We start from the raw sequence: 56,148 nt of genomic DNA on the forward strand, positions 1-56,148 counted from the left end.
CGCCAGCAGCTTGGCGAACAGCCCGCCGCGGCTCTGGCCGACGACCGCCGCCGGCCGCCCGGTCCGGTCGGTGAGGTCGACCAGGCGGCGCTCGAGGCGCTCCACCGCCCGCCGGGTGCAGTCGACGTTCACGCGGATCTGCGACGTGCACGTGCGGTAGCCCCGCCTGCGCAGCCAGCTCTCCATCAGCGACAGCGACGGGTCGCCGGCGAGGAAGCCGGGGACGAGCAGCACCGGCAGCCCGCCGCCGTCCGGGACGCCGTGGCCGCGCCACACCGGCGAGCGCAGCAGGGCGGCCGCCTCGCGCCACGGCCGCTGGGCGGCGAGCAGCGTGGCGAGCGGCGAGGCGCCCTCCCACGGGGGAGCCTCCCCAGGGGACGTCCGGGTGGGGAGCGCGGCAGTGCGCATGTCGTCCTCGTCCTCGTCCTCGTCGACGGCCGGCGACGGTGGGTGCCCCACCCCGCGGCGGGGCGGCCGACCGCCTGCAGGAGAGTGTGAGGGCTGACACACTTCCCCACACCACGGGGCCGGGTGCCCCGCCGGTTCCCGCCGCCGAGCCGAGGAGGACAGGGCGATGAAGCAGCTGTCAGGACTGGACGCGGCGTTCCTGCACCTGGAGACGTCAGCCCAGTTCGGCCACGTCTCGAGCGTGTCGATCTACTCCCGCCCCGACGACCCCGACTACCGGCCCTACGACGCCTGGCGGGCGCAGCTGCAGCAGCGGCTGCACCTGCTCGAACCGCTGCGCCGGCGCCTGGCGGAGGTCCCCCTGGGCCTGGACCACCCGTACTGGGTGGCCGACGCCTCCTTCGACCTGGACTTCCACGTGCGCCACACGGCCGTCCCGCCGCCGGGCTCCGACGACCAGCTCGCCGCCCTCGTCGGGCGCCTGGTGTCCCGGCCGCTGGACCGGCGCAAGCCGCTGTGGCTGTCCTACGTCATCGAGGGCCTGCCCGACCGGCGCTTCGCGATCCTGACGATCGTCCACCACGCCACCATCGACGGTGCCTCCGGCGTCGAGCTGATGACGCTGATGCTCGACGACCGCCCCGAGGGCGGCACGGTGCCGCCCGAGGGGGAGTCCTGGACGCCCGAGCGGCCGCCGGGAGACCTGGAGATGCTGGCGCGCGGCGCGCTCGGCCTGGCCCGCAAGCCCGCACGCGGGGTGCTGCTGGCCACCCGCACGGCCCGCGAGATCGGCCGGGCGACGCGCAACCCCGTGCTGGTGCGGGCGGCCAACGACGTCCGGCGGAGCCTGCGCGGGCCGGTCGGCACGGTGCTCAACCTCGGCCGGTCCCGTCCCGAGGAGCCCGACCAGCCCCCGCCCCTGCCCAGCGTCCGGCCGCCGCGCACGCCCTTCAACGGGCCCATCACCCCGCACCGCAAGCTCGCCATCGCCTCGACGTCGCTCGACGTGGTCCGGCAGGTCAAGTCGGCGCTGGGGGCCACGGTCAACGACGTCGTCATGGCCGCGTGCGCCGGTGGCCTGCGCACCTGGCTCGACCGGCGCGGGGCGCTGCCGGACGACCCGCTCGTGGCACTGGTGCCCGTCTCCGTGCGGACCGGGGAGGAGACCGACCGCTGGACCAACCGGGTGTCGATGCTCTCGGCCGTCCTGCCTACCGACGAGCCCGACCCCGTGCGGCGGGTCCGGCGCGTGCACGAGGCGATGGCCAGCAGCAAGGAGCTGTTCTCGGCGCTGCCGGCCGAGCGGCTCACCGACTTCGCGGAGTTCCCGCCGCCGGCGGTCTTCGCGCGGGCGATGCGGCTGAGCGCCCGGCTGCGCCTGGGCTCGCGGCTCACGCCGGGGAACCTGGTGATCTCCAACGTGCCCGGCCCGCGCACGCCGCTCTACGCGGCGGGCGCCCGCCTCGAGCACTACTTCCCGGTCTCGACGATCGTCGAGGGGCAGGGGCTCAACATCACGGTGCAGAGCTACCTCGACCGGCTCGACTGGGGGCTGGTCTCCTGCGCCGAGCTGCTGCCCGACGTCGACGTGCTGCTGCGCGACGTCCTCGACGAGCTCGACGCGCTCGCTGCCGCGGCGGGCGTCGCGGTGCCGGGCAGCGCGCCGGCCGCTCAGAGCTCCAGCACGTAGACCAGCAGGTCGATGCCCGGGCGCGGGCTCCAGTCGCGTCCGGGCAGCCGGGTGAAGCCGAGCCGGTCGTAGAGGCGGTGCGCGGCGGTCATCCGCGGGTCGGTGGACAGCACCACCCGCCGCTTGCCCGCCGCGCGGGCCCGGTCCAGGCACACCCGCACCAGCGACTCGCCCACGCCGCGGCCGCGCACCGCCGGGTCGACGACGAGCATCCGGAAGGCGGCCTCGTCGTCCCCGGCGGTGACCTCGCCGAAGTCGCCGTCGAGCACCAGCGCGACCGCGCCGACGACCCGCCCGCCGTCGCGGGCCACCAGCAGCTGCGAGCGGCCGGCCCGGTGCTCGACGTCGGCCAGCTGCCCGAGGTACTCCTCGGAGGCCAGCCGCTCGTCGCGGTACACCGAGACGGTCAGCTCGGCGATCGCCGGCCAGTCGGCGCGGACGGCGTCCTCGACGGTCAGCGGGGTCAGGTCGCGGGAGGGGAGGGCCACGGGGGGCCAGCCTAGGAGGGGGGCGGGCCATACGCTCGGTCCCGATGAGCACCCTCTCCGAACGCCTGGGCCGCGGCTCGGCGACCGCGCCCTCGCAGGTCGACCACGCCCGGCGCCTCGTGGCCGACTGGCAGCTGCTGGCCGACCTCGCCTTCGCCGACCTGACGCTGTGGGTGCCGCTGCGCACCGGCGCGTGGTGGTGCGTCGCCCAGGTCCGCCCGCTCACCGCGCCCACCAGCCAGCCCGAGGACCTGGTCGGCAGCGAGGCCGACGGGGCCGACGCCGACCCGTTCCGGCTGGCGCACCGCGAGGGCCGGCCGGTGACCGAGGGCGACCCGGACTGGTCGGGCCGGGCCCCGCGGCGCCGCGAGATCATCCCGGTCCGGCACGACGGCGTCGTCGTCGCGGTGCTGGCCAAGGACACCAACCTGGCCGTCACCCGGTCGCCGTCGACGCTGGAGCTGACCTACCTCGACATCGCCGCCGACCTCTGCCTCATGGTCTCGGCCGGCACCTTCCCGCCGGAGAAGCTGCTCGACGCCGAGATGAGCCCGCGGGTGGGCGACGGGCTGGTGCGCCTGGACGCAGCAGGTCGCGCGGTCTACGCCAGCCCGAACGCGCTGTCGGCCTACCGCCGGCTCGGCGTCACCGGCGACCTGGCCGGCGCGGACCTGGCGAAGGTGACGCGGGCGGCGTCGTCGGACCGGGTGGCGGGGGAGGCGGTGGCGGCCACCATCGCCGCCGCGGTGGCCGGGCGCTTCCCCGACCCCACCGACGTCGAGGGGCGCACCGCCACGCTGCTGGTGCGTGCCCTGCCGCTGCAGGCGCCCGGTGCCGAGGAGGGCGCGCTGGTGCTCGTCCGCGACGTCACCGACCTGCGCAGCCGCGACCGGGCGCTGCTGACGAAGGACGCCACGATCCGCGAGATCCACCACCGCGTGAAGAACAACCTGCAGACCGTCGCCGCGCTGCTGCGGCTGCAGGCCCGTCGCATGACCGAGCCGGCGGCGCGGGCGGCGCTGGAGGAGTCGGTGCGGCGGGTGGCCTCCATCGCCGTCGTCCACGAGACGCTGGCCGGCAGCCGGGAGGACGTCGTCGACGTCGACGACGTCTTCGACCAGGTGCTGCCCATGCTCGGCGACCTGACCTCCATCGGCCCGGCCGCGCGCACCCGCCGGGTCGGGCGGTTCGGGGAGCTGCCCGCGGCGACGGCCACGCCGCTGGTCATGGCGGTCACCGAGCTGCTGCAGAACGCCGCGGAGCACGCCTTCCCGCCCGACGGGCCGCCCGGTGCGATCGAGCTGGTCGCCGAGCGGGACGGCGAGGACCTCGTCGTGCGCGTCCGCGACGACGGCCGCGGGCTGCCCGAGGGGTTCGACCCGGCGTCCAGCGACGGGCTGGGGCTGCAGATCGTGCGGACGCTGGTCACCAGCGAGCTCGGCGGCGCGCTGCACGCCGCCACCCCCGCCGAGCCGCCGGGCCCGGGCCGGCCGGGCACCGAGGTCGTGCTCGAGCTCCCCGGCGCCGGCCGCCCCCGTCGGTAGGCCGACACAGCGACGAGGCCGGTCACCCGGAGCGGGTGACCGGCCTCGTCGGCGCGTCGTGCGGGTCGGTCAGGCGCGGACGCGGGTGCGGGCCTGACGGCGCTTGAGAGCGCGCCGCTCGTCCTCGGACAACCCGCCCCAGACGCCCGAGTCCTGGCCGGATCGCAGGGCCCAGTCGAGGCAGGACTCCATGACGGAGCAACGACGGCACACGGCCTTCGCCTGCTCGACTTGCACGAGGGCGGGACCGGTCGTCCCGATGGGGAAGAACAGCTCGGGGTCCTCGTCCCGGCAGAGGGCGCGGTGGCGCCAGTCCATGTCGGTGCACTCCTCGGTGTCGACTACGTTCAGGGGGCTTCCAGATCGCTGACGTCGGGCCGCCTGCGCGGGCGCGACACCGGTTGCCCAGCGCCTCGTTCCAGCGACCGCCTGCCGCTTGTTACCGGCAGGTTGCGTTCCTCTCGCGATGTTTTCACCTGAGGACGGCGTGTCAAGCGCGCGGCGGTCGTGGTCTGACCCCGCGTGAGCAACCTCACCACGGGCGTGCTAGAGGCGCCACTCGGGGTTGCGGAGGTCGTTGACACCGCGCCCCACACGTGCGTAGTGACGTCCTGGAACGGCCTCCCTGCAGGGTCCCGGCCCGAGCGGACGAGGGTCGGGGGGCAGGGAGGTCCTTCGTCAGGAGACGACGGTCAGCGCCGCGGGCACCGAGCGCACGCGCAGCCCGGTGGCGGTGCCGAGGTGGTCGCCGTCGAGCTGCCAGCCCTGGGGCCGGGAGGCGGTGAGGACGACCTCGCCGAGGTCGTGGCGGCGGTGCACCCCGCGACCGCGGGCGTCGGGACGGCGGGCCAGCACCTGCCGCGAGTGGTGCAGCATCCGCAGGACGCCCATCCGGCCCATCGCGAAGACGTCGAGGCCGGTGTCGAAGGAGGCCTCGGGGCTGGGGTTGACCGGGCGCGAGCCCAGGTAGGTCCACGGGCTGACGTTGGACACCAGGCACAGGAAGAGCCCGTCGAGGTCGGGCTCGCCCGGCAGCGCCAGCGTCATGGCCGGGCGCCGGCGCTCGCGGCCCAGCACGAAGGCTCGGCCGGCCTGGCGGACGTAGAGCGCGCCGGTGGACCGGCGGCCGCGGGCGCGCACGGCCTCGACCCGTGCGATGACGTCGGCGTCGAAGCCCATGCCGGCGGCGAAGACGAACCAGCGGGGCTCGCTCCACTCCTGGTGCACCTGCGCGCCCACCTCGGCCGCGGCCACCGCGGTGGCCGGGTCGACCCCGCGGACCGTGGCGGTGCTGGTCCCGGTGGCGCTGGCGGTGCCGAGGGAGACCCGCCGGGTCCGGCCCGACCGCAGCGAGTCGAGGATCTCGCCGGTCGCCTCGACCGGGTCGCGCGAGCGGCCCAGCGCGCGGGAGAAGACGTTGGTGGAGCCGCCCGGCACGACGGCCAGCGTGGGCACGTGCGCGCCGGGCCCGTCGGTGAGCAGGCCGTTGACGACCTCGTTGACCGTGCCGTCGCCCCCGAGCGCGACGACGACGTCGAAGCCGTCGGCCAGCGCCTGCTGCCCCAGCTCCCGGCCGTGCCCGCGGTGGGTCGTCTCGGCGAGGTCGACCTTCAGCTCGCTGGCCAGCGCGCCGACGAGCACGTCGCGCACCCGGCCGGTCGTCGTCGTCGCCGCGGGGTTGGCCACCACGAGCGCGCGCATGGCTGTGAGCTAACCAGCACGCGGGTCGCCCAACCGGTCCGGAGCGGGGCTGCCGTGGCGGCTGACGCGTAGCCTCGCTGGTGTGACGGAGGAGGACGCGACGCGCCGCCCGAGCAGGGCCGAGAGGCTCCTCGGCGGTGCCGCGCAGCCCTCTGCGCGCCCGCCGCGCCCGCCCCGTCCCGAGGCGCCGCGGGCCGTCGTCCGGGCGGCGGTGGTGGCCGCCGTCGAGGCCGGGCTGCTGCTCGCCGGTGCGCTGGTCCTGCTGTGGCTGACGATCACCAGCGACCCCGACAGCGTCGGCCGGGCGCTGGCCGAGGTCGTCTACGTGGGCTTCTTCGGGGTGGCGCTGGCAGTGGCCGCGGCGGGGCTGCGACGGCTGGCGGGCTGGTCGCGCGGGCCGGTGGTCGTGCTGCAGCTGCTGCTCGGCCTGTTCGGCTACAGCACCGCGTTCCCGGGCGGGCAGCCGCTGCTGGGCATCCCGCTCGTCGTCCTGGCGGTGGCCGAGCTCTACCTCCTGGCCACGCCCGAGGCCCGGCTGGCGTTCTTGGAGCGTTGAGCGACGGCCCCCTTCAGGGCCCGCCCCGAGCGTGCGAGGGGTGGGGAGAAGGGGGTCCTTCCCTAGACCAGGTCGACGACGTCGGCGATCGAGTCGAGCACCTTGCTGGGCCGGAACGGGAAGCGGGCGACGTCGGCGGCGGTGGTGGAGCCGGTGAGCACCAGGATGGTCTGCAGGCCCGCCTCGATCCCGGCGACGACGTCGGTGTCCATGCGGTCGCCGATCATCACGGTGGACTCCGAGTGCGCCTCGATCCGGTTCATCGCGCTGCGGAACATCATCGGGTTCGGCTTGCCGACGAAGTAGGGCTTGGCGCCGGTGGCCTCGGTGATCAGCGCGGCGACCGAGCCGGTGGCCGGCAGCGGCCCCTCCGGCGAGGGGCCGGTGACGTCGGGGTTGGTGGCGATGAACCGCGACCCGGCCCCGATGAGCCGGATCGCCCGGGTGATGGCCTCGAAGGAGTAGGTGCGCGTCTCGCCGAGGACGACGAAGTCCGGGTCGGTGTCGGTGAGGGTGTAGCCGGCCTCGTACAGCGCCGTGGTCAGCCCGGCCTCGCCGATCACGTAGGCCGACCCGCCGGGCAGCTGGGAGGACAGGAAGTCCGCCGTCGCCAGGGCCGAGGTCCAGATGGACGCCTCGGGCACCTGCAGGCCCGAGCGCGCCAGCCGGGCGGCGAGGTCGCGCGGGGTGAAGATCGAGTTGTTGGTCAGGACCAGGAAGCGCCGCCCGGTGTCGACCAGCCGGGCGAGGAAGTCCGCGGCCCCCGGGAGGGCCTGCCCCTCGTGCACGAGGACGCCGTCCATGTCGGTCAGCCAGCACTCCGCCGGGCCACGCTCGGTTCCCACGCGCCCAGCCTGCCCTACGCCGCCGGTGGCGGGTCAGTCGCGGCGGTCGGCGGCGAACGAGGTCAGCGCGTCGTCGGTCAGCCGGAACACCGTCCACCCGTCCACCGGGACCGCGCCGGCGGCCCGGTAGAACTCGATGGAGGGGGTGTTCCAGTCGAGCACCGACCACTCCAGCCGGCCGTAGCCGCGCTCGACGCAGGTGGCCGCGAGCGTCCGCAGCAGCTCCCGGCCCAGGCCCCTGCCGCGGTGGGCGGGCTGCACGTAGAGGTCCTCGAGGTACACGCCGTGCGTGCCGCGCCAGGTGGAGAAGTTCAGGAACCACAGCGCCGTGCCGACGACGGCGCCGCCGGGGCCGAGCGCCACGTGCCCGAACAGGGCGGGCGAGTCACCGAACAGCGCGCCGTGCAACTGCTCCTCGGTGAGCCGGACCTCGTGCGCGGCGTGCTCGTACTCGGCGAGCTCGCGCACCAGGCCGACGAGGGCCGGGACGTCGGTGGGCTCGACCGGACGCACCGTCACGTGAGGACCTCCCGGACGCGGGCCGGCACCAGCCGGCCGAGGGGTGCGAGCAGGGGCACCAGGACCGGGGCCAGCAGGTAGCCGTAGGCCAGCACGCAGCCGGTGACGACGGGGACGGTGGCGAACCCGACGACCAGCGCCACCGCGGCGGCGACCAGCCCGTACGGGCGGCCGCTCTTCGGGCTGACCAGCGAGCGGAACGAGCGGAACCGGACGGTGCTGACCATGAGCAGCGCCGGGACCGCGACGATGAGCAGCACCCACAGCCGGTCGCGGCCCTGCATCTGGTCACCGAAGGCGAACACCGAGGCCAGCACCACCCCGGCCGCGCCGGGGCTGGGCATGCCGGTGAAGTACCGCTTGTCCGCCGTCGGGTCGACGGTGGTGTTGAAGCGGGCCAGCCGGATGGCCGCGCACGCCACCCACAGGAAGCAGACCACCCAGCCCAGCGGGTCCCACTCGTCGCGGCCCTCGGAGAACAGGGTGAAGGCGACCAGCGCGGGCGCCAGGCCGAAGGAGACCAGGTCGGCCAGCGAGTCGAACTGCAGGCCGAAGGAGCTCACCGCGCCGACCAGCCGGGCGACGGCGCCGTCGGTGATGTCGAGGAGCACCGACAGGCCGATGAGCACCGCGGCGAGGGTGTACTGCCCGCGGATGGACACCAGGATCGCGGCGAAGCCGCACATCATGTTGCCCAGCGTGAACAGGCTGGGCAGCGTGGCGAGGGCGCGGCGGCGGCTGCCGCGGACCGAGCCGCGGACGAACTCGACGGTCGCCGTGCGCCGGGTGGTGGGCCGCCCCTCGCCCGAGGCCGAACTGGGCACGGGGGCGCTCAGCCGGCGGCGGGCCAGCGGGCGATGACGGTGTCCCCGCCCCGCACGCGCTGGCCCTTCCGCACGGTGATCGTGCACTCCGCGGGCAGGAAGACGTCCATCCGCGAGCCGAACTTCATCAGGCCGAAGCGCTCGCCGGTGGCCAGCCGCCGGCCGACGCCGGTGCGGGTGACGATGCGGCGTGCCAGCACCCCGACCAGCTGCCGGAAGACGACGGTGCGCTCGCCTCCCGGGTGGTCCTCGCGCAGCCACAGCTCGCTGCGCTCGTTGCGGTGCGCGGACTCCGCGCGGTAGGCGGCCAGGAAGCTGCCCGGGCGGTAGGAGCTCTGCACGACCTCGCCGCGGTAGGGCGAGCGGTTGACGTGCACGTCGACGACGGAGAGGAACACGCTGACCTGCTGCCAGCCGCCCGGGGGCGCGGGTTCGGGCGCGACGCCCTCCTGCGGCTCCCCGGCGACCATCACCATGCCGTCGGCGGGGGACACGACGACGTCGGCCGGCGGCTCCTCGCGGTCGCAGGGCCGGTCGGGGTCGCGGAAGAACAGGACCATGTAGGCCGACAGCGCGAGGAACGGCCAGGCCGCCACGCGGGCCCAGCGGCGCCCCGTCCGCGCGCCGGCGAGGGCCAGCACGGCCGCCGGCCCGAGGGGTCCGGTGATGAAGGGCCACCCGGCCCGGTCGATGCGCATCGAGGGCTGACGGTACCGGGCGGCGACGCTGCTCTCGGCCCCGCTGCAGGGGCCCGTCGCGAGCGTGCGAGCGGCGGGGGGCAGCGGGGTCCTTCATCACACGCCGGGCGTCGCCACGTTCACCAGCCAGCGGATGCCGAACCGGTCGGTCACCTGCCCGAAGGTGTCGCCCCACACCTGCTCGGCCAGCGGGACGTCGACCGCACCGCCCTCGGCCAGCGCCTGGAACCAGCCGGTGAGCAGCCCGAGGTCGTCGCCGGACAGCGACAGCGACACCTCGTCCTGCCCGCAGGCGTCGGGGTCGTGGCCGTCGGAGGCCATGAGCTCCAGGCCCTGGTCGGTGCGCAGGAAGGCGTGCATGACGCCGTCGTCGGGGTACTCGCCGCCGCCCCCGCCCATGTCGCCGAAGGTCATGACCTCCAGGTGGCCGCCGAAGACCGAGCGGTAGGACTCCATCGCCTCGCGGGCGTTGCCGGAGAAGTGCAGGTAGGGGTTGAGCCGGACGGCCATCGCAGGTCTCCTCGGTGATCGGGGTGTCGGGAGCGGTGACCGGCGTCGCCGTCGGGACTCATCGGTGCCCGGGCGCGCCGACGGCCGGCGGGCGAGGCGCCCACCGGCCGTCGGGACGTGCTGGTGCGGGGTTCAGGCCGCGGACTTGGTCTCCCAGAAGATCCGGTCGATCTCGGCGATGTAGTCGAGCAGCTTCTGGCCCTCCGCGGGGTCCATGCTGCCCTTGCCGCCGGACGCGCCGGCCTGCTTGGTGGCCTTGTTGAACAGCTCGTGCAGCTGCGGGTACTTCTCGAAGTGCGGGGGCTTGAAGTAGTCGGTCCACAGCACCCACAGGTGGTGCTTGACGAGGTCCGAGCGCTGCTCCTTGATCAGGACGCAGCGCTGGCGGAAGACCTCGTCCTCACTGCCCTGGTACTTCTCCTGGATGGCCTTCACCGACTCCGCCTCGATGCGGGCCTGGGCCGGGTCGTACACGCCGCACGGGAGGTCGCAGTGCGCGGTTGCCTCCACGGCGGAGAACACGCGGCTGAACAGCATGTCCTCTCCTCCGTCAGTCGATGGTCAGGTCGTCTGCGACCCTACTCGCGGTGATCAGTCCCCGCCCTGGCCGGCGCCCGCCCGCGGCGCTGCCGTCGGCGTGGGTGGTCGCCCGCGTCACCGGCCCGTCGATGTCGCCGACCGTGCGGCACGGCGACCGGCTGCTGGTGCGGCGGGTGCGCCCCGGGCGGGTGGCGGTCGGCGACGTCGTCCTGGCCCGCTTCCCGTCCCGCCCCGACCTGCTGGTGGTCAAGCGGGTGCACCGGCTGCTCGACGACGGCGCGGTCGACGTCCGCGGTGACAACCCGCTGGTCACCGACGACAGCCGCGCCTACGGACCCGCGGTCGCCGTCGGCCGCGTCGTGGCCCGGCTGCGGCCGCGGCCCGGCCGGCTGGCCCCGCCGCCGTCCTAGACGCCGGCGCGCTGCTGCGCGTAGTGGGCCGCGCACTGCTCCATCGTCGGCAGCAGGCCCTGCTCCCGGGCCTGGGCGAGGGTCGGCGCGGCCCGGTCCTTGTCCGACAGCCGGTACTCCAGGTCGGCCGGCCAGGGCAGGTCCAGGTCGGGGTCGAGGGGGGAGACGCCGAACTCGCGGCCGGGGGAGTAGCCGGAGGAGACGAGGTAGGTCACCGACGAGCCGTCCTCCAGCGCGACGAACGCGTGCCCCAGGCCCTCGGCGAGGAAGACCGCGCGGGGCCGGTCGGACTCCAGCAGCACCGCGTCGGACACGCCGAAGGTCGGCGAGCCGACCCGGACGTCGACGACGACGTCGAGGACCCGGCCGGCCGGGCAGTAGACGTACTTGGCCTGGCCGGGGGGCACGAGCGCGAAGTGGACGCCGCGGAGCACGCCGCGCGCGGACACGCTGTGGTTGGCCTGCGCCAGCGGCAGCGACCGTCCGGTGGCCGAGGCGAGCACGTCGGCGCGGTACCACTCGGTGAAGCGGCCCCGGTCGTCGCCGTGCGGCACCAGGTCGAGCACGTAGCTGTCCGGCACGGCGAGCTCTCGGATCTCCACGGGCGGCACGGTAGCGAGCGCCGCGGGCCCCGGCCTCGCCCCACGGGGTGGGGTGAGCGGCGACCCGGTGTCCGGCACTACCCTGCTGGGCCCATGGGCGCAGGGACGGGCACCCCGGGACCGACCGCCGACCGCTTCGCCGCCGACCCGGCGTTCGCGGTGCACGAGGGCGGCAAGCTCGCGGTACGCCCGACGCGGCCGATCGAGACCCGCGAGGACCTCGCGCTCACCTACACCCCGGGCGTCGCGCGCGTCTCCAGCGCCATCGCCGCCGAGCCCGCGCTCGCCCGCCGCTTCACCTGGGCGCCGCGCGTGGTGGCCGTCGTCTCCGACGGCACCGCCGTCCTGGGCCTGGGCGACATCGGCCCGGCCGCGGCGCTGCCGGTGATGGAGGGCAAGGCCTGCCTGTTCAGCGAGTTCGCCGGACTCTCCGCGGTGCCGGTGGTGCTGTCGACCACCGACGTCGACGCCATCGTGGAGACCGTCGTGGCCATCGCGCCGTCCTTCGGGGGGATCAACCTCGAGGACATCAGCGCGCCCCGCTGCTTCGAGGTCGAGGAGCGGCTGCGCGAGCGGCTGGACATCCCGGTCATGCACGACGACCAGCACGGGACGGCGATCGTCGTCCTGGCGGCGCTCCGCAACGCCGCCGCGGTGACCGGCCGCGGGCTCGGCGACCTGCGGGTGGTCGTCGCCGGCGCCGGGGCCGCGGGCGTGGCCTGCACGAAGATCCTGCTCGAGGCCGGGGTGGGCGACATCGCGGTGGCCGACTCCCGCGGCGTGCTGCACACCGGCCGCGAGGACCTCCCGCCGGTCAAGCGGTGGCTCGCCGAGCACACCAACACCGACGGCCACGCGGGCACGATGACCGGCGCGCTGGCCGGCGCCGACGTCTACCTGGGCCTGTCCGGCGGCTCGGTGCCCGAGGCGGCGATCGCGTCGATGGCGCCGGGCTGCATCGTGTTCTCGCTGGCCAACCCGACGCCGGAGGTCGACCCGGAGATGGCCGCGCGGTACGCCGCCGTCGTCGCCACCGGGCGCAGCGACCTGCCCAACCAGATCAACAACGTGCTCGCGTTCCCCGGGGTGTTCCGCGGCGCCATCGACGCCGGCGCCACCGCGATCACCGAGGAGATGAAGCTGGCCGCGGCCGGGGCGATCGCCGGCGTCGTCGGCGACGACCTCGCGCCCGGCCACGTGGTGCCGAGCCCGCTGGACCGGCGGGTGGCCACCGCGGTCGCCGAGGCCGTGGCCGCCTGCGCCCGCGAGCAGGGCGTCATCGCGTAGGCGCCGCCCGGCGCGGCCGGTAGACCAGGTCGAGGACGCCGGCGAGCAGCCGCTCGGCCACCGGGCGGGGGAGCGCGGCCACCAGGGCGTGCACCGGCGCCATCCGCTCCGGCAGCCGCCCGCCGCCGACGCCGGCGAGCTCCAGCAGCGCGTCGACCTCGGGGACGGTCAGCGCGGCCGGGTCGATCGTCGCCGCCGCGGCGACCAGGTCGGGGTCGGCGACCGGGCGGGGCAGCGCCGCGGCCGCGCGGGCGGCGTCGACGAGGTCGGCCAGCAGCGCGTCGACCCGGCCGGCCGTGGCGCCGGTGACCGTCAGGTGCAGCGTGGCGGGCAGGTCGGCGCCGCCGGGCTGGGCGAACGGGGGCTGCGGCTGCAGCAGCCAGCCGCGGGCGGTGGTCTCGTCGGCGAGGTTCAGCACGTCGACGCCGTCGGGCCCGTCCTGCGCCAGCGCCACCAGGGTGGCCACCGGCGTCCCCACCACCCGCAGCCCTGGGATGGCGGCGGCGCCCTCGGCGAGCGCGACGGTGGCCGCGCGGGTGGCCCGGGCCAGGTCGGCGTAGCCGTCGCGGCCCAGCCACCGGTGCACCGCCCAGGCCGCCGCCATGGGCCCGGCCGGGCGGGTACCGGCCAGCGTCGGGTTGACCACCGGGTAGCCGGGCCAGCCGGCGGTGCTGAACCAGTGCCCCTGGCGCAGCTCCGGCTCCGCGGTGAGCAGCACCGAGACGCCCTTGGGTGCGTAGCCGTACTTGTGCAGGTCCACCGACAGGGAGGTCACGCCGGGCACCGACAGGTCGAAGGGCTCGGGGACGTCGTCGAGGAAGGGCAGCACCCAGCCGCCGATGCACGCGTCGACGTGGCAGGGGACGCCCGCGGCGGCGGCCAGTGCGGCCACCTCGCCGACCGGGTCGAGCACCCCGTGCGGGTAGGACGGCGCGCTGACCACGACGAGGGCGGCACGGGCGTCGAGCTCCGCGGCCACCGCGGAGGGCAGCGCGCGGCAGGTGAGCGGGTCGACGGCGACGTCGACGACGTCGAGATCGAACAGGTGCGCGGCCTTGCGGAACGCGGCGTGCGCGGTGACCGGCAGCAGCAGTCGCGGCCGCCCCGACCCGCCCCGCGCGCGCCACCGCTCGCGGGCGGCCAGCACCGCCAGCAGGCAGCTCTCGGTGCCGCCGCTGGTGACCGTGCCGACCGTCGCCGGCCCGCCGCCGAGCAGGTCCGCCGCCGCGCCCACGAGGTCGTCCTCGATGCGGGCGACGCTGGGGAAGGCGGTCGGGTCCAGCGCGTTCGTCCACTGGAACGCCGCCTGCGCGGCCGCGGCGAGGTCCTCCAGGCCGGCCAGCCCGGCGTCGTAGACGTAGGCCATCGTCGAGCCCCCGTGGGTGGGCACGTCGCCGGCCTGCAGCGCGGTGAGCTCGGCCAGCACCTCCTGCGGCGTCACGCCGGGACCTCCTCGGGACGGGTGGGGGCGGGGTCGAGCCGGTAGCGGGCCAGCACCGGCAGGCTGGCGAGCACGAACAGCGCGGGGACGACGGAGAACCCGAGTCGCACGGCGAGCACCGCGCCGTCGGACTGGGCGGCGTCCCCACCGGCGGAGGAGACGTACCCCGCCGCGGCCAGCAGCAGCCCGAGCAGGCCGGGGCCGACGGCGAGGCCGAGCGTCTCGGCCGCCGTCCACACGCCGGTGAAGACGCCGGCCCGCCGCCGTCCGGAGGCGGCCTCGTCGGCGGCGACGACGTCGGGGAGCATCGCCAGCGGGAACATCTGCATGCCGGCGTAGCCCACGCCGACGAGCACGACCAGCGCGACGACGAGCCCGGTACCGGCGGCGTCGCCCACCGCCAGCGCCGCGGCGCCGCCGGTGAACAGTGCCGAGGACACCAGCAGGCCGGTGCGCTTGCCCAGCCGGCGGCTGACCCGCAGCCACACCGGCATGACCACGATCGCCGGGCCGACCAGCGCGGCGAACAGCAGCGACCCGGTCGCGGGGTCGCCGAGCACGTGTTCGGAGTAGTAGGGGACGCCGGCGAGCATCACGCCGATCCCGAGCGCCTGGACGACGAAGCCGGTGAGCAGCACCCGGAACGGCCGGGACCGCCAGGCGACGACCAGCGTCGCGCCGAGCCGGCCCTCGCTGGTGACGCGGGTCAGCGTGGGCGCGCGCCGCGTACCGGCCACCGCGCCGAGCATCCCGGCGGCGAGCAGCACCGCCACGAACACGGCCATCGCCAGGTACCCGCCGCGCCCACCGCCGGCGGCGTCGACCACCGCCGGTGCGCCCGCCCCGGCGAGCAGGATGCCCAGCGCGAGCGCGGCCACCCGCCAGGACATCAGCGTCGCCCGCTCGCCCGGGTCGTCGGTGATCTCCGCCGGCTGGGCGACGTAGGGCACCTGGAAGCAGCCGTAGGCGGTGGCCGCGAGCAGGAAGGTCACCGCCACCCAGGTCGCGGCCAGCGCCGGTGGGTCGCCCGGGCCGGCGAAGACGAGGACGAACAGCGGCGGCAGCGCCAGCCCGCCGGCGAGCATCCAGGGCCGGCGCGGTCCCCAGCGCCCGGTCGTGCGGTCCGAGCGGCTGCCGATCCACGGGTTGAGCAGCACGTCCCAGGCCTTGGGCGCGAACACGACCAGGCCGGCCAGACCGGCGGCCACGCCGAGGACGTCGGTCAGGTAGTAGAGCAGCAGCAGGCCGGGGACGGTGCCGAAGGCGGCGGTGCCGATGGAGCCCACCGCGTAGCCGACGTGCGTGCCCCGGTCCAGGCGCGGCGGGACGGCGGTCACAGCGGGGGACCGTAGCCGCCGCCGGCCCCCGGTGGCCGGGCTGAGCCCGGCGGGTCCACCGATGAGGGAGGGGCCGCGGACCGGTCTGCACCCCGTGGCCCCGCGACCCGGGCCGAGCGAGCGCAGGAGGAGAGAGTGGGCACCGAGACCGTGGACATCGAGACCGTGGACATCGAGACCGTGGACACCGAGACCGTGGACACCTGGGAGGCCCTCGACGCCCGCGCGGTGGCGTTGCGCAGCCTCGACCGCCTCGTGGGCACCTGGACCGTCTCGGGCCCCGGCGGGCACGGCGGTGAGGTCCGCTGCGAGTGGGCCGACGGCGGCTGCTGGCTGGTCCAGCACGTCGACCTGCACCGCGGCGACGCGCACGACCGCGGGGTGGGGTACGTCGGCTACGACGCCGACGACGGCGAGCTGCGGTCGCACTTCTTCGGCGCTCGCGGCGAGCTGCTCGAGCTCACCTACCGGATCGAGGGCGACCTGCTCGTCGTCCGGTCCGGCGGGACGGGCTCGCGGGCGCGCTTCGAGGGCCGGTTCAGCGCCGACGGCACGGTCAACGACGGCGTGTGGCGGTGGCCGGGCGGCGGGCACGCGACCACGCTGACCCGCACCGCCTGACCCGCCGTCACCCCAGGACGGTCTCGGTGCAGCCGCCCAGGCCGTCGTCGGGGCCGGTGGCGGCGGGGCAGTCGAGCCGCACCCAGTCGCCGGTGCCGAACCGGTCGCGGGTGCCGTCGACGAACACCTCCAGGCCGGGCACGCCGGGACGCGCCCGGTACCACGTCGTCACCGGGTCGCCCTCCGTGGTGGGACGGGTGACCGCCAGCTCGGCGCCGTCCACGCTCCGGCCGGCGTCCAGGCAGGCGAGGGCGTCCGGGGCGATCCCCTCGCCCTGGCCGAGGACCTGGACGGGGCAGGCGGGCAGCGGGTCGCGCCCGGTGAAGGCGTCCGGGGTGCCGGCCTCCTCGGCGCAGCCGGCGCAGGCCAGGGCCAGCAGCACGGCGGCGACGCGGGACACCCGCCGAGCATGGCGGGTCGGGGTCTCGGCGCGGTCTCAGCCGCCCAGGCTCAGCAGCCCCTGCAGGTAGGGCTCCACGACGCCGCGCGCGGCGGTGTTGTCGTACAGGAACCACACGGCGACGAGGAGGAACGCCGGCGCGAGCACCGACTTCTCCAGCGTCGTGCCCGTACGCATGGGGGTGAGCGCGACCCGCTTGCGCTTGAGCAGCCACAGGAGGGGCACCGGCACGCCCTGCTTGGTGATCAGGTCGCCCACGACGTGGGTCAGCACGCCGAGCGCCACGGCCCAGGGCAGCCACGTCGGCTGCGGCATGTGCCCGAGCAGCAGCCACGCGCCGCCGAAGGACAGCACCAGGTTGCCGACGACGGTGTTCTCCGCCCGGCCGGGGATGACGAAGTGCAGCGCGCGCAGCGCCAGCCCGATCGCCAGCGCCATGACCACCAGGCTCGACCAGTACAGGTTCGCCGCCGCCAGCGCCACGGCGCCGAAGGCCACCGGCGCCAGCAGCGCGTCGTGGGTGCCCCAGCGGTGCCCGCCGGCGAGCCGGCCGATCGCGCCCGACGGCACGTCGGTGACCGGGCCCCACATGTCCGAGACCGTCGACCCGCTGTGGTCGAGGTCGGGCAGCATGGCGAACCCACCGGCGGCGCCGACCCACGCCACCTGCGCGACGGTGCCGTCGACCGGGGCCCAGGGGAGGGTCGCCGCACCGGCGGCCAGGCCGGAGAGCGCGTGGGAGTGACCGAGCACGTGCGCAGCGTCCCGCCTGTCGGGCGGCGGATGGCGGAGGCGCGCCCCCGTCACCGTCACGGAGTGGTCAGTCGTCGTCGACGTCGTCGGTGCCGCCGCGCGCCAGCCAGGTGGCCAGCCGCTCGATCGGCACCTCGAAGTCGGGGTGCTGGTCGACGAAGGCCTGCAGCTGGTCGGCCAGCCAGGCGAGGGTCACCTGCTCCCCGCCCCGCCGGTCGGCGAGCTCCTCCAGGCCGCGGTCGGTGAAGTACACGGCCGCGTCAGTCGGCGAAGGCCTGGGCGATGAGCTCCTTCTGCTCGACCTCGTGCACCTTGGCCGAGCCGACGGCGGGGCTGGCCGAGGCGCGGCGGCTGACCCGGCGCAGCGTCCGGCCGCCGAGGTGCTCGGGCAGGTTGAGCGCCATGAACGACCAGGCGCCCATGTTCGCCGGCTCCTCCTGCACCCAGACGAGGTCCTGGGCGTTCGGGTAGCGGTCGACGGCCCGCCGGATCTGCTCACCGGGCAGCGGGTAGAGCTGCTCGACGCGCAGCACCGCGGTGTCGGCGCGGCCCTCGGCCTCACGCTGCGCCATGAGGTCGTAGGCGACCTTGCCGCTGCACAGCAGCACCCGGCGCACCGCGGCGTCGTCGAGCGGCTCGCCGCCCACGCCCGGGTCGCCGAGCACCGGGCGGAAGCCCTCGTCGGTGAAGTCGGCGACCGGGCTGACCGCCGCCTTGGCCCGCAGCAGCGACTTCGGCGTGAACACGACCAGCGGCCGGTGCACGTCGGAGAGCGCCTGGCGGCGCAGCAGGTGGAAGTAGTTGCCCGGCGTCGAGCAGTTGGCGACGGTCATGTTGTTCTCCGCCGACAGCTGCAGGAACCGCTCGATGCGACCGCTGGAGTGGTCGGGGCCCTGGCCCTCCAGACCGTGCGGCAGCAGCAGGACGACGCCGGAGCGCTGACCCCACTTGGCCTCGCCGGAGCTGATGTACTCGTCGATGAGCATCTGGGCGCCGTCGACGAAGTCGCCGAACTGCGCCTCCCAGAGCACCAGCGCCTTCGGGTTGGCCACCGAGTAGCCGTACTCGAAGCCGAGCGCGGCGTACTCGCTGAGCAGTGAGTCGTAGACGAAGAACTTCGCCTGGTCCTCGGCGAGGTGGGCCAGCGGGGTGTACTCGCCGGCGGTCTGCCGGTCGATGAGCACCGCGTGCCGCTGCACGAAGGTGCCGCGGCGGGAGTCCTGGCCGGCCAGCCGCACCGGGATGCCCTGCACCAGCAGCGACCCGAAGGCCAGCAGCTCGCCCATCGCCCAGTCGATGCCGCCCTCGCTCACCATCGCCGCGCGCCGCTCGAGCAGCCGCTGGAGCTTGGGGTGCACGGTGAAGTCGGCGGGCAGAGACACGTGCGCGTCGCCGATCGCCTTCATGACCTCGGGGGTGATGGCGGTGGCCACCGTCGTCGCCTGCTGCGCGGGCTGGTCCATGACCGGCTGCGGCTTGGGCGTCTCGCTCGCGTCGTGGGTCTCGGCGAAGGCCCGCTCCAGCTGGTCGCGGTAGTCCTTCAGGGCCTCCTCGGCCTCGCCCAGGGTGATGTCGCCCCGGCCGATGAGCGCCTCGGTGTAGAGCTTCCGGACCGACCGCTTGCGGTCGATGATCTCGTACATCAGCGGCTGGGTCATCGACGGGTCGTCGCCCTCGTTGTGCCCGCGGCGGCGGTAGCAGACGAGGTCGATGACGACGTCCTTCTTGAACGCCTGCCGGTACTCCACGGCCAGCCGCGCCATCCGCACGCAGGCCTCGGGGTCGTCGCCGTTGACGTGGAAGACCGGCGCGTTGACCATCCGCGCGACGTCGGTGGAGTAGAGGCTCGAGCGCGACGCCGCCGGGCTGGTGGTGAAGCCGACCTGGTTGTTGATGACGACGTGCACCGTGCCGCCGGTGCGGTAGCCGCGCAGCTGCGAGAGGTTCAGCGTCTCCTGCACGACGCCCTGGCCGGCGAAGGCGGCGTCGCCGTGCAGCAGGACCGGCAGCACGGTGAAGCCCTGCTCGCCCTTGTCGATCATGTCCTGCTTGGCCCGCGTGATGCCCTCGAGGACCGGGTTGACGGTCTCCAGGTGCGAGGGGTTGCTGGCCAGCGAGACGGCGATCTGCGCGCCCTCGCGGAACGGGTTGTCGAAGGTGCCCTCGGCGCCGAGGTGGTACTTGACGTCGCCGGAGCCCTGGACGGTGCCGGGGTCGATGTTGCCCTCGAACTCGCCGAAGATCTTGGCGTAGCTCTTGCCGAGCACGTTGGCCAGCACGTTGAGCCGGCCGCGGTGGGCCATGCCGATCGCGACCTCGTCGAGGCCGTGGTCGGTGCCGGCGATGAGCACCTCGTCGAGCAGCGGGATGACCGACTCGCCGCCCTCGAGGCTGAAGCGCTTCTGCCCGACGTACTTGGTCTGCAGGAAGGTCTCGAACGCCTCAGCGGCGTTGAGCCGGCCGAGGATGTGCTTCTGCTTGTCCCGGTCGGGCTGCTCGTGCTTGACCTCGATGCGCTGCTGGAGCCACTCGCGCTCCTCGGGGTCGGTGATGTGCATGTACTCCACGCCGACGGTGCGGCAGTAGGAGTTGCGCAGCACGCCGAGGATGTCGCGCAGCGGCATCACCTTCTCGCCGGCGAAGCCGCCGACGGGGAAGGTGCGGTCGAGGTCCCACAGGGTCAGGCCGTGCTGCAGGATGTCGAGGTCGGGGTGGCTGCGGACCTTGAACTCGAGCGGGTCGGTGTCGGCCATGAGGTGGCCGTTGCGCCGGTAGGACTCGATGACCTCGATGACCCGGGCTTCCTTGTCGATCTGCCCCTCGCGGCTGACCCGCACGTCGGGCATCCAGCGCACCGGCTCGTAGGGGATGCGCAGCGACCGGAAGACGTCGTCGTAGAAGCCGTCCTCGCCCAGCAGCAGCTGGTGCAGCCGGCGCAGGAAGTCGCCGGACTCGGCGCCCTGGATGATCCGGTGGTCGTAGGTCGAGGTCAGCGTGATGATCTTGGAGACGCCGAGCTCGGTGAGCGCCTCGGGGCTCATCCCCTGGAACTCGGCCGGGTACTCCATCGCCCCGACGCCGATGATCGCGCCCTGGCCGGCGGTCAGCCGCGGCACCGAGTGGACGGTGCCGATGGTGCCCGGGTTGGTCAGGCTGATCGTGGTGCCGGAGAAGTCCTCGAGGGTCAGCTTGCCGGCGCGGGCGCGGCGGATGACGTCCTCGTAGGCGCCCCAGAACTGGGCGAAGTCCATCTCCTCGGCGCCCTTGATCGAGGCGACGACGAGGGAGCGCGAGCCGTCGGCCTTGGGCAGGTCGATGGCCAGGCCGAAGTTGACGTGCTCGGGCTGCACGAGGGTCGGCTTGCCGTCGACCTCGGCGAAGGCGGCGTTCATGTTCGGGAAGTCGTCCAGCGCCCGGACCAGCGCGTAGCCGATCAGGTGCGTGAAGGAGACCTTGCCGCCGCGCGAGCGCTTGAGGTGGTTGTTGATGACGATGCGGTTGTCGGCCAGCAGCTTGGCCGGCACCGCGCGCACGCTCGTCGCCGTCGGGACGGTGAGCGAGGCGTTCATGTTCTTGACGACGCTGGCGGCGGCGCCGCGCAGCGGCGTCCGCTTCGGCCCGTCGGCGGGGGCGGCCTTCGCCGGCTGCGCCGCGGCCGGGGCCGGGGCGGCCTTGGCCTTCTGCTCGGCGCGGTCGGCGGCGCGGTCGACGACGGTGGCCTCGGTGCGCTCGGGCACGGGGGTGGACCGCGTGGCCGGGGGCTCCGGGGCGGCCTCCGGGGCGGGGGAGGGCGCGGGGGCCGGGGTGGCTGCCGCAGCCGGCCGGCCGTTGGGCGACCCCGTCGGCTCGGCGGCGGGCGCGGGCGGCGCGGGCGCCGGCGACGCGGGGGCGGTCACCGGCGCGGGGGCCTGCTCGCGGTCGTCGCTGGCGGCGACCGGGCTGCCCGGCCGGTAGTCGGCGAAGAACTCGTGCCAGGCCTGGTCCACGCTGGACGGGTCGGCGAGGTACTGCTGGTACATCTCCTCGACCAGCCACTCGTTGGTGCCGAAGCCCGCCACCGCCGAGGAGTTGCCGGTGGAGGACGGCCGGGATGAGTTGTCGCGTGACACGGGGTCGAGTGCCTTCTTCGTCGTCGGTGGACGTCTCTGGACCGGGGCCTGACTCTACGCCCGTCCCCGGTGCCCGACCCGCGGTCCGCCCGCCGCGCCGGGCCTGCGGCCGGCCGCCGCGGCCTGCGCTCAGCTGCGCGCGCCGGCGGCCACGAGCAGCTCGACGAGGGCGTCGCGGGCACCGGCCTGACCTGCGTCGTCGCGGCGGTGGCGGGCCGCGGCGACCCGGCCGATGTCGAGGGCGCTGGCGCCGTCGGAGGTGGTCGCCTCGACGTCGGCCCCGGCGGCGAGCAGCAGCCGCACGACCTCGGGCGCGTCGCCGCCCGGCCCGGCGGCCACGGCCTCGTGCAGCGGCGTCCGGCCGGTGTCGGGGTCGCGCCGGTCGGCCCGGGCGCCGGCGTCCAGCAGCACGCGGACCAGGTCGGGCCGGCGGGCGGCCGCGGCAGCGGCGAGCGCCCCGCGGTCGGGGTCGGCGCCGCGGTCGAGCAGCAGCCGCAGCGTCCCGGCCGCGCCGCCGGCCGCGGCGACGGTGAGCAGGTCCAGCCCGGTGGCCGGGTCGGTGTGCGCCGCGCCGCCGTCGAGCTCGCCGGTGAGGCGGTCGACGTCGCCGAGGTACGCCGCGGCCGCGGCGTCGACCGGGGCGCCGAGCGCGCTCAGCACGGGCACCAGGCCGGGGGAGTGCTCGACGGCGACGTGCAGCGGCGTGCGGCCGGACTCGGTGCGCGCCCCCAGGTCGGCGCCGGCCGCGACCAGCTCCCGGACGACGTCCTCGCGGCCGGCCGACACGGCCAGGTGCAGCAGCGTCCAGCCGCTCTCGCCGGCGTGCTCCAGCGTGCCGGTGAGCAGCCGCGGCGCGTCGGCGACGGCGCTGCGCACGGCCTCGAGTTCCCCGGCCTGCACGAGGCGGGCGAGGCGCGGCAGGGTCATGCGGGTGGTCATGCAGGGGTCCCTCGTCCTCGGGTGCGGTGCGGGTGCGGTGGGGCGCGGTCAGACGACGTCGCGGCGGACGGCCAGCAGGCTGCCGAGCAGCGCCGCGACCAGGCCGTAGCCGAGCAGCAGCACGACGCCCTGCCACGGGGCGAGCAGCTCCGGCGCCTGGAAGTCCGACGTGATGGCCTGCACCGCGCCGCCGGGCAGCCACTTGTAGGCGCCCTGGATCGCGCCGATCGAGGAGATGATCGGCTCGACGACGTAGAGGTAGACCAGCGAGCCCACGATGGCGCCGACCTGGTTGCGCAGCAGCGCGCCGATGCCCACGCCGATCACGGCGAACACGACCAGCACCAGCCCGGCGGCGCCGAGGGTGCGCAGGTTGTCGCCGTCCAGCGACGGCGCCGCACCGCGCGCGCCGGCGTAGAGCAGCACGACGACGACGTCGACGGCGAGCACCAGCAGCGCCACCGGCACCGCCGCGGCGGCGTAGGCCAGCAGCTTGGCGGCGACGACGCGGCCGCGGCGGGGCGTGGTGAGGAAGGTCGGGGTGGCGGTGCGGTGCCGGTACTCCTGGGTCATCCCGATGATCCCGAGGATGAGCAGGAAGACGCTGGCGTTGGCCGCGACGGAGAAGACGATCTCCTCGTACTGCGGCGTGCCCACCGCCGGGAGCCCGGGCTGGCCGCCGTTCTGCTCCGCGCCGGCCAGGCCGGTGAACAGCGCGGCGAAGCCGCCGGCCATCAGGCAGGCGCCGAGGACCAGGCCGATCCAGACGCGGGTGGTCAGCAGCTTGGTCCACTCGGCGCGGACGAGCGCGGTCATCGGGCCGCTCCCTGGGTCGTGTACTGCGCGGGCCCGGCGGGGGAGCCGGCCGCGAACTGCTCCTGGCCGGCGGTGAGCCGGAAGTAGAGGTCCTCGAGGCCCGTGCTCTCGGCGCGCAGCTCGTGCAGCTCCACCTGCGCGGCGAACGCGCGGGCGCCGACGAGGGCCGGGGTGGCGCCCTCGACGGTGACCAGGCCGTCCTCGCTCCGGGTGGCCGCCAGGCCCGCGGTGGCGAGCACCGCGACCAGCCGGTCGGCCTCGGGGCTGCGCACGAGGACGGTGCCGGCGCCCTGCGCGCCGGACCGCAGCTCGGCGATCGAGCCCTGCCGGACCAGCCGGCCGGCGCCGACGATGACGACCCGGTCGGCGGTCTGCTCCATCTCGGCGAGCAGGTGGCTCGACACGAGGACGGTGCGGCCCTCGTCGTGGGCGAGGTGCCGCAGGAAGCCGCGCAGCCAGAGGATCCCCTCGGGGTCCAGGCCGTTGGCCGGCTCGTCGAGGACCAGCACCGGCGGGTCGCCGAGCAGCGCGGTCGCCAGCGCCAGCCGCTGCCGCATGCCCAGTGAGTAGCCGCCGGCCCGGCGCCGTCCCGCGGTCGCGAGGCCGACCCGCTCGAGGACCTCGTCGGCGCGCGCGACGGGGATCCCGGCGGCGCGGCAGTACACCCGCAGGTGGTCGCGGCCGGAGCGGGCGGGGTGGAAGGCGGTCTCGAGCACCGCGCCCACCGTGCGCACCGGCTCGCGCAGCGCCCCGTAGGGGACGCCGTCGAAGGTGGCGGTGCCGGTGTCGGGGGTGATCAGGCCGAGGACCATCCGCAGCGTCGTCGTCTTGCCCGCGCCGTTGGGCCCGAGGAAGCCGGTGACCGAGCCCGGTTCGACGGTGAAGCCGAGGTCGGAGACGGCGCGGACGGTGCCGAAGGTCTTGGTCAGACCGGACACCTCGATCCGCACCGGTCGTGGTCCTGCGGTGGTGCCGCTGGGCATCGGTCCTCCTCGTCGCGCCGTGCCGCCGTCCGCACCCCCGTGCCGCCCCATCCAAGCGCACCGGCGGCCGCCCACCGAGCCCACGGGGCGCGGCGTGCCGCGTGTCACCGGCCGGTTCCCCGCCGCTCACCCGGCGTTCGCCCGCGCGGCCGTGACCGCGGGCACACCGCCGCCGGCCCGGTCACTACAGTGCCCGCCGTGGGTGCCTGTCGGCTCGTCGCGGTCCTCGTCGACCGGACGACGGGCTGAGCCGGGACGGGTCGCCCGTGGGCCCTGCCGAACCCGGTCCGACGCCGGCGCCTCCCGGTCCGGAGGTCCGGGAGGCGCTGGAGCGGCTGCTGCTCGGTGGCCCGCGCCGGCTGACCCGGCTGGAGGTCGCCGCGGCGGCCGGCATGCCCCCGGAGCGCACCCAGCGGCTGTGGCGGGCGCTGGGCTTCCCCGACGTCGCCGACGACGACCGCGCCTTCACGCTGTCCGACGTCGGGGCGCTGGCCACCGTCTCCGAGCTCATCGACGCCGGCTTCATCGACCCCGACAGCGAGGCGTCCATCGCCCGGGTGACCGGCCAGGCGCTGTCCCGGCTGGCCGACTGGCAGACCGACCTGCTCGCCGACGTGCTCGTCCGGCGGGCGCGCGAGCAGGCCCCGGGGACGCCGGTCGACGCCGTGGCCGCCGCCGAGGCGCTGCTGCCGCTGCTGAGCCGCACGCAGGACTACGTGTGGCGCCGGCACCTGGCCGCCAACCTCGACCGCGTGCTGTCCACCGGCGCGGCGGGGGACCGGCGGGAGATGGCCGTGGGCTTCGCCGACCTGGTCGGCTACACCTCGCGCTCGCGGGGGATGGGCGGCCGCGAGCTCGGCGCGATGGTGGAGGCCTTCGAGGCGACGGCGACCGAGGTCATCGCCCGCTCCCGCGGCCGGGTGGTCAAGACCGTCGGCGACGGCGTCCTGTTCACCGCCGCCTCCGCCGTCGACGCCGTCGAGATCGGGTTGATCCTGCCCGCCGTCTGGGACGCCGAGGACCACCCGCCGCTGCGGGTGGGCGCCGCCTACGGCACGGTCCTCACCCGCCTCGGCGACGTCTACTCGCCGGTGGTGAACCTGGCCAGCCGGCTGACGTCGATCGCCCCCGCGGGAGCGGTGCTGGTCGACCGGGTGCTCGCCGGGCACGTGCGCGACCTGCCCCAGTACCGGGTGCGGCCGATGGAGCCGGTGGCGGTGCGCGGCTACGAGTCCGTGCAGCCGTGGCGGGTGAGCCGGCGGGTGGCGGGGGAGGTCGACGAGGGGCCCTCCCACGAGATCGTGCGCGACCGCTGAGTCCTCCCGCGCTACCGTGGGTTCGTGCTGTGACCCCCGGAACCGACGTCGTCCCCCGACCCGCCGTCCACCCCGGGAGCACCTCCATGAGCGCCACCCTCGTCGCGCGCGGCCTGGCCGCCGGACACGGTGCCCGCGTCCTCTTCTCCGACCTCGACCTCGTCGTCGCCCCCGGTGACGTCGTCGGCCTGGTCGGCGTCAACGGCGCCGGCAAGTCCACGCTGCTGCGCACCCTCGCCGGTGAGCTGCCCGCCGAGTCCGGCGGGATCACGCTCAGCCCGCCGACGGCGACGGTCGGGCACCTGCCGCAGGAGCGCGACCGCCGGGAGGGCGAGACGGTCGCCGCCGCGCTCGCCCGCCGCACCGGCGTCACCGCCGCCCAGGCCGCCCTCGACGCCGCCACCGTCGAGCTGACCGAGGGCCGGCCCGGTGCCGAGGAGGCCTACGCGGAGGCGCTGGAGCGCTGGCTGTCCCTGGGCGGCGCCGACCTCGAGGAGCGCCTCGAGGCGGTCCTGGCCGACGTGGCGCCCGGCGTGGCACCCGACGCGCCGATGCCGGGCCTGTCCGGCGGGCAGGCCGCCCGGGTCGGGCTGGCGGCCCTGCTGCTGTCCCGCTACGACCTGCTGCTGCTCGACGAGCCGACCAACGACCTCGACCTGGCCGGCCTCGACCGGCTCGAGCGGTTCGTCACCGGCAACCGCGCCGGGATCGTCGTCGTCAGCCACGACCGGGAGTTCCTCGCCCGCACCGTCACCCGCGTGGTCGAGCTCGACCTCGCCCAGCAGCTGGTGCGGGTGCACGACGGCGGCTACGAGAGCTACCTCGCCGAGCGCGAGGTGGCCCGCCGGCACGCGCGCGAGGAGTACGAGGAGTACGCCGAGACGAAGGCCGAGCTCGAGGCCCGGGCGCGCATGCAGCGCAACTGGCTGGCCAAGGGCGTGCGGGACGCGGTGAAGAAGCAGCGGGACCCGGACAAGTTCATCAAGGCCCACAACCGGGCCACGGCGGAGAAGCAGGGCGCCAAGGCCAAGCAGACCGAGCGGCGCATCGAGCGGCTGGAGGTGGTCGAGGAGCCCCGCAAGGAGTGGGAGCTGCGGATGACCATCGCCGCCGCGCCGCGCGCCGGGGCGGTCGTCGCCACGCTGCGCGACGCCGTCGTCCGCCGCGGTGACTTCACCCTCGGGCCGGTGAGCCTGCAGGTCGACTGGGGTGACCGGGTGGCGATCACCGGCCCCAACGGCTCGGGCAAGACGACGCTGCTCGGCGCGCTGCTGGGCCGGGTGCCGCTCGACGCCGGCAGCGCCTCGCTCGGGCCGGCGGTGCGGCTGGGCGAGGTCGACCAGGCGCGCGGGCTGTTCGTCGGCGAGCGGCGGCTGCTGGAGGCCTTCGGCGCGGAGGTGCCCGACTGGCCGACGGCGGAGGTCCGCACGCTGCTGGCGAAGTTCGGCCTGACCGCCGAGCACGTGCTGCGCCCGGCGGCGACCCTCTCGCCGGGGGAGCGCACCCGCGCCGCGCTGGCGCTCCTGCAGGCCCGCGGGGTCAACGTGCTGGTGCTCGACGAGCCGACCAACCACCTCGACCTGCCGGCCATCGAGCAGCTGGAGTCCGCGCTGGCCGACTACCCCGGCACGCTGCTGCTGGTCACCCACGACCGCCGCATGCTCGACGCGGTGGCGGTGACCCGCCGCTTCGCCGTCGACGACGGCCGGGTCGCCGAGGTCTGATCGGTTCGGCAACCCGGGCGGTGGCCCGCGCCCGTCAGTACGGCGGTGGGGTGGTGGTGGCAGTGAGGCCCGACGGGGTGGTGACGGTGAGGGTGCCGTCAGGGGCGACGGTGTGGGGCCAGCCGGGTGCCTGGTGTCTGCCGCGGTGGTGGCCGGCGCAGTAGCCGGCCAGGTTGCCCACGGCGGTCGGCCCGGCCGGCCAGGGGGTGTGGTGGTCGAGTTCGCCGCGGCGGGGGACGGGGTGGCGGCAGCCGGGGAAGCGGCAGCGGCGGTCGCGGGCGCGCACGTACCGGTCCAGGCCTGCTGTGGGCCGGTAGCCGGGGCTGGCACCGGGTGGGGCGAGGCCGGTGCCGGCATCGGCGGCGCGGTGCAGGGCGGGCAGGTCGGTGAGGGCGAGCAGGGCGCCGGTGAGGGTGTCGGTGAGGGCGAGGCGGGGCCGGTCGGCCAGCCCGCCGCCGGCGGTGCGGCCGAGCAGGTCGGCGAGGTCGGCACGGGCCTGATCGGTGGCGGCGGCCAGTGCGGTCAGCGCGTCGGGCGCGGCCGAGACGCGGCCGGCGGGGCCGGTGGCCCAGGTGGTCTCGTCGGCGGTGTCGGCGCGCTCGGCGGTGGCCACCAGCCGGCGGGCGTGGCCGAGGGCCCGCTCGAGGGCCAGCAATACCTGTCCGGCGTCGTCGACGGCGCGGTCGGCGCGCGCCCACCACCCGCCGGGCACGGCCGGGCCGGGGAGGTTCCTCGGTGGCGCCAGGGGTGGTGGCTGGTCGGGCCAGGTGTCGGGTGGTGGCCCGTCCTCATCCAGGTAGCAGGGGGCCGGCTCGGCGTCGAACTCCCGGCCAGGATGCGGCGCTCCATCTCCTCCGACCACCGCGCGAAGTCCTCCTCCTCGGACACAACCGCGGAAGTGCACGCCGTTGCAGCCGGCTCCGGCTCGGTGGGCTCGGACTCGTGCTCCGGTCAGTCGACGTCCTCGCCCAGCGCCTCGGGCAGCCCGACGGTGGCCATGCCGGCCCAGGTCTCGTCGACGTGGTGGGCCAGCACCATGAGGTCGCGCAGGTTCCCCTCGCGGTCGCGGACGTGGTCGCGCAGCAGCGCCTCCCCGGTGAAGCCCAGGTCGGTGAACAGCGCCAGCGCCGCGCCCTGCTCGGCGACGACCTCGACGACGAGCTTGGCCAGCCCGTCGCCGACCGCCGTCACCAGGGCCTGCCGGGCCAGCCCCCGGCCCAGGCCCGAGCCGCGCCGGGTGGGGGAGACGACCAGCCGCACCTCCCCGACGTGTGCGGACCAGCCCGGCAGCGGGCGGACGGCGACGTAGCCGGCGACCTCGTCGCCGTCCATCGCCACGAAGCGCCGCCCGCCACCCGCGCCGTCTGCCCACGACCGGACGACGGCGGGGTCGGTGACCTCCTCCTCGATGAAGGTCAGGTCACCCTCGGGCAGGCTCCCGAAGAAGCGCAGCAGCGCCTCCGCGTGCGCGGGTCCCAGCTCGACGACCTCCACGCTCATCCCTCCTGCCCCGCCGCCCGGGCGGGCGCGCTCTCCTCGCTGCGCGTGCGCAGGAAGCCGATGATCTCCGGCACCGTGGTCCGCGCCGCCGTCCGGCCGACCACCAGGCCCATGTGGCCGGCGTTCAACCGCAGCTCGTGCTTGTCCTCCGAGCCGACCAGGTCGATCAGCGGCGCGGTCGCGTCGGGCGGGACGATGTGGTCGCGGTCGGCGCGGACGGTCAGGAACGGCAGCCGGATGTCGGACAGGTGCACCCGGTCACCGCCCACGGCCAGCCGGTCGGTGACCATCCCGTTGTCGCGCACGAGCATCTGCACCGTCTCGCGGGCGGCGGCGCCCGGGAACGGGATGTGGTCGTCGGACCAGCCGGTCATCGCCTGGTAGGCCGAGACGTACTCGTCGCTCCACAGCCGCTCCCACAGCGTCACGTACCGGGTGACCTCCGCGGTGGGGGTGAGCGTCTTGAAGCCCTGGACGACGACCCGCGGCGGCACGTTGCCGTTCTCGTCGAGGACGTCGTCGACCTCCAGCCCGCCGCGGAAGACGTCGGCCATCGGTCCCATCTGCGTGAAGTCGACCGGGGTGGCGAGCACGGTGAGGCTGCGCAGCGGCGCGTCGGGGTGGTGGGCGGCGTAGAGCAGGGAGAGGTCGCCGCCGAAGCAGTAGCCGAAGAGGTTGACCTCCTCGGCGCCGGAGATCTCCCGCACCCGCTCCACGGCGGCCGGGACGTAGTCGTCGACGTAGTCCTCGAGCCGGTTCTGCGCGTCGCGCTCGTCGGGCTCGCCCCAGTCGACCATGTACACGTCGAAGCCGGCGTCGAGCAGCTGCTCGATGAACGAGTTGCCCGGGGTCAGGTCGAGGATGTAGCTGCGGCTGACCAGGCTGAACACGATGAGCAGCGGCGGGGAGTACCGCACCCGGTCGCTGCGGTAGTGCCACAGCTGGGTGCGGCCGCGCTCCCAGACGACGTCCTTGGGCGTCAGCCCGACCCCCGGGCGGTCGACCCCGGCGACGAGCTTGATGCCGTTACGCGCGCGGAGGGCGTTGCGCTCCACGTCGCGCCGGACGCGGTCGAGGACCGCCTGCGGGCTGGGTACCGTCGGCATCGGGCTCCTCCGGGGTCGTCTCGGCGGCCGCGCGGGCGCGGCGCTCGGTCTCCAGCTGGACGGTCAGGCGCCGCACCTCGCGGTCGAGGGCGCCGATCTGCGCGCGCAGCCGGGCGAGGTCGGTGCCGGCGGGCAGGTTGACCAGGTGCCAGGCGCGGGCCGACACCCCGCGCGCGGTGTCCTTCGCCGCGTTCTGGGCACGCCGCAGCAGGGCGACGCCGGTGGCGAAACCGGGCGTGCGCACCAGGTTCTCGGCGTGCGGGGTCACCCGCTTCTCGGCGGCGTCGAACGCCTGGCGCCACAGCGGCGCCTCGGGTTGCTTCCCCGACGTCATGTCCGGCCTCCCCTCGTCCGGGGGGTGCCTACCCGCCGGGTGACCCACCACACAGCCGGTTACCGTCCCGGGGACGGTGCAGCAGCGGAAGGGGAGAGCGGCGTGGCGGACAGCGGTGCAGCGGACAGGACGGTGCTGGACATGTTCCGGCTCGACGGCCGGGTGGCGATCGTGACGGGGGCGTCGTCGGGACTCGGCGTGGTCTTCGCCCGGGCCCTGGCGCAGGCCGGGGCCGACGTCGCCCTCGGCGCCCGGCGCGAGGACAGGATGGCCGCCACCAAGGAGGCGGTCGAGGCCGCCGGGCGGCGGGCGATCACCGTCCGCACCGACGTGGCGAAGGTGGAGGACTGCCAGGCCCTCGTCGACGCCACCATGGCCGAGTTCGGCCGGGTCGACGTGCTGGTCAACAACGCCGGCATCGGCACCGCCGCGCCGGCCACCCGGGAGAAGCCCGAGGAGTTCCGCGCGGTCATCGACGTCAACCTCAACGGCTGCTACTGGATGGCCCAGGCCTGCGGCCGGGTGATGAAGCCGGGCAGCTCCATCGTCAACATCTCCAGCGTGCTGGGGCTGACCACCGCCGGGCTGCCCCAGGCCGCCTACGCCGCCAGCAAGGCCGGGCTGATCGGCCTGACCCGCGACCTCGCCCAGCAGTGGACCGGGCGCAAGGGCATCCGGGTCAACGCGCTGGCCCCGGGCTTCTTCGCCTCGGAGATGACCGACCAGTACCCCGAGGGCTACCTCGACCAGCAGATGGGGCGGGTGCTCGCCGGCCGTGCCGGGGACCCGATGGAGCTCGCCGCGGCGCTGGTGTTCCTCGTCAGCGACGCCGGCGGCTACGTCACCGGGACGACGATCCCGGTGGAGGGCGGCATGCTCACCAGCTGAGCCCGGCCGGGGCCCCGCCGTCGGAGCGGGGCCCCGGCCCGTCTCACGCCCGCTCGACGCGGTCGACCAGCCCGGTGATCCGGTCGACCAGCTGCGGCCACACCTCGCGGGGCAGGTCGTGGCCCATGCCCTCGACCACCACGAGCTCGGCGCCCGGGATGGCCGCCGCCGTCGCCCGGCCGCCGGACACGTTCACGAGCGCGTCCTGCGCGCCGTGCACCACGAGGGTGGGGACGGCGACCCGCGCGAGGTCGGCGGTCCGGTCCGGGCTGGCCAGGATCGCGGCGAGCTGGCGGGCCACCCCCGCCGGGTTGTACGCGCGGTCGAAGGACAGCCCCGCGCGCTCCCGCAGCCCGGACTCGTCGAACTCGAAGCCGGGGGAGCCGATGACCCGGTAGGTGTCCACGGCGCGCTGCACCGCGCTCTCCCGGTCGGTCGCCGGCGGGGCGAGCAGCACGCCGAGCGCCGCCTCCGCGGGCGCGCCGACGGCCGGGTCGCCCGTCGTCGACATGATCGAGGTCAGGCTGCGCACCTTCTCCGGGTGGGCGATCGCCAGCGCCTGGGCGATCATCCCGCCCATCGAGGCCCCCACCACGTGTGCGCTGCCGAGGCCGAGGGCGTCGAGCAGGCCGGCGGTGTCCTCGGCCATGTCGGGGAGGCGGTAGGCGACCCGCGAGTGGTCGCCGCCCATCACGGCGAGCACGTCGGGCGCGCCGGCGGCGTCGAGGTGGGTGGACAGGCCGATGTCGCGGTTGTCGAACCGGATCACGTACAGGCCGCGGTCGGCCAGCATCCGGCAGAACTCGTCGGGCCAGCCGATCATCTGCGTGGCCAGGCCCATGACCAGCAGCAGCGGTGTGTCCTCGGGCGAGCCGAAGGTCTCGTAGGCCAGCTCGACGTCGCCGACGCGGGTGGTCTGCACCCCGGTGTGCTCCATGCCCGGCACGCTAACCGGACGCCCTCGGGGTGGGGACGGCGGACCGCCCCCACCCCACGGCCGTCACCGGATGCTCTGCAGCCCCGGCGAGGCGGTGTCCTGCGCGGCGCTGCTCGACGCCCGGCCCGTCCCCTGCACGGCGGACGGGGTCATGGCGAAGGTGAGGACGCCGTGCGCGACGGCGTCGGTCATCTCGTCCAGCGCGACCAGGTCGACGTTGTCGTACGTGTCGCACGCCGCGTGGTAGCACGGGTCGAAGGCGACCCCGGCGGTGCCGCCCCACTTCGCCGCCTGCTCCTCGGACTTGACGTCCTCCGCGCCGGTGAACAGGCCGCCGGCGGGGATCCCGGCCTCGACGAACGCGTCGTAGTCCGAGCGGCCGTCGAAGGCGGTCGGCTCGGTCTCCCGGCCGATGGACGCGAAGTAGTCGACGAAGACGTCCTCGACCACGCCCGACCCGGTCGACCCGGTCGAGGGGGTGTCCGATGCGTCGCCGTCGTAGACGAACCACCCCGGGTTGGGGGAACCGACCATGTCGAAGTTGAGCATCACGGCGATGTCCTTCAGCTCCCGCGTGGTGAGCTGGCTGACGTAGTAGGCCGAGCCCACGAGGCCGGCCTCCTCGGCGCCGAACCAGATGAACCGCACCTGGTTGACCGGCTCGATGCCCAGCTCGGCCATCTGCAGCGCCACCTCGAGCTGGGCGGCCGACCCGGAGCCGTTGTCGTTGATGCCCGGGCCCTCGGCGACGGAGTCGAGGTGGGCGCCGGAGACCACGACGCGGTCGGTGCGCCCGGTCGTCGTCTCGGCGATGACGTTCTCGGACCGGCGGACCTCGGAGAGGGTGGTCGCGCTCACCGTCATGGTGACCGTCCGGCCCGCGGCGGCCTCCGCCTCGATGAACTCGACCAGGGCGGCACCGGCCTCCGAGCTCATCTCCAGGACCGGCACGTCCTGCGGGAAGCTCGCCTGCCCGAACTCCACACCGGTCCGGTCGGGGCTGTTGCCCTCGTTGAAGATGATCACCGCGTCGGCGCCGGCCGCGACCGCGTTGGCGATCTTGACGGAGAAGTCGCAGGTCCCGCGCTGGATCAGCGCGATGTCGCCGGTGAAGCCGGCGAAGTCGGCGGCCTCGCACCCGGCGTTCGACGTGCCCGTGGGCTGCCCCACCGGCAGCGGGACGACGTTGTCCGCGACGCCCTGCACCACGCCGGTGACCGTGCCGGTCCCGGAGTAGTCCATCGTCGAGATGTCCACGCCCTCGACGTAGGTGAAGGGGAACCCCGGCGAGGTGCCCACGGCGGTCGCGGGGGCCAGCTCCTCGTAGAAGAAGTAGTCGAACGGCTGGCGCGTCACCTCGTAGCCGGCCGCCGCCATCAGCCCCGCCACGTAGTCGGCGGACAGCTGGTAACCGAGGGTGCTGGCCTCACGGGTGCCGTCGCTCAGGTCCGCGAACTCCTGGAACTCGGCCTGGTGGGCCCGCACCGCCTCCACCGTGACCGCGTCCCGCAGGTCGCTGGTATCGGTCAGCGGAGCGGCGGACGCGCCCGCCGTCGGTACGGCCACCAACGTCCCGACGGCGAGTGCGGCGACGACCCAGCGTGGTCTGCTCATGGCTTGCCTCCCGGCCATCCCGGACCCGCGGGGCGCGAGCCCGGCAGGGGGCGCAGCGTACGACCGGCCGGCCGGGTCCGGACCCGTTCCCGGCGCGGTGCCCCGGCCGGACGGGGAGGACCACGGGGCGTGGGCCGCTCCCACCGGACGCCCGGCGGCGGGTCCGGCGGGCGCGGCTCAGCGCAGGTCGAGCCGGACGAGCGACAGGCCCGACCGGGTCACCGCGTCCTGCAGCTCCTCGAGGGGCGGTGTGCGGCCCACGGTGGTCGGCACGCCCATCCGGCGCTGCGCGGCCCGCCAGCCCATCTCCTCGATCAGCCGCCGGTACAGCGCCGCCACCCCCGGCGGGTCGGTGACCGGCGTGGCGCGTGCCGGGCGCCGCTTCCCGCGGAACGTCACCTCCACGTCGGCGCCGCCGGCGCAGTTGTGCCGCCACCCGCTGGTGGTGAACACCGTCGGGACGCCGTCGACGACGTGGTAGCCCACCGGGAGGTCGTGGCGCCGGCCGGTGCGCCGGCCGGTGAGGTGGAGGACGAGCAGCTGGTCGCGGGCGACGCCGCGGGCCACCAGCCGGCGCACCAGGGGGTTGACCAGCCGCACCAGCGCGGTCGGCGGGTGACGGCGCTCGACGGCGTGCTGCTCGCTCAGGACGGGCTCCTCGGTCGGCTCCGGGTGGGTGCGCCCTGGACCGTCCCGGCACCGGGCGACGCGCGGCCGGTCCGGGCCGCCGGCGACCGGCAGCGGAGCGGTGCGGTGATCGCTACGCTGCGCCGCTACGTCCGACCGACCGGGAACAGGGAGCGCCGTGGCCAGCGAGGCATCACCGACCGAGGCCAGGGAGTTCGCCGCGGGGCTGCGGTCGCTGCTCGACTGGCTGCACCTCACCGGGGAGGGCGCGCGCAACGAGGTCGTCACGCTGGTGCAGGAGACGCTGGGTCCCGAGCGCCTGCAGCAGTCGGTGGTCGCACGGGAGCTCCCGCCCCTCGAGCACGTCAACCTGCAGACCGCCCTCGACGCCTGGACCGCGACCGGCGGGCGCTCGGTGGAGGTGCGCGGCGTGGTGCTCCCGCCGCACTACGCCGGGATCGACCTGCAGCAGCTGATGACCGGCGAGGGACTGCCCCCGGTGCGCCTGAGCGCTCCCTCCGTGGTCGACCTGCCGAACGGTCCGGACTCCACGCTGGCCTGCCTGCGCACGGCCCTGCTGCTGGTCACCGACGACGCCGGGCGCTACGTGCTGCTGGTGCAGGGGCCGAGCGAGCACGAGCCGCGGCTGCGCGTCGAGGTCGCCGGGCTGCCGGTGCAGCAGGCGCAGGCCGTCCTCGCCGAGATCGACCGGCTGCGCCGCGAGCTGAACGTGTACCGCGGCCGGCTGGTCGAGGTCACCCAGGGACCGATGGGCCAGGTCGTGCTCACCTTCCTCGACCCGCCGGAGCTGCACCGCGACGAGGTCGTGCTGCCCGCCGCCGTCCTCGACCGCGTCGAGCGGCACGCCCTGGGCGTGGCCGCGCACCGCGCGGGCCTGCGCGCGGCAGGGCAGCACCTCAAGCGCGGCCTGCTCCTCTACGGACCGCCGGGCACCGGCAAGACCCACACCGTGCGCTACCTGCTGGGCCGGATGGAGGGCTACACCCGGCTGCTGCTCACCGGGCGGTCGCTCGGCACGGTCGGCTCGATCACCGACCTGGCCCGCGACCTGCAGCCGGCCGTGGTGGTGCTCGAGGACGTCGACCTCGTCGCCATGGACCGCTCCTTCGGCCCGGGCGGCAGCCCCGTGCTGTTCGACCTGCTCGACGCGATGGACGGCGCCGCTCCGGACGCCGACCTGCTGTTCGTCCTGACCACCAACCGGGCCGACCTGCTCGAGCCGGCCCTGGCCGCGCGGCCCGGGCGCATCGACGTCGCCGTCGACGTCGACCTGCCCGACGCCGCGGCCCGCCGCCGGCTGCTGGAGCTCTACGGCCGCGACGTGCCGCTGCAGCTGTCGGAGGACGACGTCACCGGCGCCGTCGGCCGCACCGAGGGCGTGACGGCGTCGTTCCTCAAGGAACTGCTGCGCCGCGCCGTCCTGGAGGCCCTGCACGAGCAGGACCCGCTCGACCGGGTCACGGCCGTGCACGTCAGCCGCGCCCTCGACGACCTGCTCGACAGCACCCAGGCAGTGACCCGCACCCTGCTCGGCGTCGGCGGCGGGGCCGCCGTCGAGGGCGACGGGCACGGGCCCGGCCTCCCGCACCCGGTCGTGTTCACCGGCTCGTACGGCCCGTTCCGCGGGTGACACCATCGCCCGGTGGCGGGACGGCGCCGCGGACCCGACCCCCGATCCACGGATCGGTCAGCCAGTGAGGCAGGCGCGATGACGCAGGAGCCAGCACACACGATCCACGTCGACGGCGAGTGGCGCGCGGCCGAGGGCGGCGCGACGTTCCCCGTCACGGACCCGGCGACCGGCGAGGTCATCGGCCGGGCCTCCGACGGCGACCGGGCCGACACCGCCGCCGCGATCGCCGCCGCGGAGCGTGCGCTGCCGGCCTGGTCGGGCGCGACCGCCTACGAGCGCGCGGCGGTGCTCGCGAGGGCCGACGCGCTGATGCGGGAGCGGCGCCGGGACCTCGCCGCGCTGATGACCCGCGAGCAGGGCAAGCCGCTCAAGGCCGCGATGAACGAGGTGGCCTACGCCGCGGACTTCCTGGCCTGGTTCGCCGAGGAGGCCAAGCGCGTCGGCGGGGTCACGATCCCCTCGGCGCGGGCCGACCAGCGGTTCGTGACGATGCGCCAGGCCGTCGGCGTGGTCGCGGCCATCACGCCGTGGAACTACCCGATCTCGATGCTCACCCGCAAGCTCGCCCCTGCCGTCGCCGCGGGGTGCACCTCGGTGCTCAAGCCCGCCGAGCAGACCCCGCTGTGCGCGGTGGCGACCGTGCAGCTGCTCGTCGACGCCGGGCTACCCGCCGGGGTGGTCAACCTGGTCACCACCAGCCGCCCGGCGGAGGTCGGTGACGAGCTGCTCGACTCACCGGTGGTCCGCAAGCTCACCTTCACCGGCTCCACCGCCGTCGGGAAGGTGCTGGTGGCCAGGGCCGGCGCCACGCTCAAGCGGGTCTCGGTGGAGCTGGGCGGGCACGCGCCGTTCATCGTCTTCGGTGACGCGGACCCGGTGCGGGCGGCCAAGGGGGCCGCGCTGGTCAAGTTCCTCAACACCGGCCAGGCCTGCATCAGCCCGAACCGCATCTACGTGCACCGCTCCCTCTACGACACCTTCGTCGCCACCCTCGAGCAGCGGATCGCCGCGCTGCGGGTCGGGCGGGGCGACCAGGAGGGCATCTCGATCGGCCCGCTCATCGACGAGCGCGCCGTGGCGAAGATGGCGGCGCAGGTCGACGACGCCCGGACCCGCGGCGCCCGGGTCGTGGCCGGGGGCGAGCGCCTGCAGGTCGAGGGGCTCGGCGGGACGACCTTCTTCTCGCCCACGCTGCTGGCCGACGTGACGCCGGACATGCTCGTCTCCCGGGAGGAGACCTTCGGCCCGATCGCCGCGGTCACCCCGTTCGACGACGAGGACGAGGTCGTCGCGCGGGCCAACGACACCGAGTACGGCCTGGCCGCGTACGTCTACACCAACGACCTGTCCACCGCGATCCGGGTGACCGAGAAGCTGCGCTTCGGGATGGTGGGCGTCAACGACATCAACCCGACGTCGGCCGCCGCCCCCTTCGGCGGCGTCAAGGCCAGCGGGCTGGGACGTGAGGGCGGCTACGAGGGCATCGACGAGTACCTCGACACCAAGCTCGTCGGCATCGCGACCTGAACCACGGTGCGGGACGTCCCGCTCCGCGGCCCGCGCGGGCGGAGCGGTCGGTAGGGCGTGGCACCGCGCGTGGCTGTCCGCCGACGACGGTCGGTGTCGTGGCGACGCCCCTCGACGCGCCGTCCGCGCGGTTCGCCCGGCCCGGGGCGGGCCCAGCGAGCGGACGCCGCGGATGGCCTCCCCCCTGCGACGGCAGCGGGCCGACACGAGTACCGGGGGTCGAGCACGACCGAGACGGCCCGGACGGCGACGACCATCCCCGTCCTGGACACGGCGCTGCTGGACCAGGGGGAGGCCCGCGCGGCGGAGTTCCTCGACGCCCTGCGCGCCGCCACCCACGAGGTCGGGTTCTCCTACCTGGTCGGTCACGGCATCCCGGAGGAGGTGACCGCGCGCGCGTTCGCCCACGCGGCCCGGTTGTTCGCGCTGCCCCTGGAGGACAAGCGCCGGGTCGAGATGCCGCGCAGCCCCCACTTCCGTGGTCACACCCGCGCCGGGGGCGAGCGACCCAGGGCCGGGCCGACTGGCGGGAGCAGATCGACATCGCCGCCGAACGGGCACCCTCCGACGACCCCGCCGCCCCGGCCTGCATGCGGCTGGAGGGCCCCGACCTGTGGCCGGAGGCGCTGCCCGGCCTGCGGGAGGTCTTCACCGACTGGGAGGCCCGGTGCACCGCGGTCGCCCGCCGGCTCCTCCACTCCTGAGCGCGGGCGCTGGGCAGCCCGGCCGACGTCTTCGACAGCGCGTTCGGTGACCGCCCGTCCACGCTCGTCAAGCTGGTCCGCTACCCGGGCGGGAGGAGCGGGGCAGGGGGTCGGTGCCCACAAGGGCCCCGGTGTGCTCACGCTGCTGGTGATCGAGCCCGGCAACCTGGCCGGCCGGGCCCGGGCGTAGCGCACGAGGGCCGGTCCCGCGGGCGGGACGGACCGGCAGGACGACGCGGCCCAGCCGGTCGGCAGCGGCCACACGGGCTGCCCGCGCACCGGAGACGACGACGGCCCGGACGGAGGACCGTCCGGGCCGTTTCGATGAGCCGTTGACCTGGGGTTCTGTGTTGTGCCCCCGGCAGGATTCGAACCTGCGCACCCGCCTCCGGAGGGCGGTGCTCTATCCCCTGAGCTACGGGGGCTCGGGGCAGGAGAGAAGTTACCAGCCGCCCCCGCCCGTCCCGACGGCGGGACTCAGGGCGCGGGCAGCGGCGTCCCGCCCCGCGCGGTGAGCATGTCGACCATCGTCGTCACCTCGGCGGTCTGCGTGTCGGCGATGGACCGCGCCAGCGTGCGCACGGCGGGCTCGGCCGCGTGCTGGGCGGCGTACTGCGCCATGTCGAAGCCGCCCTGGTGGTGGCGGATCATCAGCCGCAGGAACTCCACGTCGAACGCCGTCCCGCTCAGCGACCGCAGGTCCGCCAGCTCCGCCTCGGTGGCCATCCCCGGCATGAGCGCGCCATCCATCGACGACGTGTCGTGCCCGGTGTGCCCGCCGCCCATCCAGGCCATGTGCTCACCGCCGGAGCGCGGCAGTCCCCACAGCGACAGCCACCCCTCCATCTGCCCGGCCTGGTTCGTCTGCGTGCTGGAGATGTCGAACGCCAGCCGCCGGACCTCGGGGTCGGTGCTGCGCTCGAGCGCCAGGTTGGCCATCTCCACGCCCTGCCGGTGGTGCACCGCCATGTCGCGGGAGAACCCGGCGTCGACCGAGTCGGCGGTCGGCCTCGGGGCCTGGCCGATGCCCAGGCCCACCGCCAGCCCGCCGCCGAGGGCCACCAGCGCGACGGCGATGAGGGCCAGCAGGGCGGCGCGCAGCCCGCGGCCGCGCGGGCGCGGGGCGGGGGAGTCCTGCTCGGGGCGGACGGCGGTGGCGGTCATCGCGACCTCACTCCGTGGTCGAGCCGTCCGCCGCGGCGGTGGGCGTGGTCGGCGCGTCGGTGGTCATCGCGTCCGTGCCGCGGCTCTGGTCGCCGACGACCAGCGGGTCGGCCACGAACGTCGGGTTCTCGCAGCTGGCACCGATCTCGGGGTAGTGGCCCTCGACCTCGCCGTTGAAGGTGAGGAAGTCGGCGAACTGCTCGATGCGCGGGTCGTCGACGGAGTCCACCTTCAGCTGGTGGTTCCACGACTGCAGGCTGACCGCGGAGTCGAGGCCGGCGTAGGGCGACAGCAGCCGGCCCGAGACGCCGTCGACCAGGTCGGCCAGCTTCTCCACGTCGTCGCCGGACACCCGCTCGGGGTCGTAGGCGATCCACACGGCGCCGTGCTCGAGGGAGTGGACGGCGTTCTCGTGCCGGACGTCGACGTCGTAGACGGTGCCGGTGCAGTCGGCCCACTCGCCGTCGTGCGGCCCGCCCACCGGCGGCGACTGCTCGTACTCGACGGGGGTGGACACGTGCTCCTGGCCGGCGGCGTAGTCGAAGCTCTCGATCCCGGAGATCTCGTCGAGCGAGTCGATGCGCTCGGCGTCGGACTGGCGCACCTGCACGACCGCGTAGGTGATGGCCGCGACGGCGAACACGACGACGGCGATCGCGGCGGCGATCAGACCCCACGGCCGCTGCTGGGTGACCACCTGCGTCGGCGGGCGGGTGCGCCCCCGGCCCCCCGACGACCTCGTCGCCGACGCCGGTCGCGCGCCGGACCCGGACCGGCTCGACCCGCCCCCGGCGCGGCCGGCATCGGGCTTGCGGTCCTTGGCCACGTGCTCTCCTCGGTGCTCGTCGGTGCTCGTCGAGTGGTGTGTCCGCCGGTCGTGGCGCAGCATGGGTGCGCGCCGGCGTGGCAGGGTTCGCGCCTGCCCTCGTCCGCGAGTCTAGGTCGCGTACCTGTGCACTCCCTGGCACCACGGGTGCGGCGGGCAAGCGGGTCGCGCCCGCTGCGTACGATCCCCAGGTGACACCGGAGCAGTTGCGCGACCTCGTCCGGACCGTCGTCGCGGCGGTCGTCGAGCGCGGCACGCTCGCCGTCGCCGTCCCCGACGAGGTCGTCGTCGAGCGTCCCAGGAACCCCGAGCACGGTGACTACGCCACCAACGTGGCCCTCCGCCTGGCCAAGCCGGCCGGCCGCCCGCCGCGCGAGGTGGCCGAGGCCGTCGCCGAGGAGCTGCGCACCCGGCCGGGGATCGAGCGGGTCGACGTCGCCGGCCCCGGCTTCCTCAACGTCACCCTGGCGCAGGGCGCGCTGGGCCGGATCGCCGTCGAGGCGGTCACCGCGGGGGAGACCTACGGCCACACCGCCACCCTGGCCGGGCAGCGGCTGAACCTGGAGTTCGTGTCGGCCAACCCGACCGGGCCGGTGCACATCGGCGGCACCCGCTGGGCCGCGGTCGGCGACGCCCTCGGCCGGCTGCTGGAGGCCAGCGGCGCCACGGTGACGCGGGAGTACTACTTCAACGACGCCGGCGCGCAGATCGACCGCTTCGCGCAGAGCCTGATGGCCGCCGCCACCGGCCGGCCGGTGCCCGAGGACGGCTACGCCGGCGACTACATCGGCGAGATCGCCGCCCAGGTCGTCGCCGCCGAGCCCGGCGTGCTGGAGCTGCCCGAGGCGCAGCAGCAGGAGCGGTTCCGCGAGCGCGGCGTCGAGCTGATGTTCGCCGAGATCAAGCGCATGCTGGCCGCGTTCGGCGTCGAGTTCGACGTCTACTTCAGCGAGCGCACGCTGCACGAGACCGGCGCCCTGGAGAAGGCGATCGCGCGGCTGCGCGAGAACGGTCACGTCTACGAGGCCGACGGCGCCGTCTGGCTGCGCACCACCGACTTCGGCGACGACAAGGACCGGCCGCTGGTCAAGAGCGACGGCGACCCGACCTACTTCGCCGCCGACTGCGCCTACTACCTCGACAAGCGCGCCCGCGGCTTCGACAAGGTCGTGATCATGCTCGGCGCCGACCACGCCGGGTACGTCGGCCGGTACAAGGCGCTGGTCGCCGCGGTCGGCGACGACCCCGAGGCCAACCTGGAGATCCTCCTCGGCCAGCTGGTCAACCTCGTCCGCGACGGCGAGCCGGTGCGGATGAGCAAGCGCGCCGGCACCGTCGTCCTGCTCGAGGACCTCATGGAGGCCGTCGGGGCCGACGCCGCCCGCTACGCCCTGGCCCGGGCCTCGGTCGACCAGCAGATCGACCTCGACCTGGACCTGTGGAGCCGGCAGACCAACGACAACCCGGTCTTCTACGTCCAGTACGCCCACGCCCGGATCTCCTCGGTGCTGCGCAACGCCGCCGACCTCGGCGTCGCGCTGGGCGGGCCGGGCGACGTCGACGTGGCGCAGCTCACCCACGAGCGGGAGAACGACCTGCTGCGCGCGCTCGGCGAGTTCCCGCGGGTGCTGACCTCGGCCGCGGAGCTGCGCGCCCCGCACCGGGTGGCCCGCTACCTCGAGGAGCTGGCCGGCACCTACCACCGCTTCTACGACTCCTGCCGCGTGCTGCCCCGCGGCGACGAGGAGGCCACCCCGCTGACCGTCGCCCGGCTGTGGCTGTGCGCGGCCACCGCGGTGGTGCTGCGCAACGGCCTCGGCGTGCTCGGCGTCTCCGCCCCGGAGCGGATGTGAGGGCGCACCCGGCCGGCCCGCTGCACGGCGCGATCTCCCCGCCGCCGGCCGCCGGCACGCCCCCGGCCGATCTCGGCGCGCTCGACCCGGCCGTCTGGCCCCGCTCGGCCCGCCGCGTCGACGGCGAACTGCACCTCGCCGGCAAGCCGGTCACCGAGCTGGCCCGCGCGCACGGCACCCCGCTGTTCGTCCTCGACGAGGGCGACTTCCGCGGCCGCGCCGCCGACTTCGCCACCGCGTTCGACGGCGCCGACGTCCACTACGCGTCCAAGGCGTTCCTCTGCGGGCAGGTGGCCCGCTGGATCGCCGACGACGGGCTGCACCTGGACGCCTGCAGCGGCAACGAGCTCACCGTCGCGCTGGCCGCCGGGTTCCCCGCCGAGCGGATCGCGCTGCACGGCAACAACAAGTCCCTGGTCGAGCTGCAGCTGGCCGTGGACGCCGGCATCGGCCGGATCGTCGTCGACTCCTTCGACGAGATCGACCGGCTGGTGCCGATGGCCGCCGCGCGGGTCGCCGCCGGGGGCGCGCCCGTGGCGGTGCTGGTCCGCACCACCGTGGGCATCGAGGCGCACACCCACGAGTTCATCGCCACCGCCCACGAGGACCAGAAGTTCGGCTTCTCGCTGGCCACCGGCGACGCGCTGACCGCCGCCGTCCGGGTCATCCGCGAGCCGGCGCTGCACCTGGCCGGGCTGCACAGCCACATCGGCTCGCAGATCTTCGACACCGCCGGCTTCGAGGCCGCCGCGCACCGCGTCGTCGGGCTGCTGGGCCAGGTGCACCAGGCCACCGGCGAGCTGCTCGGCGAGCTCAACCTCGGCGGCGGCTTCGGCATCGCCTACGTGCCCGACGACGACCCGGTCACCCCGGCCGACGTCGCCCGCCGGCTGCGCACCGTCGTCGCCGCCGAGTGCGCGGCGCTCGACCTGCCGGTGCCGCGGCTGGCCGTCGAGCCGGGACGCGCCATCGCCGGCCCGGGCACGGTCACGCTCTACGAGATCGGCACCATCAAGCCGGTCCGGCTGGGCAGCGGCAGCTCCGGCGCCCCGCCGGTGCGCAACTACGTGTCGGTCGACGGCGGGATGAGCGACAACATCCGCACCGCCCTCTACGACGCCGACTACACCTGCGTGCTGGCCAACCGCACGTCCGACGCCGCGCCGGCGCTGTGCCGCGTCGTCGGCAAGCACTGCGAGAGCGGAGACGTGCTGGTCCGCGACCTCTGGCTGCCCTCCGACGTGCAGCCCGGCGACCTGCTCGCCGTCGCCGCCACCGGTGCCTACTGCTGGTCGATGGCGAGCAACTACAACTACCTGCTCAAGCCGCCGGTCGTCGCGGTGCGGGAGGGCGTCGCCACCGAGATCGTCCGGCGTCAGACACTGTCGGACGTGTTCGCCCTCGACGCCGTCCTCGCGAACCGGCCCGCGCCCTCCCCGGCGCCCGACCAGCCCGCGCCCGAGCACCCCGTCGGAGCCCGGTCGTGACCGCCCCGCTGCGGGTGGCGCTGCTCGGCTGCGGCACGGTCGGCGGCGCGGTGCTGCGGCTGGTCGGCGAGCAGGCCGCCGACCTCGCCGCCCGCGTCGGCCGCCCGGTGGAGGTCGCCGGGGTCGCCGTCCGCCGTCCCGACCGGCACCCCGAGGTGCCCGCGGAGCTGCTCACCACCGACGCGCTGGGCCTGGTCACCCGCGACGACGTCGACCTCGTCGTCGAGGTGATCGGCGGCATCGAGCCGGCGCGCTCGCTCATCCAGGCCGCGATCGAGGCCGGCAAGTCGGTGGTCAGCGCCAACAAGGCGCTGCTGGCCGAGGACGGCGTCGCGCTGCACGCCGCGGCCGCGAAGGCCGGCGTCGACCTCTACTACGAGGCGTCGGTGGCCGGGGCGATCCCGCTGCTGCGGCCGCTGCGCGAGTCGCTGGCCGGCGACCAGATCCGCCGGGTGGTGGGCATCGTCAACGGCACCACCAACTACATCCTGTCGCGGATGGCCGAGACCGGCGCCGGGTTCAGCGAGGCGCTGGCCGAGGCCACCGAGCTCGGCTACGCCGAGGCCGACCCGACCGCCGACGTCGACGGTTTCGACGCCGCGGCCAAGGCCGCGATCCTCGCCTCGCTGGCCTTCCACTCCGCGGTCACCGCCTCCGACGTGCACCGGGAGGGCATCTCGGCGGTCACGGCCACCGACGTCGCCCGGGCCGCCGAGATCGGCTGCACGGTCAAGCTGCTCGCCATCTGCGAGCGCGTCGGGGGGCCCGACGGGGAGTCGGTCGCCGTCCGCGTGCACCCGGCGATGATCCCGACCGGCCACCCGCTGGCCGCCGTCGGCGGGGCGTTCAACGCCGTCTTCGTCGAGGCCGAGGCCGCCGGGCAGCTGATGTTCTACGGGCAGGGCGCCGGGGGCGAGCCCACCGCCAGCGCCGTCCTCGGCGACCTCGTCGCCGTCGCCCGCAACCGGGTGGCCGGGGCGGCCGGCGCCGGCCCGACCGCCTACGCCGAGCTGCCGACCCGGCCGATCGCCGAGACGCCCACCCGCTACCACGTGAGCCTCGACGTCGCCGACGTGCCCGGCGTGCTGGCCACCGTGGCCACCGAGTTCGCCCGGCACGAGGTGAGCATCGCCACCGTCCGCCAGGACGGCCACGGCGACGCCGCGACGCTGGTCATCGTCACCCACAGCGCCCCCGACGCGGCGCTGTCGGCGACCATCGCCGCGCTGCGGGAGATGCCCGCCGTCCGTGGGGTCACCAGTGTGCTCAGGGTGGAGGGGCTGTCATGACGGGGACGCTGCCCGGCGCCGTCTCACCGGTCTGGCCGGGGCTGATCGAGGCCTACCGGTCGCGGCTGCCGGTCAGCCCGGCGACGCCGGTGGTGACGCTGCACGAGGGCGCCACCCCGCTGGTGCCGGCCCTGGAGCTGTCCCGGCGCACCGGCTGCGAGGTGTTCCTCAAGGTCGAGGGGGCCAACCCGACCGGGTCGTTCAAGGACCGCGGGATGACCATGGCCATCACCAAGGCCCGGGAGGAGGGCGCGCAGGCGGTCATCTGCGCCTCCACCGGCAACACCAGCGCCAGCGCCGCCGCCTACGCCGCGCGCGCCGGCATGGTCTGCGCCGTCCTCGTGCCGCAGGGCAAGATCGCGCTCGGCAAGCTCGCCCAGGCCCTGGTGCACGGCGCCAAGCTGCTGCAGGTCGACGGCAACTTCGACGACTGCCTCGCGCTGGCCAGCAAGCTCGCCATCGACTACCCGGTCAGCCTGGTCAACAGCGTCAACCAGTACCGCATCGAGGGGCAGAAGACGGCGTCGTTCGAGGTCGTCGACGTCCTCGGCGACGCCCCCGACGTGCACTGCCTGCCGGTCGGCAACGCCGGCAACATCACCGCCTACTGGCAGGGCTACCGCGAGTACGCCGACGACGGCCCCGCCACCCGGCGGCCGCGGATGTGGGGCTTCCAGGCCGCCGGCGCGGCGCCGATCGTCACCGGCCAGGTGGTCGAGCGGCCGCAGACCATCGCGACGGCGATCCGCATCGGCAACCCGGCGTCGTGGACCAAGGCGCTGGCCGCCCGCGACGAGTCCGGCGGGCGCATCGACGCCGTCACCGACCGGGAGATCCTGGCCGCGTACCGGCTGCTGGCCCGCACCGAGGCGGTCTTCGTCGAGCCGGCCTCGGCGGCGTCGGTCGCCGGGCTGCTCAAGGTGGCCGCGGACGGCGGGCTCGAGCCCGGGCAGCGGGTGGTGTGCACGGTGACCGGCAACGGGCTCAAGGACCCCGAGTGGGCCATCTCCGGGGCGCCGACGCCGGTGACCGTCCCGGTCGACGCCGCCGCGGCCGCCGCGCAGCTCGGTCTGTGAGCGGCCCCGCCGTCCGGGTGCAGGTCCCCGCCACCAGCGCCAACCTGGGCCCCGCCTTCGACTGCGCCGGCCTCGCGCTGACCCTGCACGACGCCGTCGAGTTCGCCGTCGCCGACGAGGGACTGGCGGTGGAGGTGTCCGGCGTCGGCGCGGGGGAGCTGCCCGCCGACGAGCGGCACCTCGTCGTCCGGTCCTTCCGCGCCGCGTGCGACCTGCTCGGCTGGTCGCCGCCGGGCCTGCGGGTGCGGGCGGTCAACGCCATCCCGCAGGGCCGGGGGATGGGCTCGTCGGCGGCGGCCGTCGTCGCCGGGGTGGTCGGCGCGTTCGAGCTGTGCCCGGACGCCGGGACCCGGGACGACGGCGCGGTGCTGCGGCTGGTGTCGGAGCTGGAGGGGCACCCCGACAACGTGGCCGCCTGCCTGCTGGGCGGGGCCACGCTGTCGTGGACGACGCCCGAGGGCGCCCGGGCCGACCGGCTGCCGGTCAGCGACGAGGTGCTGCCCGTGGTGCTCGTCCCCGACGGGACGCTGTCGACGCACACCGCGCGCACGCTGCTGCCGGCGGCGGTGCCGCACTGCGACGCCGCGTACAACGCCGCCCGGGCCGCGCTGCTGGTGCACGCGCTCATCGCCGAGCCGGGGCTGCTGCTCGAGGCGACCGACGACCGGCTCCACCAGCGCCAGCGCGCCGCCGCCATGCCCGGCACGCTGGCCCTGGTCGACCGGCTGCGCGCCGCCGGCCACGCCGCCGTCGTCTCCGGCGCCGGCCCGAGCGTCCTGGTGCTCACCCGGCGCCGGCCCGGCGACGAGCCGGCCGGGGACCTGTCCGGGGTGAGGTCGCTCACCCTGGAGGGGTGGCGGGTGTACCCCCTGGAGGTGGACCACCGCGGGGCCTGCGTGTCCCCCGTGCCGCCTGGGGTATCGTCTTCGTAACGAGGAACACTCCGCTGGACAGCGGTGTTGTCCCGACCGTGGGGCGAGCCTAGTCTTTCCGGCGTAGCCGCCCTCGGGCGAGCCTCGCGCGGAACGTTGCAGACGGCCTTCCTGTCGACGCACCCCCGCTCCGCACCCACTCGATCCGCCGCCCGCCCCTGTCCAGAACCCCTCGGACGGGCGGCGCCGGGTCACCTCCTGCGCCGGTAGGCGCAGGTCACCGCAGGGAAGGACCTGTACGTGAGCGAAACCACCGACCTCGCGACCGTCGGCGCCCCCGAGGGCGCTGCGGGCGAGGCACCTGCCGTCTCTGGTCAGGCGGGCCGATCCCGCCGGCGCGGCAGCGGGCTGGCCGGGATGCTGCTCCCCGAGCTCCAGCGACTCGCGTCCGAGCTCGGCATCTCCGGCGTCGGCCGCATGCGCAAGGGCGACCTCGTCGCCGCCATCTCCGCCCGTCAGGTCGGCGGGACCCCGGGCAGCGTCCCGGCGCCCGGCACCCCGGCCGACGAGCCCGCGAGCACCGGCGCCCCGGCCGCGCGCGGCGTCGCCGCGACCGCGACCCCGGTCGAGGCCCCCGTCAGCGGCGGCGCCAACGGCGGTCCGCTGACCGCCGCCCCCGCGAGCGCCCCGGCCGCCGACGCCCCCGCGACCGAGGGCGCGCCGCGCCGCCGCCGCGCGGCCAGCCGTCCCGCCGGCGCCCCGGCCGGCAGCGACGCCCCTGCCACGGAGGCCCCCGCTCCGGCCGAGGCCCCCGCCGCGGACACCGCGACGACCCCCGCCCCGCCCGCCGAGCGGACCGACGGCGAGCGCTCCGACGGCGAGCGCTCCGACGGCGAGCGCTCCGACGGCGAGCGCACCGACGGTGAGCGCTCCGAGGGTGAGCGCTCCGACGGTGAGCGCACCGACGGCGACCGTCCGGCGCGCAACCGGGACCGCAACCGCACCCGCGAGGGCCGGGAGACCGGCCGGGACGGCGACCGCGGCCAGCGCGACGGCCGCGACGGCGAGCGGGCCGAGCGCCCCGCCCGCGACGGTCGTGACGGCCAGCGCGAGGGCCGCGACGGCCAGCGCGACGGCCAGCGCGACGGCCAGCGCGACGGGGAGCGCGGCCAGCGCGACGGCAACCGCGGCCCCGACCGCGGCGACCGCTCCGAGCGCAACGGCCGCCCCGACAACCGCAACGACCGCGGCGGCGACACGCGCACCGACACCCGCGCCGACGCCCGCAGCGACGAGGACGACGACGACTTCGAGGGCGGCCGAGGCCGCCGCGGGCGCCGCTACCGCGACCGCAACCGCCGCAACGGGCGGGACCGGTTCGACCAGCCCACCGAGCCCACCGTGAGCGAGGACGACGTCCTGCTGCCGGTGGCCGGCATCCTCGACGTCCTGGACAACTACGCGTTCGTCCGGACCTCGGGCTACCTGACCGGCCCCAACGACGTCTACGTCTCCCTGTCGCAGGTGCGCCGGCACGGCCTGCGCCGCGGTGACGCCATCACCGGCGCGGTCCGCCAGCCGCGGGAGGGCGAGCGCAAGGACAAGTACAACGCGCTGGTCCGGCTCGACACGGTCAACGGCCTCGACCCCGAGCAGGCGCGCAACCGCCCGGAGTTCACCAAGCTCACCCCGCTCTACCCCCAGGAGCGGCTGCGGCTGGAGACCGACCCGCACCAGCTGACCACCCGGGTCATCGACCTGGTCATGCCGATCGGCAAGGGCCAGCGCGCCCTCATCGTGTCGCCGCCCAAGGCCGGCAAGACGATGGTGCTGCAGGCGATCGCCAACGCGATCACCACGAACAACCCCGAGTGCCACCTCATGGTCGTCCTCGTCGACGAGCGGCCCGAGGAGGTCACCGACATGCAGCGCTCGGTGAAGGGCGAGGTCATCGCCTCGACCTTCGACCGGCCGCCGTCGGACCACACCACGGTCGCGGAGCTGTCCATCGAGCGGGCCAAGCGCCTGGTCGAGATGGGCCACGACGTCGTCGTCCTGCTGGACTCGATCACCCGGCTGGGCCGCGCCTACAACCTGGCCGCGCCCGCCAGCGGGCGGATCCTGTCCGGTGGTGTGGACTCCACGGCGCTCTACCCGCCCAAGCGCTTCCTCGGCGCCGCCCGCAACATCGAGAACGGCGGCTCGCTGACCATCATCGCCTCGGCGCTGGTGGAGACCGGGTCCACGATGGACACGGTCATCTTCGAGGAGTTCAAGGGCACCGGGAACGCGGAGATCAAGCTCGACCGCCGGCTGGCGGACAAGCGGGTCTTCCCGGCCGTGGACGTCAACGCGTCGGGCACGCGCAAGGAGGAGATCCTCATGTCGCCCGACGAGCTGGCCATCGTCATCAAGCTGCGCCGGGTGCTGGCCGCGCTCGAGCCGCAGCAGGCGCTGGAACTGCTGCTCGCCCAGCTGCGCAAGACGCGCAACAACATCGAGTTCCTCATGCAGGTCCAGAAGAACACGCCGGGCACCGCGCTCGACGAGCGGTAGCGGCGGGCCCACCCGCCGGCGGGGCCCGGCCGATCAGGGATACTGGTCGGCCGAGCCCCGCGCCACCGCCGTGAGGACGGCCGGAATGACCGGCCGGTTCCCGGCGTTCGACCACCTGAACGGCCCAGACCCCGGAAGAGGCGACATGAAGCCCGGCATCCACCCCGACTACCACACCACCACGGTGACCTGTGGCTGCGGGAACACCTTCACCACCCGCAGCACGGCGCCCAACGGTCAGCTGACCGTCGAGACCTGCTCGGCCTGCCACCCGTTCTACACGGGCAAGCAGCGCATCCTCGACACCGGCGGCCGCGTGGCCCGCTTCGAGAAGCGCTTCGGCAAGCGCGGCGCGCCTGCCGCCAAGTAGCACCCCCGACGGCGCCCGTCCCACCTCGCGTGGGGCGGGCGCCGTCGTCGTGTCCGCCCCACGCGTGCACTTCCGCGGAAGTGCACGCCACCCGTCCACCCCTCGCGTGCGCTTCCGCGGAAGTGCACGTCCCCGTCCCGTCCCGGGAGGTCCTGCGATGAGCAGCCCCACCGACGCCGCGCCCGACCGGCTGCGCGGGCTGCTCGAGGAGCACGCCGCGCTGGAGACCGAGCTGGCCGACCCCGCGGTGCACGCCGACCAGGCCCGCGCCCGCCGCCTCGGCCGCCGCTACGCCCGGCTCGCACCGGTCGTCGAGACCGCCCGCGCCCTCGACGCCGCCCGCGACGACCTCGACGCCGCCCGCGAGCTGGCCGCCGAGGACCCGGCCTTCGCCGAGGAGGCGCGCGGCCTCGAGGCCCGCATCGACGAGCTCACCGACCGGCTGCGCGAGCTGCTCCTGCCGAAGGACCCCGACGACGACAAGGACGTCATCCTCGAGATCAAGGCGGGGGAGGGCGGCGCGGAGTCGGCGCTGTTCGCCGGCGACCTGCTGCGCATGTACCTGCGCTACGCCGAGCGCCGCGGCTGGGCCACCGAGGTCCTCGACGCCGTACCCGCCGAGCTCGGCGGTTACAAGGACGTCTCGATCGCCGTGAAGTCCCGCACCGACGAGGGCATCTGGTCCCGCCTGAAGTTCGAGGGCGGCGTGCACCGCGTGCAGCGCGTGCCGGTCACCGAGTCGCAGGGCCGCATCCACACCTCCGCCGTCGGCGTGCTCGTGCTGCCCGAGGCCGAGGAGGTCGACGTCACCGTCGACCCGAACGACCTGCGCGTCGACGTGTTCCGCTCCTCCGGGCCGGGCGGGCAGAGCGTCAACACCACCGACTCCGCCGTCCGCATCACCCACCTGCCCACCGGGATCGTGGTCAGCTCCCAGAACGAGAAGAGCCAGCTGCAGAACCGCGAGTCGGCGCTGCGCGTGCTGCGCTCCCGGCTGCTGGCCGCCGCCCGCGAGGAGGCCGCGGCCACCGCCAGCGACCAGCGGCGCAGCCAGGTCCGCACCGTCGACCGCAGCGAGCGGGTGCGCACCTACAACTTCCCGGAGAGCCGCATCTCCGACCACCGGGTCGGCTTCAAGGCGCACAACCTCGACGCCGTCCTCGACGGCGAGCTCGACCCGGTCATCGACGCGCTCACCCGCGCGCACACCGCCGAGCTGCTGGCGGCCGGCTCCTGAAGACCCGCACGCTCCTGGCCGACGCCGCCCGCCGGCTGGCCGACGCCGGCGTCGAGTCCCCGCGCGTCGACGCCGAGCTGCTGCTCGCCCACGTCCTCGGCACCTCCCGGACGGCGCTGCTCACCCGGGACGAGGTCGACGACGACGCCGCCGCCCGCTTCGCCGCGCTGCTCGACCAGCGGGCCGAGAGGGTGCCGCTGCAGCACCTCACCGGCCGGGCGCCGTTCCGCCACCTCGAGCTCGCCGTCGGCCCCGGGGTGTTCGTGCCCCGCCCGGAGACCGAGCAGCTCGTGGAGTGGGCGCTGGCGCGGCTGGCCGGCGCCGAGGGACCGGTCGTCGTCGACCTGGGCAGCGGCTCGGGCGCGATCGCGCTGTCGATCGCGCACGAGCACCCCGGCGCCCGGGTCACCGCCGTCGAGCGCGACCCGCAGGCCGTCGAGTGGACCCGCCACAACGCCGCGCAGCGCGCCGCCGCGGGCGACCGGCCGGTGACCGTGCTCGCCGGCGACATGACCGACCCGCGGCTGCTGGCCGACCTCGACGGCGCCGTCGACCTCGTCGTCTCCAACCCGCCCTACGTGCCCGACGGCGCGCGGGTGCCGCGGGAGGTCGCCGACCACGACCCGCCGCTGGCGCTGTGGGGCGGCCCCGACGGCCTCGACGTCGTGCGCGGGCTGCTGCGCACCGCGGCCCGGCTGCTGCGCCCCGGCGGCGCGCTGGGCATCGAGCACGCCGACCAGCAGGGCGACGCGCTACCCGCGCTGGTGCGCGGCACGGGGGACTTCACCGACGTCACCGACCACCCCGACCTCACCGGCCGCCCGCGCTTCACCACCGCCGTCCGGCGTGGGGGAGACTGACCGCCCGTGGCCGACCTCTACGACTGCACCGACCCGGAGCGGCGCGCCGCGGGCCTCGACGCCGCCGCCGCGGCGATCGCCCGCGGTGAGCTGGTCCTGCTGCCCACCGACACCGTGTACGGCGTGGGCGCCGACGCCTTCTCGCCCGCCGCGGTCGCCGGGCTGCTCGCGGCGAAGAACCGCGGCCGGGCGATGCCGGTCCCGGTGCTGATCGGGGAGGCCTCCACCCTGGCGGGGCTGACGCTGCGCGTCCCCCGCTCGGCCTCCCGGCTGGCCGAGGCGTTCTGGCCCGGGGGGCTGACCCTCGTCGTCGAGCACGCGCCGTCGCTGGCCTGGGACCTCGGTGACGCCGAGGGGACCGTCGCCGTCCGCCTGCCCGACGACGACGTCGCCCGCGACCTGCTGCGCCGCACCGGCCCGATGGCCGTCTCCAGCGCCAACCGCTCGGGCCGCCCCGCCGCGACGTCGGCCGACGAGGCGGTCGCCCAGCTCGGCGAGCACGCCGCCGTGGCGCTCGACGGCGGCCCCCGTGCCGGCTCGGCGGCCAGCACGATCGTCGACTGCACCGGTCCGGTGCCGCGGGTGCTGCGGGTCGGCGCGGTCGGCGTCGAGCGGCTGCGCGAGGTCCTCCCCGAGCTCACCGATTGACGGAGGACCCCGTCCTCCCCACCCCTCGCAGGCTCAGGACGGGCCCCGGGACGGGGCCGCTCCCGTCGCTCAGGTCACGCTCCGGGACCGGCCCGGGCGATACCGTGGTGGGACCGCCCTGTCGTCTCGCCCCGGGAGCACCGTCGCGATGAGCTCCTCCGCCGCGCGCACGGCCCGGGTCCCGCACCGGGCCGGGCGGGGCTGAGCCGTGCGCGAGTACGCCGTCGTCCTGCTCGTGGCCGCCGTGGTCACCTACCTGGCCACCCCGGTGGTGCGGGTGGCGGCGGTCCGGCTGCGGATGATGGCCGCGCCCCGTGAGCGCGACGTGCACGTGATCCCCACTCCGCGCGGGGGAGGGGTGGCGATGTACCTCGGCGTGGCCGCCGCGGTGCTGGTCGCCACGCGGCTGCCCGCGCTGCAGCGCACGTTCGACGACTCGCAGACCGCCGCGGTGCTCGTCGCCGGCGGGCTGATCTGCCTGCTCGGCGTCCTCGACGACAAGTTCGGCCTCGACGCGCTGACCAAGCTGACCGGTCAGATCGCCGCGGCCGGCGTCATGGTGCTGCTCGGCGTGCAGCTGGCCTTCCTGTTCCTGCCGGTCGCCGACATCGGGACCATCTCCTTCGGCCCGGACGTCGGCGTGCCGCTGACCATCCTGCTGACGGTCATGACCGTCAACGCGCTGAACTTCATCGACGGCCTCGACGGGCTGGCCGCGGGCGTCTCGGCGATCGCCGCGCTCGCGTTCTTCGCCTACAGCTACAACCTCAGCATGGTCGGCTACGACGAGGTGGCCAGCGCCCCGGCCCTGGTCACCGCCGTGCTCGCCGGCGCCTGCCTGGGGTTCCTGCCGCACAACTTCAGCCCGGCGCGGATCTTCATGGGCGACTCGGGCTCGATGCTCGTCGGGCTCGTGCTCTCCGCGGCCGCCGTGAGCGCCACCGGCCGCGTCGACGCGCAGACCTTCGACTCCGCGGCCAGCCTGCTGCCGCTGGCGCTGCCGCTGCTGGTACCCATCGCCGTGCTCTCCATCCCGTTCACCGACCTGGTCCTGGCCGTGGTCCGGCGGACCCGCCGCGGGCAGTCGCCCTTCTCGCCCGACAAGATGCACCTGCACCACCGGCTGCTGGCCATCGGCCACTCGCACCGCCGGGCGGTGCTGACCATGTACTTCTGGGCGGCTCTCCTGTCCTTCGGCGCGGTGGCACTGTCGATCACCGGCGGGACGGCGGAGCTGCTCGTCGTGATCGGAGTCCTGCTCGCCGTGGGTGTCGTCGTCGTCCTGAGCCCGCACACGCGGCGGGCCGCCCGCGAGGCCCGGGCGGCCGAGATCGCCGCCCGGCGACGGCGCAGCCGGGCCGCGCACCCCACCGCCCGCGCGAGCCGCACGCGGGACGGCCGGCCCGCCGGCCCGGAGACGCCGACCGCACCCCCGTCGTCACCCGGGCCGACCGCGCCCGGACCGACCGCGCCCGAGCCGACCGCGCCGCGCGCGGCCGGCGCGGGCCAGGGCCTCCGGTGAGCGCGCGCCGTCCGGGGACGGAGGTCCCCTGGGACCTGTCGTTCCTACGCGTGGGTGCGCTGGTGACCGGCGCGGTCGCCGTCGTCGCCGCGCTGGTCGCCGGGCTCATCGCGGGCTGGGCCGACGCCGCCGGCGTGCTGGTGGGCGCCGCGGTGGTGACGGCGTTCTTCGTCGTCTCCGGCGTCGTCATCGCCTGGGCCGGCCGGATCGACGACACCTTCACGCTCCCCGCGGCCCTGGGCACGTTCTTCGTCAAGGCCGTCGTCCTCTTCGGGATCCTGAACGCGCTCCCGGAGGACGGCTGGCTCGACCGGCGCACCATGGCCTGGTCGGTCATCGTCGGCGCACTGCTGTGGAGCGGCATCCAGCTGCGCTGGGTCTGGACCCGGCCGCTGTACTACGTCACACCGCCGCCGCCACCCGGTCAGGGGAGCCTCCCCCCGGCACCGGACGGGACCGCGACGCGCGGCTGATAGTGTCCCGGCGATGGCCGAGGACGATCCCGTGCGCGGGGACACCCGGCCTCGACCTGCGCGACCGTCCGCTCCCCGGGGCAGTGGTGCCGAGACCGGCTACGCCGTCATCGGCACGATGATCTCCGGGATGGCCGTGTGGGGCGGGGCGGGCTGGTTGCTCGACCGGTGGTTGGACACGCGGGTGTTCGTGCCGGTCGGCATCATCCTCGGCATGGCGGCGGCCATCTACCTGGTCGTCGCCCGGTACGGCGGGCTGCCACCGACACCCGGTGCACCCGAGAAGAGCGACACCCCGGGCGGACGACGGAGCCGGCCCAGGACGCAGAAGGGACAACGGTGACCTCCAGCGCCCTCGCGCTCGCTGACGTGCTCGCGGTCGAGGAGAGCAGCGGGGACGGTTTCCAGGCCCCCGGTCTCAGTGAGTTCTACCCCGAGCCCATCGCCGAGTTCTCGCTGCTCGGCGTCGACTTCAGCATCACCCGCATCACGCTGATCCTGTGGATCGCGACCCTGGCGATGCTGGCGTTCATGGTGGCGGCCTCGCGCCGGCCGCAGATCGTGCCGGGCAAGCTGCAGTTCGTCGGGGAGAGCGGCTACTCGCTGGTCCGCGACGGCATCGCGCGCGACGTCGTCGGCCCCAAGGGCCTGCCGTTCGCGCCGTTCCTGGCCGCGCTGTTCTTCTTCATCCTCGCGAACAACCTGATGTCGATCGTCCCGTTCGCGCAGATCTCCCCGATGTCGAAGTTCGCGTTCCCGCTCGTCCTCGCGCTCATCTGCTGGGTCATCTACATCTACATCGGCATCCGCGAGCAGGGCGCCGGGCGCTACTTCAAGGACATCCTGTTCCTGCCCGGCGTGCCCAAGCCGATGTACGTCCTGGTCACCCCGATCGAGATCCTGCAGAACTTCGTCGTGCGGCCGTTCACGCTGGCCGTCCGGCTCTTCGCCAACATGTTCGCCGGCCACATGCTGCTGGTCGTCTTCGCGCTCGGCGCGGTCTACCTGTTCAGCCGGGACAACTTCTCGATCGTGTTCGGCCCGGTCTCGGCGCTGATGATGATCGTGATGACGTTCTTCGAGCTGCTGGTCATCTTCCTGCAGGCCTACGTCTTCACCGTCCTGATGGGGACCTACCTCAACGGCTCCATCGAGGCCGAGCACTGACGGCCTGACTGCACCACCCTGAGCGCACCACCCGCACGACCCCCGCAAGCCGCCCGGCGGACACCGGGCGACGACACAGGAGGAACACCTCGTCATGGATCTTCTCGCTGAGCTGACCGGCAGCATCGGCTCCGTGGGCTACGGCCTCGCCGCCATCGGCCCCGGCATCGGCGTCGGCATCGTGTGGGCCGCCTACATCCAGGCCACCGCCCGCCAGCCCGAGTCGGCCGGCCTGACCCGCACCTACGCCTTCCTCGGGTTCGCCCTCTCCGAGGCGCTCGCGCTCATCGGCTTCGTCGTCCCCTTCGTCTTCGGCATCTGATCCCCGCCTCCGGGTAGGGACACAGGGCAACCAGACAGGACACTGAGACCATGAGAATCCTCGCCGCGGAGAGCGCCAACCCGCTGCTGCCGCCGCTCGGTGAGATCATCATCGGCCTGATCGCGTTCGCGGTCGTGCTGTTCGTCTTCTTCCGCTTCGTCGCGCCGCGCTTCGAGCAGGTCTTCCGGGCCCGCCGCGAGGCCATCGAGGGCGGCATGGAGCGGGCCGAGGCCATGCAGGCCGAGGCCAAGGCCGCGCTCGAGCAGTACCGCGCCCAGCTGGCCGAGGCCCGCACCGAGGCCGCGCAGATCCGCGACCAGGCGCGCGCCGAGGGACAGCAGATCCTCGAGGAGCTGCGGGCGCAGGCGCAGGAGGAGTCGGCGCGGATCGTCGCCCGCGGCGAGGAGCAGCTGGCCGCCAACCGGCAGTCGGTGGTCAACCAGCTGCGCGGCGAGATCGGTGCGCTCGCGGTCG

The 56,148-nt window shown here is 75.2% G+C and carries 56 protein-coding genes, 1 tRNA gene and 1 pseudogene (2 of these 58 cut by a window edge); 28 read left to right on the forward strand and 30 right to left on the reverse strand.

Annotated features, from left to right (window positions below; genetic code table 11):
* On the reverse strand, window positions 1–408 hold the 5' portion of the coding sequence (locus CHC04_RS02915) for an esterase/lipase family protein (RefSeq protein ID WP_141233675.1). 387 nt of this gene lie to the left of the window's left edge; only the first 408 of its 795 coding nucleotides appear in the window; it begins with the start codon at window positions 406–408; its stop codon lies off the left edge, out of view.
* 166 nt (window positions 409–574) lie between these two features.
* On the opposite strand from CHC04_RS02915, the gene CHC04_RS02920 reads away from it, so the two are divergent.
* Complete coding sequence (locus CHC04_RS02920; protein WP_089402354.1) at window positions 575–2,098, forward strand: WS/DGAT/MGAT family O-acyltransferase; 1,524 nt, start codon at window positions 575–577, stop codon at window positions 2,096–2,098.
* On the opposite strand, the gene CHC04_RS02925 is transcribed toward CHC04_RS02920, so the two are convergent.
* Window positions 2,080–2,586: a GNAT family N-acetyltransferase gene (locus tag CHC04_RS02925; RefSeq protein WP_245816940.1), complete on the reverse strand. Its 507-nt coding sequence runs from the start codon at window positions 2,584–2,586 to the stop codon at window positions 2,080–2,082. The genes CHC04_RS02920 and CHC04_RS02925 overlap by 19 nt on opposite strands.
* Window positions 2,587–2,630: 44 nt before the next feature.
* Here CHC04_RS02925 and CHC04_RS02930 point away from each other — a divergent pair, with 44 nt between their 5' ends.
* Window positions 2,631–4,130, forward strand: coding sequence for a sensor histidine kinase (locus tag CHC04_RS02930; protein ID WP_089402355.1), 1,500 nt, complete (start codon window positions 2,631–2,633; stop codon window positions 4,128–4,130).
* 69 nt (window positions 4,131–4,199) lie between these two features.
* Here the strand turns inward: CHC04_RS02930 and CHC04_RS02935 are convergent, their stop codons facing one another.
* Together CHC04_RS02935 and CHC04_RS02940 are read right to left on the reverse strand one after the other, a co-directional pair.
* On the reverse strand, window positions 4,200–4,448 hold the full coding sequence (locus CHC04_RS02935; protein WP_089402356.1) for a WhiB family transcriptional regulator: 249 nt from the start codon (window positions 4,446–4,448) through the stop codon (window positions 4,200–4,202).
* Between the two features lie 360 nt (window positions 4,449–4,808).
* Entirely contained in the window at window positions 4,809–5,831 is a 1,023-nt protein-coding gene (locus CHC04_RS02940; RefSeq protein WP_089402357.1) for a diacylglycerol/lipid kinase family protein, read from the reverse strand.
* Window positions 5,832–5,913: 82 nt separating this feature from the next.
* Between CHC04_RS02940 and CHC04_RS02945 the strand changes: the two genes are divergently transcribed.
* Complete coding sequence (locus CHC04_RS02945; protein WP_089402358.1) at window positions 5,914–6,387, forward strand: hypothetical protein; 474 nt, start codon at window positions 5,914–5,916, stop codon at window positions 6,385–6,387.
* A 62-nt stretch (window positions 6,388–6,449) separates the two neighbouring features.
* On the opposite strand, the gene CHC04_RS02950 is transcribed toward CHC04_RS02945, so the two are convergent.
* The 6 genes from CHC04_RS02950 to sodN form a co-directional block, all read right to left on the reverse strand.
* On the reverse strand, window positions 6,450–7,232 hold the full coding sequence (locus CHC04_RS02950; RefSeq protein WP_217897141.1) for an HAD-IIA family hydrolase: 783 nt from the start codon (window positions 7,230–7,232) through the stop codon (window positions 6,450–6,452).
* Window positions 7,233–7,265: 33 nt separating this feature from the next.
* Complete coding sequence (locus CHC04_RS02955) at window positions 7,266–7,751, reverse strand: GNAT family N-acetyltransferase (RefSeq protein ID WP_089402360.1); 486 nt, start codon at window positions 7,749–7,751, stop codon at window positions 7,266–7,268.
* Entirely contained in the window at window positions 7,748–8,575 is an 828-nt protein-coding gene (gene pssA / locus CHC04_RS02960) for a CDP-diacylglycerol--serine O-phosphatidyltransferase (RefSeq protein WP_089402361.1), read from the reverse strand. Before pssA ends, CHC04_RS02955 begins: the two co-directional genes overlap by 4 nt.
* A gap of 8 nt (window positions 8,576–8,583) precedes the next feature.
* Window positions 8,584–9,273, reverse strand: a complete 690-nt coding sequence (locus CHC04_RS02965; protein WP_089402362.1) for a phosphatidylserine decarboxylase — start codon at window positions 9,271–9,273, stop codon at window positions 8,584–8,586.
* 96 nt (window positions 9,274–9,369) lie between these two features.
* On the reverse strand, window positions 9,370–9,783 hold the full coding sequence (locus CHC04_RS02970) for a VOC family protein (protein WP_089402363.1): 414 nt from the start codon (window positions 9,781–9,783) through the stop codon (window positions 9,370–9,372).
* Between the two features lie 132 nt (window positions 9,784–9,915).
* On the reverse strand, window positions 9,916–10,320 hold the full coding sequence (sodN, locus tag CHC04_RS02975) for a superoxide dismutase, Ni (RefSeq protein ID WP_089402364.1): 405 nt from the start codon (window positions 10,318–10,320) through the stop codon (window positions 9,916–9,918).
* A gap of 50 nt (window positions 10,321–10,370) precedes the next feature.
* Between sodN and CHC04_RS02980 the strand changes: the two genes are divergently transcribed.
* Window positions 10,371–10,733, forward strand: coding sequence for a S26 family signal peptidase (locus CHC04_RS02980; RefSeq protein WP_245816941.1), 363 nt, complete (start codon window positions 10,371–10,373; stop codon window positions 10,731–10,733).
* Here the strand turns inward: CHC04_RS02980 and CHC04_RS02985 are convergent.
* Complete coding sequence (locus CHC04_RS02985; RefSeq protein WP_089402366.1) at window positions 10,730–11,335, reverse strand: dTDP-4-dehydrorhamnose 3,5-epimerase family protein; 606 nt, start codon at window positions 11,333–11,335, stop codon at window positions 10,730–10,732. The genes CHC04_RS02980 and CHC04_RS02985 overlap by 4 nt on opposite strands.
* Window positions 11,336–11,428: 93 nt before the next feature.
* Between CHC04_RS02985 and CHC04_RS02990 the strand changes: the two genes are divergently transcribed.
* Complete coding sequence (locus CHC04_RS02990; RefSeq protein ID WP_089402367.1) at window positions 11,429–12,622, forward strand: NAD(P)-dependent malic enzyme; 1,194 nt, start codon at window positions 11,429–11,431, stop codon at window positions 12,620–12,622.
* On the opposite strand, the gene CHC04_RS02995 is transcribed toward CHC04_RS02990, so the two are convergent.
* Together CHC04_RS02995 and CHC04_RS03000 are read right to left on the reverse strand one after the other, a co-directional pair.
* On the reverse strand, window positions 12,612–14,063 hold the full coding sequence (locus CHC04_RS02995; protein WP_089402368.1) for a pyridoxal phosphate-dependent decarboxylase family protein: 1,452 nt from the start codon (window positions 14,061–14,063) through the stop codon (window positions 12,612–12,614). The two genes, CHC04_RS02990 and CHC04_RS02995, sit on opposite strands and share 11 nt — an antisense overlap.
* Window positions 14,060–15,400: an MFS transporter gene (locus CHC04_RS03000; RefSeq protein ID WP_089402369.1), complete on the reverse strand. Its 1,341-nt coding sequence runs from the start codon at window positions 15,398–15,400 to the stop codon at window positions 14,060–14,062. Before CHC04_RS03000 ends, CHC04_RS02995 begins: the two co-directional genes overlap by 4 nt.
* Before the next feature lie 135 nt (window positions 15,401–15,535).
* Between CHC04_RS03000 and CHC04_RS03005 the strand changes: the two genes are divergently transcribed.
* Window positions 15,536–16,021 (forward strand): hypothetical protein, encoded by a 486-nt coding sequence (locus CHC04_RS03005; RefSeq protein ID WP_089402370.1) that lies wholly within the window; start codon window positions 15,536–15,538, stop codon window positions 16,019–16,021.
* Between the two features lie 7 nt (window positions 16,022–16,028).
* On the opposite strand, the gene CHC04_RS03010 is transcribed toward CHC04_RS03005, so the two are convergent.
* The 7 genes from CHC04_RS03010 to CHC04_RS03040 all read right to left on the reverse strand — a co-directional run bounded on the left by CHC04_RS03010 (window position 16,029) and on the right by CHC04_RS03040 (window position 24,021).
* On the reverse strand, window positions 16,029–16,421 hold the full coding sequence (locus CHC04_RS03010; protein WP_089402371.1) for a hypothetical protein: 393 nt from the start codon (window positions 16,419–16,421) through the stop codon (window positions 16,029–16,031).
* A gap of 36 nt (window positions 16,422–16,457) precedes the next feature.
* The gene (locus CHC04_RS03015; protein ID WP_089402372.1) at window positions 16,458–17,174 is read right to left on the reverse strand and encodes a metal-dependent hydrolase; all 717 of its coding nucleotides are present in this window, start codon (window positions 17,172–17,174) and stop codon (window positions 16,458–16,460) included.
* A gap of 67 nt (window positions 17,175–17,241) precedes the next feature.
* Window positions 17,242–17,427 (reverse strand): DUF6104 family protein, encoded by a 186-nt coding sequence (locus CHC04_RS03020; RefSeq protein WP_089402373.1) that lies wholly within the window; start codon window positions 17,425–17,427, stop codon window positions 17,242–17,244.
* A gap of 7 nt (window positions 17,428–17,434) precedes the next feature.
* A complete protein-coding gene (locus CHC04_RS03025) occupies window positions 17,435–21,283 on the reverse strand; it encodes a multifunctional oxoglutarate decarboxylase/oxoglutarate dehydrogenase thiamine pyrophosphate-binding subunit/dihydrolipoyllysine-residue succinyltransferase subunit (protein ID WP_089402374.1) in 3,849 nt (1,282 codons plus the stop codon).
* A gap of 129 nt (window positions 21,284–21,412) precedes the next feature.
* Window positions 21,413–22,222: an ankyrin repeat domain-containing protein gene (locus CHC04_RS03030; protein ID WP_089402375.1), complete on the reverse strand. Its 810-nt coding sequence runs from the start codon at window positions 22,220–22,222 to the stop codon at window positions 21,413–21,415.
* 48 nt (window positions 22,223–22,270) lie between these two features.
* A complete protein-coding gene (locus CHC04_RS03035; protein ID WP_089402376.1) occupies window positions 22,271–23,038 on the reverse strand; it encodes an ABC transporter permease subunit in 768 nt (255 codons plus the stop codon).
* Window positions 23,035–24,021, reverse strand: a complete 987-nt coding sequence (locus tag CHC04_RS03040; RefSeq protein ID WP_089402377.1) for an ABC transporter ATP-binding protein — start codon at window positions 24,019–24,021, stop codon at window positions 23,035–23,037. The genes CHC04_RS03035 and CHC04_RS03040 overlap by 4 nt, the downstream gene beginning before the upstream one ends.
* 266 nt (window positions 24,022–24,287) lie before the next feature.
* Here CHC04_RS03040 and CHC04_RS03045 point away from each other — a divergent pair, with 266 nt between their 5' ends.
* Window positions 24,288–25,337 (forward strand): adenylate/guanylate cyclase domain-containing protein, encoded by a 1,050-nt coding sequence (locus tag CHC04_RS03045; RefSeq protein WP_245816942.1) that lies wholly within the window; start codon window positions 24,288–24,290, stop codon window positions 25,335–25,337.
* 86 nt (window positions 25,338–25,423) lie between these two features.
* Entirely contained in the window at window positions 25,424–27,061 is a 1,638-nt protein-coding gene (locus CHC04_RS03050; protein ID WP_089402378.1) for an ABC-F family ATP-binding cassette domain-containing protein, read from the forward strand.
* Window positions 27,062–27,095: 34 nt separating this feature from the next.
* Here CHC04_RS03050 and CHC04_RS03055 read toward each other — a convergent pair whose 3' ends face one another.
* The 4 genes from CHC04_RS03055 to CHC04_RS03070 all read right to left on the reverse strand — a co-directional run bounded on the left by CHC04_RS03055 (window position 27,096) and on the right by CHC04_RS03070 (window position 30,001).
* Complete coding sequence (locus CHC04_RS03055) at window positions 27,096–27,923, reverse strand: HNH endonuclease (protein WP_141233676.1); 828 nt, start codon at window positions 27,921–27,923, stop codon at window positions 27,096–27,098.
* Between the two features lie 89 nt (window positions 27,924–28,012).
* Window positions 28,013–28,561, reverse strand: coding sequence for a GNAT family N-acetyltransferase (locus CHC04_RS03060; RefSeq protein ID WP_245816943.1), 549 nt, complete (start codon window positions 28,559–28,561; stop codon window positions 28,013–28,015).
* A complete protein-coding gene (locus CHC04_RS03065) occupies window positions 28,558–29,667 on the reverse strand; it encodes an alpha/beta fold hydrolase (RefSeq protein WP_089402381.1) in 1,110 nt (369 codons plus the stop codon). The genes CHC04_RS03060 and CHC04_RS03065 overlap by 4 nt, the downstream gene beginning before the upstream one ends.
* A complete protein-coding gene (locus CHC04_RS03070; RefSeq protein ID WP_089402382.1) occupies window positions 29,588–30,001 on the reverse strand; it encodes a hypothetical protein in 414 nt (137 codons plus the stop codon). The genes CHC04_RS03065 and CHC04_RS03070 overlap by 80 nt, the downstream gene beginning before the upstream one ends.
* 141 nt (window positions 30,002–30,142) lie before the next feature.
* Here CHC04_RS03070 and CHC04_RS03075 point away from each other — a divergent pair, with 141 nt between their 5' ends.
* Window positions 30,143–30,889: an SDR family NAD(P)-dependent oxidoreductase gene (locus CHC04_RS03075; protein WP_089402656.1), complete on the forward strand. Its 747-nt coding sequence runs from the start codon at window positions 30,143–30,145 to the stop codon at window positions 30,887–30,889.
* 43 nt (window positions 30,890–30,932) lie between these two features.
* On the opposite strand, the gene CHC04_RS03080 is transcribed toward CHC04_RS03075, so the two are convergent.
* From CHC04_RS03080 to CHC04_RS23880, 3 genes are all read right to left on the reverse strand, one after another.
* Window positions 30,933–31,826, reverse strand: coding sequence for an alpha/beta fold hydrolase (locus CHC04_RS03080; RefSeq protein WP_089402657.1), 894 nt, complete (start codon window positions 31,824–31,826; stop codon window positions 30,933–30,935).
* A gap of 63 nt (window positions 31,827–31,889) precedes the next feature.
* Complete coding sequence (locus tag CHC04_RS03085) at window positions 31,890–33,440, reverse strand: M20/M25/M40 family metallo-hydrolase (protein WP_089402383.1); 1,551 nt, start codon at window positions 33,438–33,440, stop codon at window positions 31,890–31,892.
* A 177-nt stretch (window positions 33,441–33,617) separates the two neighbouring features.
* Entirely contained in the window at window positions 33,618–34,040 is a 423-nt protein-coding gene (locus CHC04_RS23880) for a nitroreductase/quinone reductase family protein (protein WP_176449802.1), read from the reverse strand.
* 205 nt (window positions 34,041–34,245) lie between these two features.
* On the opposite strand from CHC04_RS23880, the gene CHC04_RS03095 reads away from it, so the two are divergent.
* From CHC04_RS03095 to CHC04_RS25470, 3 genes and pseudogenes are all read left to right on the forward strand, one after another.
* Window positions 34,246–35,718, forward strand: coding sequence for an AAA family ATPase (locus CHC04_RS03095; protein ID WP_089402385.1), 1,473 nt, complete (start codon window positions 34,246–34,248; stop codon window positions 35,716–35,718).
* A gap of 78 nt (window positions 35,719–35,796) precedes the next feature.
* Complete coding sequence (locus CHC04_RS03100; protein WP_089402386.1) at window positions 35,797–37,248, forward strand: NAD-dependent succinate-semialdehyde dehydrogenase; 1,452 nt, start codon at window positions 35,797–35,799, stop codon at window positions 37,246–37,248.
* Window positions 37,249–37,341: 93 nt separating this feature from the next.
* A pseudogene (locus CHC04_RS25470) lies at window positions 37,342–37,743 on the forward strand (2-oxoglutarate and iron-dependent oxygenase domain-containing protein); the annotation flags it as partial.
* A gap of 562 nt (window positions 37,744–38,305) precedes the next feature.
* Here the strand turns inward: CHC04_RS25470 and CHC04_RS03110 are convergent.
* The 3 genes from CHC04_RS03110 to CHC04_RS03120 form a co-directional block, all read right to left on the reverse strand.
* Window positions 38,306–38,377: transfer RNA gene (locus tag CHC04_RS03110), tRNA-Arg, on the reverse strand.
* A gap of 52 nt (window positions 38,378–38,429) precedes the next feature.
* Entirely contained in the window at window positions 38,430–39,116 is a 687-nt protein-coding gene (locus tag CHC04_RS03115) for a DUF305 domain-containing protein (protein WP_089402387.1), read from the reverse strand.
* Between the two features lie 7 nt (window positions 39,117–39,123).
* Window positions 39,124–39,942 (reverse strand): thioredoxin-like domain-containing protein, encoded by an 819-nt coding sequence (locus tag CHC04_RS03120; RefSeq protein ID WP_089402388.1) that lies wholly within the window; start codon window positions 39,940–39,942, stop codon window positions 39,124–39,126.
* 191 nt (window positions 39,943–40,133) lie between these two features.
* Between CHC04_RS03120 and argS the strand changes: the two genes are divergently transcribed.
* The 16 genes from argS to CHC04_RS03200 form a co-directional block, all read left to right on the forward strand.
* Entirely contained in the window at window positions 40,134–41,795 is a 1,662-nt protein-coding gene (gene argS, locus CHC04_RS03125) for an arginine--tRNA ligase (protein ID WP_089402389.1), read from the forward strand.
* Window positions 41,792–43,282, forward strand: a complete 1,491-nt coding sequence (gene lysA / locus CHC04_RS03130; protein WP_089402390.1) for a diaminopimelate decarboxylase — start codon at window positions 41,792–41,794, stop codon at window positions 43,280–43,282. The genes argS and lysA overlap by 4 nt, the downstream gene beginning before the upstream one ends.
* A complete protein-coding gene (locus CHC04_RS03135) occupies window positions 43,279–44,571 on the forward strand; it encodes a homoserine dehydrogenase (protein ID WP_089402391.1) in 1,293 nt (430 codons plus the stop codon). Before lysA ends, CHC04_RS03135 begins: the two co-directional genes overlap by 4 nt.
* Window positions 44,568–45,647 (forward strand): threonine synthase, encoded by a 1,080-nt coding sequence (gene thrC, locus CHC04_RS03140; protein ID WP_089402392.1) that lies wholly within the window; start codon window positions 44,568–44,570, stop codon window positions 45,645–45,647. Before CHC04_RS03135 ends, thrC begins: the two co-directional genes overlap by 4 nt.
* Window positions 45,644–46,579: a homoserine kinase gene (gene thrB, locus CHC04_RS03145; RefSeq protein ID WP_089402393.1), complete on the forward strand. Its 936-nt coding sequence runs from the start codon at window positions 45,644–45,646 to the stop codon at window positions 46,577–46,579. The genes thrC and thrB overlap by 4 nt, the downstream gene beginning before the upstream one ends.
* A gap of 240 nt (window positions 46,580–46,819) precedes the next feature.
* The gene (gene rho, locus CHC04_RS03150) at window positions 46,820–49,075 is read left to right on the forward strand and encodes a transcription termination factor Rho (protein WP_089402394.1); all 2,256 of its coding nucleotides are present in this window, start codon (window positions 46,820–46,822) and stop codon (window positions 49,073–49,075) included.
* Window positions 49,076–49,220: 145 nt separating this feature from the next.
* Window positions 49,221–49,445: a 50S ribosomal protein L31 gene (gene rpmE, locus CHC04_RS03155; RefSeq protein ID WP_089402658.1), complete on the forward strand. Its 225-nt coding sequence runs from the start codon at window positions 49,221–49,223 to the stop codon at window positions 49,443–49,445.
* Window positions 49,446–49,602: 157 nt separating this feature from the next.
* Window positions 49,603–50,682 carry a peptide chain release factor 1 gene (prfA, locus tag CHC04_RS03160; protein ID WP_089402395.1) on the forward strand — a complete coding sequence of 360 codons (1,080 nt, stop codon included), beginning with the start codon at window positions 49,603–49,605 and terminating at the stop codon, window positions 50,680–50,682.
* 14 nt (window positions 50,683–50,696) lie between these two features.
* A complete protein-coding gene (gene prmC, locus CHC04_RS03165) occupies window positions 50,697–51,542 on the forward strand; it encodes a peptide chain release factor N(5)-glutamine methyltransferase (protein ID WP_281252189.1) in 846 nt (281 codons plus the stop codon).
* Between the two features lie 6 nt (window positions 51,543–51,548).
* On the forward strand, window positions 51,549–52,190 hold the full coding sequence (locus CHC04_RS03170) for an L-threonylcarbamoyladenylate synthase (RefSeq protein WP_089402397.1): 642 nt from the start codon (window positions 51,549–51,551) through the stop codon (window positions 52,188–52,190).
* Window positions 52,191–52,398: 208 nt separating this feature from the next.
* Entirely contained in the window at window positions 52,399–53,712 is a 1,314-nt protein-coding gene (locus tag CHC04_RS03175; RefSeq protein ID WP_089402398.1) for an MraY family glycosyltransferase, read from the forward strand.
* Between the two features lie 50 nt (window positions 53,713–53,762).
* Window positions 53,763–54,185 carry a Cg1360 family ATP-synthase-associated protein gene (locus CHC04_RS03180; RefSeq protein ID WP_245816944.1) on the forward strand — a complete coding sequence of 141 codons (423 nt, stop codon included), beginning with the start codon at window positions 53,763–53,765 and terminating at the stop codon, window positions 54,183–54,185.
* A gap of 13 nt (window positions 54,186–54,198) precedes the next feature.
* Window positions 54,199–54,528, forward strand: a complete 330-nt coding sequence (locus CHC04_RS03185) for an AtpZ/AtpI family protein (RefSeq protein WP_089402400.1) — start codon at window positions 54,199–54,201, stop codon at window positions 54,526–54,528.
* Entirely contained in the window at window positions 54,525–55,352 is an 828-nt protein-coding gene (gene atpB / locus CHC04_RS03190) for a F0F1 ATP synthase subunit A (protein WP_089402401.1), read from the forward strand. The genes CHC04_RS03185 and atpB overlap by 4 nt, the downstream gene beginning before the upstream one ends.
* Before the next feature lie 94 nt (window positions 55,353–55,446).
* Window positions 55,447–55,674 carry an ATP synthase F0 subunit C gene (gene atpE / locus CHC04_RS03195; RefSeq protein ID WP_089402402.1) on the forward strand — a complete coding sequence of 76 codons (228 nt, stop codon included), beginning with the start codon at window positions 55,447–55,449 and terminating at the stop codon, window positions 55,672–55,674.
* Window positions 55,675–55,724: 50 nt separating this feature from the next.
* On the forward strand, window positions 55,725–56,148 hold the 5' portion of the coding sequence (locus CHC04_RS03200) for a F0F1 ATP synthase subunit B (RefSeq protein WP_089402403.1). Its footprint extends 158 nt past the window's final position; 424 of the gene's 582 nt are visible here — the first part of the coding sequence; it begins with the start codon at window positions 55,725–55,727; its stop codon lies beyond the right edge, outside the window.

Origin of the sequence: Geodermatophilus saharensis, from assembly GCF_900188205.1 — a bacterium.
Classification (GTDB): domain Bacteria; phylum Actinomycetota; class Actinomycetes; order Mycobacteriales; family Geodermatophilaceae; genus Geodermatophilus; species Geodermatophilus saharensis.

Coding starts and splice junctions, on each gene's coding strand:
- CHC04_RS02920 (WP_089402354.1), top strand. CDS start 575: ATGAAGCAGCTGTCAGGACTGGACGCGGCGTTCCTGCACCTGGAGACG.
- CHC04_RS02930 (WP_089402355.1), top strand. CDS start 2,631: ATGAGCACCCTCTCCGAACGCCTGGGCCGCGGCTCGGCGACCGCGCCC.
- CHC04_RS02935 (WP_089402356.1), bottom strand. CDS start 4,448: ATGGACTGGCGCCACCGCGCCCTCTGCCGGGACGAGGACCCCGAGCTG.
- CHC04_RS02940 (WP_089402357.1), bottom strand. CDS start 5,831: ATGCGCGCGCTCGTGGTGGCCAACCCCGCGGCGACGACGACGACCGGC.
- CHC04_RS02965 (WP_089402362.1), bottom strand. CDS start 9,273: ATGCGCATCGACCGGGCCGGGTGGCCCTTCATCACCGGACCCCTCGGG.
- CHC04_RS02970 (WP_089402363.1), bottom strand. CDS start 9,783: ATGGCCGTCCGGCTCAACCCCTACCTGCACTTCTCCGGCAACGCCCGC.
- sodN (WP_089402364.1), bottom strand. CDS start 10,320: ATGCTGTTCAGCCGCGTGTTCTCCGCCGTGGAGGCAACCGCGCACTGC.
- CHC04_RS02990 (WP_089402367.1), top strand. CDS start 11,429: ATGGGCGCAGGGACGGGCACCCCGGGACCGACCGCCGACCGCTTCGCC.
- CHC04_RS03030 (WP_089402375.1), bottom strand. CDS start 22,222: ATGACCACCCGCATGACCCTGCCGCGCCTCGCCCGCCTCGTGCAGGCC.
- CHC04_RS03035 (WP_089402376.1), bottom strand. CDS start 23,038: ATGACCGCGCTCGTCCGCGCCGAGTGGACCAAGCTGCTGACCACCCGC.
- CHC04_RS03040 (WP_089402377.1), bottom strand. CDS start 24,021: ATGCCCAGCGGCACCACCGCAGGACCACGACCGGTGCGGATCGAGGTG.
- CHC04_RS03050 (WP_089402378.1), top strand. CDS start 25,424: ATGAGCGCCACCCTCGTCGCGCGCGGCCTGGCCGCCGGACACGGTGCC.
- CHC04_RS03060 (WP_245816943.1), bottom strand. CDS start 28,561: ATGAGCGTGGAGGTCGTCGAGCTGGGACCCGCGCACGCGGAGGCGCTG.
- CHC04_RS03065 (WP_089402381.1), bottom strand. CDS start 29,667: ATGCCGACGGTACCCAGCCCGCAGGCGGTCCTCGACCGCGTCCGGCGC.
- CHC04_RS03070 (WP_089402382.1), bottom strand. CDS start 30,001: ATGACGTCGGGGAAGCAACCCGAGGCGCCGCTGTGGCGCCAGGCGTTC.
- CHC04_RS03075 (WP_089402656.1), top strand. CDS start 30,143: ATGTTCCGGCTCGACGGCCGGGTGGCGATCGTGACGGGGGCGTCGTCG.
- CHC04_RS03080 (WP_089402657.1), bottom strand. CDS start 31,826: ATGGAGCACACCGGGGTGCAGACCACCCGCGTCGGCGACGTCGAGCTG.
- CHC04_RS03085 (WP_089402383.1), bottom strand. CDS start 33,440: ATGAGCAGACCACGCTGGGTCGTCGCCGCACTCGCCGTCGGGACGTTG.
- CHC04_RS03100 (WP_089402386.1), top strand. CDS start 35,797: ATGACGCAGGAGCCAGCACACACGATCCACGTCGACGGCGAGTGGCGC.
- CHC04_RS03115 (WP_089402387.1), bottom strand. CDS start 39,116: ATGACCGCCACCGCCGTCCGCCCCGAGCAGGACTCCCCCGCCCCGCGC.
- thrC (WP_089402392.1), top strand. CDS start 44,568: ATGACGGGGACGCTGCCCGGCGCCGTCTCACCGGTCTGGCCGGGGCTG.
- rpmE (WP_089402658.1), top strand. CDS start 49,221: ATGAAGCCCGGCATCCACCCCGACTACCACACCACCACGGTGACCTGT.
- prfA (WP_089402395.1), top strand. CDS start 49,603: ATGAGCAGCCCCACCGACGCCGCGCCCGACCGGCTGCGCGGGCTGCTC.
- CHC04_RS03185 (WP_089402400.1), top strand. CDS start 54,199: ATGGCCGAGGACGATCCCGTGCGCGGGGACACCCGGCCTCGACCTGCG.
- atpE (WP_089402402.1), top strand. CDS start 55,447: ATGGATCTTCTCGCTGAGCTGACCGGCAGCATCGGCTCCGTGGGCTAC.